This is a genomic window from Salegentibacter salarius (assembly GCF_900168265.1).
GTDB lineage: Bacteria > Bacteroidota > Bacteroidia > Flavobacteriales > Flavobacteriaceae > Salegentibacter > Salegentibacter salarius.
The window spans coordinates 1-56,948 of the sequence record NZ_FVZF01000008.1 but is presented as its reverse complement, the minus strand read 5'-3'; the positions used below and the strand labels follow the sequence as shown (position 1 = coordinate 56,948).

The following is a 56,948-nucleotide window of genomic DNA, read 5'->3' as shown; positions in this document are numbered from 1 at the left end:
TGACAAATATTAAATAAATGAAGATTATAGTTCCTATGGCGGGTCGTGGTTCACGACTTCGTCCTCATACGTTGACAGTACCAAAACCTTTAATACCCGTAGCTGGAAAGCCAATCGTGCATCGCCTGGTAGAAGATATTGCAAAGGTTCTTGACCAACCAATAGACGAGATCGCTTTTATTTTGGGCGATCCTGCTTTTTTTGGAGACGATATTGTAGAAAGTTTAAAAGGTCTGGCAAAAAGCTTAAATGCAAAAGCTTCTATTTACCGTCAGGACCAACCTTTGGGGACTGGTCACGCTATTATTAGCGCGAAGGAGTCACTTTCCGGCCCTGCAGTTGTAGCTTATGCCGATACCCTGATAAAAGCTGACTTCAAACTTGATAAGGATGCCGATGCGGTGATCTGGACTAAAAAAGTAGCTAATCCCGAAGCTTTTGGGGTGGTGAATCTTAACGAGAAGAACGAGATTATAGAACTGGTTGAAAAGCCAATAGAATTTGTAAGTGACCAGGCAGTAATTGGTATTTACTATTTTAAAGATATTGCGGTTTTAAAAGAGAAGCTGGAAGAAGTGCTTAATGAAAACCTGATGCATGGCGGCGAATACCAGATTAATGACGGTATTAAGAAAATGATGGCCGAAGACAGGATCTTTAAAACCGGAACCGTAGATGAATGGATGGATTGCGGAAACAAAAATGTAACCGTAGAAACCAATGGGAGAATGCTGAATTTCCTTCACCAGGATGGTGAAAAATTGATTTCAGATTCTGTGAAGATCACTAATTCTGAAATTACCGAGCCTTGTTATATTGGCGAAAATGTAGAGCTGGTAAATGCTAAAATTGGCCCGAATGTTTCAGTAGGCGACGGAACTAAAATTACTGATGCTGAAGTGAAGAATAGCTTAATTCAAACTTTTGCTGAAGTGAGAAATGCAAAACTGGATAACGCGATGATAGGTAATTTTGCGAAATTTGACGGGAACTTTACCCAAATTAGCATTGGCGATTATTCAACTTTAGAATAAGCTTATTTAAGAGGCTGTTTGAAGAATTTTTAAGATCGTCATCCTGAATTTATTTCAGAGCTTGCCCCGAATTTTTTCGGGAATCTAATTTATTGTTCGTCAAAACATGTTAGAAGCTGAAACCAGTTTTCAAACAACCTCTTTATTTCAATTTTTAGCCTGAAAATTATGAAAAAGTACTTCTTCATTATAGCTATGCTTTCAGGAGCCTTGTTTTCATTTCAGGTAAGTTTTGCCCAGGAAAAGGAAGTGGAGCTCGAAGATGTTAATCAGGACGATCTTGGAAATGTAACCGACGAATTTCAGGAGCAATTCTTTGAAGCCTTAAAACAAAAAGGCATTGAGAATTACGAAAAAGCCATAGTTGCTTTAGAAGAATGCCAAAGACTGGAACCAAATAATCCGGTGGTCTATTTTGAAATGGCCAGGAATTACAATGAATTAGAGAATTATGATAGAGCGATTGCAAATCTTGAAAAGGCCCATCAATTAGCGCCTAAAAGGGAAGGTGTTCTAGATCAACTTTATAAAACCTATACGCGGGCAAAGCAATATGATAACGCCGTTGAAACCCTGTTGAAATTACTGCGCTTTGACGAAGATTATAAAGAAAAGCTTGCTAATATTTACCTGTTAAACCGCCAATTTGAAGAAGCGCTTCAAACTATAGATGAACTGGACGAGCAGGAAGGCCCCAGTACTTATCGAAACAAATTACGCCGGCAAATTTATGCCCGAACGGGCGACACTGCCGCACAAATAGAGAACCTGGAACAGGGCATTGCTAATAATCCTGAAAACGAACAGAATTATCTCAATCTCATTTATATCTACAGCGATATGGGAGATCACGAACAGGCTTATAATACCGCTTTACAATTGCTGGAAGCCAATCCGGGATCTACCTTAGTGCATCTGGCATTGTATAAATTTCACCTTGAAAGAGAAGAACCGGAGGAGGCTGTTAATTCAATGAAAATTGTTTTTGAAAGCGAAGAAATTGATGCCGAGTCAAAATTTAAAGTACTTAATGATTTTCTGATTTTTGTAGATAACAATCCCGAATATGAAGAAGATCTAATGCAGGTAAGTAAAATGCTTAGCGAGCGTGAAAATGCCCCAAAACTCTACAGTCAATTAGGTCAGTATTATATGAAACGCGGGGAACTGGAAGATGCTTTAAATTTCTTTAAGGCCGGCCTGGCAGAAAATACTGAAGATTTTCAGTTGGTAAAAAATACTATTTTTCTTCAATTAGAGTTAGAAAAGTATAAAGAGGCCCGGGATTTGAGTAAGGAAATGCTAGAGGTATTTCCGGCGCAGCCTGTTTTGTTTTTATTGCAGGGAATTGCACTAAACCAATTGGAAGAGTATCGTGAAGCTATAGAAATACTTACATTTGGACTGGATTACTTAATTGATAACCCAAGAATGGAAATCGATTTTTACACACAATTAAAAATGGCCCAGAAGGAACTCGGAGAAGAAGAGAAATCGGCTGAATTTTCGCGTAAAGTCGAAGCTTTAATAAAAGAAATAGAATAGATGTATAGAAAGATTTTAGGAGTAGTGTTATTAAGCCTTTTTATTGTTTCCTGCGGAAGCCGGAAGGGAGTAAAAGGAATTGCTACTAAAAATGCTGAAGCCGCAAACATTATAGAAAGTCACTATAATTCTGAAACCCGCTTTACTACGCTTACCGGTAGGTTAAAAACGGTTTATCAAAACGAAGATCGCACGCAATCGGTTAATCTGAGTTTTAGAATGGAAAAAGATAAAGCGATTTGGATGAGTGCTTCGGTATTAGGATTTCCAGTTGCTAAAGCTTATATCACGCCTTCTCGGGTAAGTTATTACGAAAAGGTGAGTCAAACCTATTTTGACGGTGATTTTCGGCTGCTAAGTGATCTTTTAGGCACTCCTTTAGATTTTCAAAAACTGCAGAATTTACTCATAGGTCAGGCAATTTATGATCTTAGGGAAGAGGAGTTTGAATTTTCCCAAACCGCAAAAGGCTTTCAATTTATGCCTTCAAATGGTGGATTAATAAGAAAAATGTTTCTTTTGAATCCTAAAAACTTCAAAACCTCTGCCCAGCAGCTGGCACAAACAGAAGAAAATAAAAGTGTGACCGTAACTTATTCTGATTACCAGGAAGTGGAAGGAAAGATTTTTCCGGAAGAAATAAGTATTATTGCCAATGAAGCTGGAAGCAGCACGAAAATAGAACTTACTTACCGCTCACTGGAATTTGATAGGGGAGATCTAAGTTTCCCATTTGATATCCCATCAGGTTATGAAGAAATTAGTTTATAATGAAGTTTAAGAAGTTTTCTAGATTATTATTCTGTTTTATATTCTTACTGCTTTCCGCGGGAAATTTGTCGGCTCAAACAACACGAGAAAGCCTTGAGAAAAAGCGTGTGGAACTTCGGAATGAGATCCGGAGAATAAATGAGCTAAGAAGCAGTAATAAACAAAAGGAGCGTTCGGTTTTAAGTCAGGTAGAAGACTTGGATCAGCAAATAAGAAGTACAGAAAATTTAATAAAAGTAACCAACCAGCAGGCGAATCTTCTAACCAATCAAATAAGCGCGAATACCAATAAAATTTCCAGGCTTAGGGAAGAACTGGAGCAGCTTAAGGAAGATTATGCCAGGATGATTGAAAAATCTTACAAAAGCAAATCTTCACAAAGTAGGATAATGTTCTTATTATCTTCCGAAAACTTTTTGCAGGCTTATAAACGTCTGCAATATATGAAACAGTATACGAATTATCGCAAGCAGCAAGGAGATGAAATTAAATTGAGAACTGAAGAGCTGCAGGAGCTCAATGCCGATTTAGCCGATCAAAAAGAAGCTAAGGATGCACTTATTGCTGAAAACAGGCAAACCAGAACTCAACTGGAAAAGAACAAAAAAGCGCAGCAGGATTTGATGCAGAATATTAGAAGTAAAGAAGGTGAATTCGCTGCACAGATTAGGCAAAAACAACAGGAGATCAATAAAATAGACGCACAAATTGAGAAAATGATTCGTGAGTCTATTGCAAAATCTAACGAGGAAAGCGGCTCTACCGAAAGAAATGTTTATGAATTAACTCCCGCTGCAAAAGCTCTCGCAGCAGATTTTGTAAAAAATAAAGGCCGTTTACCCTGGCCCGTGCGTTCGGGTGTGGTTACTTCCCGCTTCGGCAGGCAACCGCACCCGGTGGTGAAATCTATTAGCATAAATAACAACGGGGTAAATATCGATACCGATTCGGGAGGAAAAGCCCGCGCTGTTTTTAACGGTACCGTGAGTGAGGTTCAGGTGCTAAAAGGAGCCAATAAGGCGGTTATGGTGAGGCACGGAGATTATATTACCATATACGATAACCTTGAAAAAGTTTATGTAAAAAGAGGAGATGTAGTGAATACAGGGCAGGAACTTGGCGCTGTGGCTACCAGCCGCACCTCTGGAAAAACTACTTTGCACTTTTTGATCTATAAGAATATGCAAAAGATGGATCCGGCAGATTGGATTCTGGAAATGTAGTTTTCCCACGCAACCTTTTTCGTTTTTTGCATCTTAAGAGTATAAGCCTGGTTATTTGCCTATGAAAAAAGTAGTACTTCTTTTTAGTTTGGTTTTGCTTGTGAGTTGTTTCGATCATAGTGTTTCGGTGGTTGGCGACAAAAGAATGCAGGTTTCAGGAAATATTCTTGATACCCAAAATATACCTTTAGAAAACTTAAATGTTATTGCCTCGGGTTCTGAAAGTACTATGCTAAATGCCAGGCCTGAAGAGATCCTGGGCGAAGGTTTTACCAATGTGGCCGGGGAATTTTCTTTTGTAAGTTTAGATACCGATAATAGTTTTTACGGTGTAAGTATAAATCATCCAGATCACCAGAACTACGATATTGATTACGCCACTGTACATTTTTTAGATTCCATAGGAACGCGAGAAAATTCTTTTGAGTTTGTAAATATAAACCTACCTAAAACGCAAAGGTTTGAGCTTAGGATTAAAAATACCACCGCGAGAAGCGATACCTTGTTTTATAGATTTTCATATCCGGCTACCGAATTTTATCAGGGCTTAAATAGTAATACCATTGACGATAATTCTTACCGGTTTCAAACAGAAAGAGAATATTGGAATCGTTTGTTACCTGGTGAAGGTGAAATGACCATAGTAACCCCAACTCTAGCGAATAGCAGTATTCAGTTTAAATATAAATTTAGAGCTGAAGCGGTTTACGATACAATAAATGTTGAAATAACTCCTGAAAATCCGGTTTATGAATTCAACTTTTAAACTTTTTCTATTCGCTATCATATTTCCGCTTTCGTTAACTGCGCAAGATAGTATCCCCGAACCAAATCCAAATCAATATGTAGCTACAGATCCTGAAACCGTATTTTTTGTCGGGGAATTTTTTAGAGGTTATAGTGTAAATAATTCTAGCTGGGAGAATTATTCTCAGTTAGGTTTCGGCCTGGATTTTAACTGGTTTGTGCTTCCGTTTCTAACTATTGGTGGAGAATATAGTTATATGAGCGGAGACTTAAAAGAGGGAGATCTGAGCAATACCGGTGCCATAAAAAGAATTAATTCACATTATTTAGGACTTCATCTTGGTTATTATCACGCTTTTAATAAAGAATGGAATTTACATACCCTGGCCGGTTTTGGGGAGGTTAATAATGTAAACCGAGCCCCAGATTCTCGTTTTACTGAAAATGGAAACAGTTTAATGTTACGAAGCGAGTTAGGCTATAGGTTTGATAAAACTGGAGCTATTTTTATTAAAGCAACATTACGTTGGGACAGAATGGATATTGATACTCCGCCAACCCTACACGATTATATCAACAAACACAGCTTATTATTACTTGGTTTTGGGGTAAGGCTTCATCTACAAAACCCGAATGGCTAACTCTCAAATAAAGCTTTGAGTTCTGTAGCTTCATTAGGCTTCATTTTTCCTGCAAGTACCAGGCTAAGTTGCTTTCTTCGCAAAGCAGCTTCATAGCGCTCTTTTTCCAGCTCTGTTTCGGGATCTAAAGGAGGAACGGCAACAGGAGAACCCGTTTCGTCCACAGCTACAAATGTGTAGATGGCTTCATTGGCTTTAGAACGGTTTCCGCTTTCGCGATCTTCCACCCAAACATCAATAAAGATCTCCATAGAAGATTTAAAAGCTCTGGAAACTGCAGCTTCTACAGTTACAACACTTCCTAAGGGAACAGCTTTATTAAACGCTACGTGGTTTACCGATGCGGTAACCACAATACGGCGACTGTGCCTTCTTGCAGCAATGCTGGCAGCACGATCCATTCTGGCGAGTAGCTCACCACCAAATAAATTATTTAGGGGATTGGTTTCACTGGGTAAAACCAAGTCGGTTAAAGTAGTTCTGGATTCTTCTGGGTGTTTAGCCTGCATTTTGCCAATTTTTGGCAAAAATAAGGTGCTTTGGGCAATTTACAGCTTAAAGAACTATTAAAGTTCCTGTACTAATAGCCACGCAGCTTCATTAATGGACTTTACCTCACGCAACATATTTATGGCGTCTCGTCTTTTTTCGTGACTGGCATAAACTACCTGGTGTAATCCATATTTGTTCTCGCCAAGAAGATGTGCTTTAAAACCTTCTTTTCTAAGTTCAGCAACTTTAGTTTTCGCATTTTCTTCTACACGGAATGCCCCGGCTACAATATGATAGCTTCCGGTTTGTTTAGCTACGTTAAAAGTAACTGCCGGTAAAGGATTATCAATAACAAAGGTGGCCTGTTGAATTTGCTCCTGGAGCTGTTCCTGGGCCTGTTGTTGCTCGGCTATATTGTGTTTAGAAACCTGGCTGCTATAAATATTCAAGCCTGCAAAGCCCGAAATTCCCAATGCGATAAGACCTATAGCGGCATATTTAAGATAAGCAGGAGCTTTTCTTCTTCTTTCAGGAGTAAATAGTATAGGAGCTTTTTCTTCCAGCTCTTCCACTTGCTTTTTATAAGTTTCCCTGCTAATTGCTGAAGTTTTAAAGCTATCGAGCCCAAAAGAATCGGTTAGATAATTTACGTGTTCAAAAGGTTCAAACTGAAGTTTTTCTTCCGAATAAAAGAATCGTCCAATATTTTCCAGCTCAACCTTACCATCTTCTTTAAAAGATTCTTCCAGTTTTTCTACAAATTCAGCAATCATATTGACTGAAGTAGTATAAGATACTTTTTGCGCTGCAGCAATATAGTTTGCCAAAAGCCCATCGTTCTTCCTTAACTGCGAATTAAAAGAAACCACTTTTTTGGGTGGATGGAAAGTTTGGGTGTCTTTGTCTATAAATGCCGGTTCTTTTTGGGATAAAAAAGCCCCAAAGCCTGGTAGAATTACGCATTCGTAACGATAAAGTAAATCCTGGATGTAGTTAGCTATCTTCATTGCCGCAAAAATAAGGGGTTATTTTATTCCTCCTAAAGTTACCCAAAGAAATTTTATTAACAAATCTTTTTTTCTGTAATTTTAATGAAAATCCAATTATGTCTTCTGAAGAATTACAGTATGTCCTGGCATTACAACATATTCCAAATCTGGGAGATACACTTGCCAAGAAACTGATCAGGCATTTTGGTTCGGCTAAAAATGTATTACAGCAGAAAAAGCAGGATTTATTAAAAATTGATGGGATTGGTGGCTACCGTTTACGCGAATTTTTTGATGCCTCTCATCTTAAAGCTGCAGAAGAAGAGCTAAAATTCATTGAAAAGAATCAGATAAAAGTACTTTATTTTAAAGATCAGGATTATCCAGACAAGCTAAAGCATTGTATAGATGGCCCGGTGGTATTTTTCCAAAGAGGGAATATCAATTTAAAAAATCAAAAGATTATTAGTGTGGTGGGTACGCGTAAAATTACCCAAAGCGGTGTGGCTTTTTGCGAAAAGTTTATAGAGGAATTGAGTCCATTAAACCCGGTAATCGTTTCTGGCTTCGCCTATGGAGTTGATATTACCGCGCAAAGGGCCGCAGTGGCCAATAACCTGCAGAATATAGGTTGCCTTGCACACGGCTTAGATCAAATTTATCCAAAAGTGCATCAGAAATATGTAGCTTCAGTGGAAGAAAACGGTGGGTTTTTTACCGATTTTTGGAGTAGTGATGATTTCGACAGAAATAATTTTTTAAAACGAAACCGAATAATCGCAGGTCTAAGCGAAGCAACCGTTGTCATAGAAAGTGCCGAAAAAGGCGGCTCGTTAGTTACTGCAGATATTGCAAATTCTTATAACCGGGAAGTCTTTGCTGTGCCGGGAAGGCCTTCAGATAAATTAAGTAAAGGTTGCAACGATCTTATAAAATCACAAAAAGCGCATTTATTGAATTCTGCAGCAGATTTGGTTTATATGCTCAATTGGCAACCGGAAGAATCAGCGAAACCGGTACAAAAACAATTGTTTGTGGAGCTGGATGAGGAAGAAAATAATGTTTTAGATTTTCTGCAAAAGGAAGGGAAAGCCCAGTTAGATAGCATTGCGATAAACTGTAACTTTCCCTCTTATAAAACTGCGGGTATTTTAATTAATATGGAATTAAAAGGCGTGGTACGCCCATTACCCGGTAAATTATTTGAATTAATCTAGTAACCTACTTTTTTCCTTACCCTGTTTATAACCTCATTGGCTACATTTCTGGCTTTTTCGGCACCTACTTCCAGGGCTTTGTCAATCTCTTCCAGGTTATTCATATAATATTCATACTTTTTTCTTGGAGTTTCAAACTGCTCTAAAAGTACTTCGTATAAAGCCTGTTTAGCGTGCCCGTATCCAAAGCCACCGGCTTCATAATTCTTGCGCATTTCAGCGATTTGTGCTTCTGTAGCCACTAATTTGTAAAGTGCAAAAACATTACAGGTGTTTGGGTTCTTCGGTTCTTCCAATGGCGTACTGTCAGTATCAATAGCCATAATTTGTTTCCTAAGCTTTTTATCGGTTACAAACAGGTTTATGGTATTGCCTTTAGATTTGCTCATTTTGGCGCCATCGGTTCCAGGAACGTACATCGTATTTTCCTGAACTTTTGCTTCAGGAATTACAAAAGCCTCACCCATTTTTGAATGGAAACGGGAAGCTACATCGCGAGTAATTTCCAAGTGTTGAAGCTGGTCTTTTCCTACCGGTACAATTTCGGCATCGTAAAGTAAAATATCTGCAGCCATTAACATGGGATAGGTAAAAAGCCCTGCGTTCACATCTTCTAATCTATCTGACTTATCTTTAAAAGAATGTGCTAAGGTTAAGCGTTGATACGGAAAAAAGCAGCTTAAATACCAGGAAAGCTCTGCCGTTTGTGGAATATCACTTTGTCGGTAAAAAACGGTTTTTTCAATATCTATACCGCAAGCCAGCCAGGTTGCCGCTACAGAATAGGTGTTGTTTCTTAAAGTTTCGGCATCTTTTATTTGGGTAAGCGAGTGCATATCGGCAATAAAAATAAAAGAATCGTTATTGGGTTTATTGGCCATTTCTATAGCCGGTAAAATTGCTCCCAATAAATTTCCCAAGTGTGGAGTTCCTGTGCTTTGTACTCCTGTAAGAATTCTGGACATCTGCTTTTTTCGGTTTTCTGCAAAGGTAATTTTTTTACCGAATTCCCTCGGTTCAATTTAGTACTTTTGGCTTCTATGAACATCCTACGCACAATACTTACTATTTTATGGCGAATCTGGTTTTATATTCTACTTGTATTACCAATTTTGGTAATGTTTCCGGTACTTGTTGTGTTTTCTTCCGCAGAAAGACTTTATCCTAAATATTATGTTTGCGCCCGTATTTGGGCTAAGTGTATCTTATATGGAATGGGTTTTTATCCTGAAATTAAAAGGATGCAGCAACTTGACCCCAAGAAGAACTACATGTTAGTGGCAAATCATACTTCTATGATAGATATTATGATGATGCTGGTGATCATTAAACAACCATTTATTTTTGTAGGGAAAAGGGAGCTTGCTAAAATTCCTGTTTTTGGATTTTTCTACCGAAAAACAAATATTACCGTAGATAGAAATTGCGCGAAAAGCAAGCAGGATGTTGTAACTGAAGCCCGCCGAAGATTAGATATGGGAGAAAGTATTTGCATTTTTCCTGAAGGCGGTGTGCCCAATGACAGGTCTTTGGTTTTAGATAGTTTTAAAGACGGAGCCTTTAGATTGGCTATAGCTCATCAAATTCCTATTGTTCCCATTACCTTTTACGATAATAAAAAGCGCTTTTCTTATAAATTCGTTTCCGGAGCGCCGGGGAAACTTCGCGTGAAAATTCATGAATTTATTACTACCAAAGGAATGCAGCCTGCCGATAGAAAAAATTTAAGAAACCAAACACGCCAGGTAATTTTTGACGAGCTTACTAAAGACTTGGAGCAAGAAAATCCTTCAAAATAAAACTTCTGAAGGATTCTACTCCTTTCATAGGTGCTAAAAATTGAAACTTATTCCGGAATAAACGCCAAAATAGAATGGGCGTACGCCTGGAGCATCATCAAAAGTATCTAGTTGATATTTAAATATTGGTTCTAAATTCAACTGAAAACTATCGGTAAGTTTGTAATCTAATCCCACTCCCACATTGGTGCTAAAACTAACTTTATTAATATTGTTTGCTTCGCCAATTCTGGTGTTTTGATTATTGGTATTTACCTTTATACTATTTTCATCTAAAAACAGGCTGCTTCCGCCGGCAATTAGGTTAATACCAATTTTACGATCTACAAGATTATATTCAATTTCCAGCGGAACTTCAATAAATCCAAACTGTTGATTGATTTCGCCTGGTAAGGCCATATTGGTGCCAGAGAAATTACTTCCGTCGCTATTTCCGAGCTGGCTGCCGGGAAGTCCCGATGGCGCGCTATCTAATTGCACATTATCTGACTCATAATTTATGGAACTAATACTATTAGGATTTACAGTGGCAGAAAACATAATATCTTCTACATCGTAACTCATAGATACTTTAGAAATCCCACTCCTAATCTTTATTTTATCTGAAATAGCATAGGCCAAATTCATTCCATAAGCCATACTAACCTGGGAGCTGGTGTTGTTGCCTGCAAATTGTGGTGCTATCGCGTTTCCTTTTCCAATATTATCATAAAAAACAGGAGCGGCAAAAGTGCTTAAACGCAGTTTCTTTTTGCCTGTTTCTGCAATAAGATCTTCCTCTTTTTCCAGGTTTTTATCTTTTTCAATCTGCGCCAATTGTTGGGCTACTTCCAGGCTGTCTTTAGTCGAAAATTGCTCTTCTATTTCAGTTTTATTCGCTTCCTTTTGAGCAATAGCTTCAGGTTTCTGCTGTTCGTTTTTTGAATTTGGATTGATGAAATCCTGATGTTGAATATTTTTTTCTACGGAATTTTGATGATCTTCTCCCGCTAAAGCTGAATTTTGTTCGCCTGACTCATCCGTAATTTTGTTCGCATTATTTTCTTTTTCTTTTTCTTTTTCTTTTTCAGTTGAAGTGATTTGTGACTTGCCAGATTCAACATTTGTATTTTGAGAAGCTAAAGCTGAATTATTATTTGATGATGAGCTTTTTGCATCTTTAGATGTTGAATAAATTGTTTCATCCACATTGTTTTTCAATACTTCTGAGGCATTTGTAAACTGTTCGTTTTTATTGATTTCTGGTAAATTTATTTGAGGTTTTGCACTTTCTTCTACTTCAAAAACAACTTGTGTCTCTGTAAAATTATTTTGGCTAAAGAAATATCCGCCAAGAACCAGCGCTAAAACTGCGGCAACTCCGCCAAGTTTTATCCATAACGGAATGATAAAAGGCTTTTTTCGATCTTTCTCCTTCAGTTTACCGGCAATGTTATTCCATAACTCAGGACTTGGTTCGGGGGCAAAATCCCTAAACTTTTCCTGGTATAGCCGGTCTATGTTTTTTCTTTCTTTCATAGCGATTGCACCTTATTGTCGTTGAGGTGGTTTTCTATTTTAGACTTCAAAATATGCCTGGCACGGGCCAAATTAGATTTTGAACTTCCCACACTTATATTCAGCATTTCTGCGATCTCTTTATGTGAAAATCCGTCTAATGCATAGAGGTTAAAAATTTGCCGGTAACGTTCTGGCAAATCCTGAATGCTTTCTAATAGAAAATCGGTTGTAATTTCTTCGTCATCAACTTCTATTTCCGGATCTTCCAGAAGGTTTTCGTTGATGATCTCAAAATATTTCTCTTTTCGGTGCTTTTGTAGGGTGGTGTTTATGACAATACGTTTCATCCAGCCTTCAAAAGAACCTTTATCTTCATATTGGTTGATTTTATTGAAAATGGTAATGAAACCCTCCTGCAAGTTGTCTTCAGCTTGCTGGTAGTTATTAGAATACTTAAGGCACAGGCCAAAAAGTTTACCGGAGTACAATCGGTAAAGCTTTTCCTGTGCCCTAATATCCTGCTTTTTACACTGATGTATGAGTTTTTCTAAACTCACTAACTTAGATTGTTATGCGTTAGTATTTTCTTCTGGTGTTTCTGGTTCGGGCTCTCCAACCGGAACATCAATAATTAAAAACTCTGCTTCTCCATTTTCATCTTCTCCCGTGAGTAATTTAAATTGGTAGTTATTGTAATCTTCACTACTAACTCTTAAATCTCTTATAGTCCGACTATCAGTTAATTCTCCTTCTTCTGTACAGTCTGTAATGTTCGCATCGTATGAGATTAATGCAGCGATTTCTATTACAAATGTAGAGTCGGTTTCCTCATCTACATAAGGATTTACGCTAAAATTGGAAAATTGATGACACGCATTGGGTAGCTCGTAAGTTACCTCTAAATCATAACTTTCACCAATTTCAAAATATTCCGGTAAATCAGTACCGGTAATTTCTGCGATCGTGAAATTCAAATTTGGACCGTCATCATCTGTGTCGCAACTGTAAAGACTTAGGGCCAGGACCATTAACAGGGCAATTCTTTTCATTTCAAATTTATTATTTAGGTGTTATCTATTTCATAGATGCAGCTTTATTGAAATGGTTGCGTGCCGAAACAAAAAAATCCCTTTTTTTAAGGGATTTTTAAGACTTTGCTGTTATTTAGCCTGGAACTTAAGCTTCTTTGGCAACTTTAATAGCATTCTTTATTTTTTCTTCTAGCTCTTCCATTAAATCTGGATTGTCTTTAAGCAGAATTTTCACCGCATCACGACCCTGACCTAATTTAGTGTCTTCGTAGCTAAACCAGGAACCGCTCTTTTTCACGATCTCATAATCTACACCAATATCTATAATTTCTCCAATTTTAGATATTCCTTCGCCATACATAATGTCAAATTCAGCCATTTTAAATGGTGGGGCAACTTTGTTTTTCACCACTTTTACACGGGTTTTATTACCCATAACATTACTATTGCTATCTTTTATTTGGGTAGAACGTCTAATATCTAAACGTACTGAAGCATAGAATTTTAAGGCATTACCACCGGTAGTAGTTTCGGGGTTTCCAAACATAACCCCAATCTTTTCCCTTAACTGGTTAATAAAGATTACGGTACAATGGGTTTTGCTAATAGAAGAGGTGAGTTTTCTAAGGGCTTGAGACATTAAACGGGCGTGTAATCCCATTTTAGAATCTCCCATTTCACCTTCAATTTCACTTTTAGGGGTAAGCGCAGCAACCGAGTCTATCACAATAATATCTATTGCTCCAGACCGGATTAAATTATCGGCAATTTCCAGTGCCTGTTCTCCATTATCTGGTTGCGAAATAATAAGGTTCTCTATATCTACACCAAGTTTTTCTGCATAAAAACGGTCAAAAGCATGTTCTGCATCAATAAAGGCAGCGATGCCTCCTTTTTGCTGAGCTTCAGCTATGGCGTGTAAGGTTAAAGTTGTTTTACCCGAAGATTCAGGTCCATAAATTTCAATAACCCTTCCACGGGGATATCCTCCAACACCCATGGCTAAATCTAAACCTAAAGAACCGGTAGAAATGGCATCTATATCTACTACGGCCTGGTCACTCATCTTCATCACGGTACCCTTTCCGTAGGTTTTATCCATTTTGTCGAGGGTAAGCTTTAAGGCTTTTAATTTTGCTTCTTTTTCTTTATCGTTGCTCATAATTTGAATAATCTATTTAGAGAGTTGCTAAATTACTATAAGTTTTCCTGCATCACAATTTTATATGAGCGGCTTTTGTATATTTACGATATATGAAAGATTTAAAATGCTGAAACAATTTTGTTGAAGTATTTTAATTTTTTGAGCCATATGCCTCGCTGTACTTGCAAAGAGGTAGTAAACCAAATAGAAATTTAAAAATTAACTCTGCCTATGAGATTTTTGAAAAAAAGTCTGCTTATGCCTGGTGTTTTTGATGCTTCAGCGATTATTTTGCTGAATGTGAGTTGCCGGGTAGATGGTGGCTAGAATTTTAAAATCTAATTTATGAAAGAATGTAAAAAAGATTACAAACCGAATTAGCCACACAAAAAATGCCCTGGGAATTCAATTTTCAGGGCATTTTTTCTTCCTTGAAATTTAAACGTATCTTTGCAAAAAATTTCTTTAACCTTAACTAATTAGTATAGCATGCAACTGTACAATAAATTAAGCGCTAAAGAGAGGGAAACACTTATAGACGAAGCGGGAGAAGACCGTTTAACGCTCTCTTTTTATGCCTATGCCAGAATTGGCAATCCACATTTATTCAGAAATCATCTTTTTATCGCCTGGGACCAAATGGATGTGCTTGGCCGCATTTATGTTGCGCACGAGGGGATTAATGCCCAACTTTCTGTTCCGGCAACACGATTTGAAGAATTTAAAGAATTTATAGATAATATTTATTTTCTTGAAGGCGTGAGACTAAATATCGCTATTGAACACGATGCTAAGGCTTTTTTAAAGCTGAAGGTTAAAGTTCGTGATAAAATAGTAGCTGACGGACTTAACGATAGCACTTTTGATGTTACCAATAAAGGTGTTCACGTAGATGCTTTAAAATTCAACGACCTTATTAGCGACCCTAATACAGTATTGGTAGATATGCGTAACCATTACGAGAGTGAAATTGGTCATTTTCAGGGAGCCATAAAGCCAGATGTAGATACGTTTAGAGATTCTTTGCCAATTATAGAGAACGATCTTAAAGATTATAAAGAAGATAAGAACCTGGTAATGTATTGCACCGGTGGTATTAGGTGTGAAAAGGCTAGCGCATATTATAAGCATAAAGGCTTTAAGAATGTGTATCAACTGGAAGGTGGAATTATTGAATATGCCCGCCAGGTTGAAAAGCAAAAACTGGAAAACAAGTTTATAGGTAAGAATTTTGTTTTTGATCATCGGCGTGCCGAGCAAATTTCAGAAGAAGTGATCGCAAATTGTCACCAGTGCGGAAAAGCTTGCGATACCCATGTAAATTGCGCTAATGAAGCCTGTCACTTACTGTTTATTCAGTGTGAAGAATGTGCCGAAAAAATGAATAATTGTTGTTCTACAGATTGTATGGAGGTTGCTGCATTGCCGTACGAAGAGCAAAAAGCCCTTAGAAAGGGAAAAGGAAATAGCAATAAAATATTCAAAAAAGGGCGTTCGGAGGTTTTAAAATATAAAAGTTAACACAGCGTTCTAAAAAGGGAGTGCCAATTAATATTGGTATATTTACCTTTTTAGAATCTCAATATAAACCCAAAAGTCTGCAAATTAGTTTGCAAGACTTACAACATATAAATATTTATGGCTTGTAGCAGTTGCTCAACCAAAGACGGTCAGCCAAAAGGATGTAAAAATAACGGAACCTGTGGTACAGATTCCTGTAATAAACTTTCTGTATTCGATTGGCTTTCAAATATGTCTATGCCTAACGGTGTAGAACCTTTTAATTATGTAGAAGTTCGCTTTAAAAACGGAAGAAAACACTTTTTTAAAAATACCGAAAACCTTAGCCTTAGTATGGGAGATGTAGTAGCTGTAGAAGCTTCTCCCGGCCACGATGTGGGAATGGTAAGCCTTACCGGAGAATTGGTTAGGGTACAAATGAAGAAGAAAAAAGTAAAACCCGATAGCGAAGAAGTTTTAAAGATTTACCGAAAAGCCACCCAAAAAGATATTGATGTTTGGGAGGAAGTTCGCAGCAGGGAAGAAGCGATAAAGAAACGCGCTCGTGAAATTGCCATTCGCCTTAATCTTAGTATGAAGATTAGCGATATCGAATTTCAGGGGGACGCTTCAAAAGCAACTTTCTATTATACAGCAGATGATCGCGTAGATTTTCGTCAGTTAATCAAGGAGTTTGCACGAGAATTTAATACGCGTATAGAAATGCGCCAAATTGGATTAAGACAGGAAGCTGCCCGCCTTGGTGGAATTGGCTCTTGCGGCCGGGAACTTTGTTGTTCTACTTGGCTTACAGATTTTAGATCGGTAAGTACTTCTGCAGCGAGATATCAGCAATTATCCTTAAATCCGCAGAAATTAGCGGGACAATGCGGAAAGTTAAAATGTTGCCTCAACTACGAGCTGGATTCTTACCTGGAAGCTTTAAAAACATTTCCAAGAACCGATACTAAACTTTTTACCAAAAAAGGAACTGCAGTTTGCCAGAAAATAGACATTTTTCAAGGTGTACTTTGGTATGCCTACGAGGGTGAATGGATGAACTGGCATAAATTAACCGCAGAGCAGGCCAATAAAATTATAGCTTCAAATCGTAAGAAAGAAGATGTTGGTAGCCTTGAAGAGTTTGAAGTTCAGCTTCAAATTGAAGAGAAACCAGATTTTAATAATGTGGTTGGGCAGGATAGCTTAACGCGTTTTGATAAGCCTAAAGGTCAGCAAAAAAAGAACAAGTCAAAAAAACGAAAAAAACGTAAAGGAAAACCTTCTAAGAATGCGTAATGCCTGGGTATTTTTAATTTTTATTGGCGCCTTTGCCTTATTGACTTCCTGTGATAAAAAGCGGGTTTATGACGAATACAAACCTGTAACCGACGGTTGGGATAAAGATTCTACCCTGGTTTTTAAATTGGGAAAGTTAGACTCGCTACAAAATTATAACCTGTTTATAAACGTTAGAAATAATAAAGATTATAATTACAGAAATTTATTTTTAATTACCGAGATGCGTTTTCCGCAGGGAAAAGTAATTACTGATACCCTGGAATATGAGATGGCAGCGCCAGATGGAACCTGGCTTGGTACAGGTTTTGGTGATGTAAAAGAAAGTAAGCTCTGGTATAAAGAAAATGTGAGTTTTACTGAACCCGGTGAATATAGGATTGCCATAAAACAGGCAATGCGTAAAAACGACCAGGTTGATGGAATAGAAAATTTAGAAGGAATTACCCACGTAGGTTTCAGGATAGAAAAAGACCTGCAATAATATTTTACATAAATGGCCGGAACAAAAAAGAAGCAGCAAAAGACCAAAACCAGTAAAAGGCCTTATATTATTGGATTTTGGACACTTTTTGGTATTGGATTATTAGCTGTAGTTTTAATTTTCCTAATGGCAGGCTGGGGCGCTTTTGGTAAGATGCCCGATTTTGAAGAGCTTGAAAACCCTGAAACTAATCTTGCTACCGAAATTTTCTCTTCAGATGGGGAAACTTTGGGAAAATATTATAGTGAAAACCGCACACCTATAAAATACGACGATCTTCCTGACCACCTGGTTGAAGCTCTTGTTGCTACTGAAGATGAACGTTTTTATAAACACGCCGGGATAGATGCAAAGGGAACAATTAGAGCCGCGGTTTACCTGGGAACAAGAGGTGGTGCGAGTACAATTACCCAGCAGCTTTCCAAATTATTATTTACAGATCAGGTATCCAATAATCCTTTTGCCAGGATCTTACAAAAGGTAAAAGAATGGATTATTGCTACAAGGTTAGAACGCCAGTACACTAAAGAGGAAATTATTACCATGTATTTTAATAAATACGATTTTGTGTACCAGGCAGTGGGAATTCGTTCAGCTTCAAAAATTTACTTCGGAAAAGAAGCTAAAGATCTTAATATAGAAGAATCGGCGGTATTGGTGGCTATGCTTAAAAACGCTGCTCTATACAATCCTGTGCGTAGGCCAGAACTAGTAAAACAGCGTCGTAACCAGGTTTTTGTTCAAATGCATAAAAATGGATATTTGTCTGAACAGGAAAAAAATTCTCTTCAGAAATTACCATTAAACCTCGATTTTTCTCCTGAAGGGCACGATGAAGGTATGGCAACCTATTTTCGTGTATACCTGCAAGGATTTATGAAAGACTGGATAGAAAAAAATCCAAAACCTGACGGGACTGAATACAGTCTTTACCGTGATGGGCTAAAAATTTATACCAGCATAGATTCTAAAATGCAACAGTATGCTGAAACCGCTGTGGAAAAGCATATTTCTCATCTTCAGAAAGAATTTGACAGGCAAAATGAAAGAAATAAAACCGCACCGTTTCGGGATTTAGACCAGGGACAGATCAATAATATTGTAAAAAGTGCTATGCGACGCTCCGTAAGATGGCGGGAAATGGAAGATCAGGGCAAATCTGAAGAAGATATTCTGGCCTCCTTCGATAAAGAAACTAACATGCGTGTTTTTTCCTGGGATGGTATTAAGGACACTATTATGACGCCTAAGGATTCTATATTCTATTATAAAGGATTTTTGCAAGCAGGTTTAATGTCTATGACGCCACAAACAGGAGAAGTGAAAGCCTGGGTTGGTGGAACTAACTTTAAACATTTTAAATACGATCACGTAAAACAAGGGAAACGCCAGGTAGGTTCTACCTTTAAGCCATTTGTTTATGCTACGGCAATAGATCAATTAAAGCTTTCTCCATGTGATATGATGCCTAAAAACAGGTTTACTATTGAAGCCGGTAAATACGGGAATGTTAAAGATTGGTCTCCAGGAAATGCTAACGGAAAATACGACGGGATGATTAGTTTAAAAAATGCGCTCGCGCAATCTGTGAATACCGTAACAGCCAGGCTAATTGATAAAACAGGTCCGGGGCCGGTTCTTGATTTGGTTAAGAAATTGGGTGTGGATACTGAAAACTTTTCGAACGGACCGGCAATTGCTTTAGGTACCGAGGATATGAGCCTTTTTGAAATGGTTTCTGCTTATAGCACTTTTGTAAATGAAGGTGTTTATGTGAAACCGGTGATTGTAAACCGAATTGAAGATAAAAATGGTACGGTGCTATATCAGCACGTACCGCAAACTCGCGATGTACTTAATAAGGAAGCTGCTTATGTGACGGTAAATCTCTTAGAAGGCGTAACACAAAACGGTTCTGGAGTTCGTTTACGTGGAACTTATGCTAAAGAATTTGACCATTACAAACGCGGGGTAACCGGTTATCCTTACGATTTTAAGAATCCTATTGCCGGGAAAACCGGAACCACACAAAACCAAAGTGACGGTTGGTTTATGGGAATGGTTCCTAACCTCGTAACCGGCGTTTGGGTTGGTGCAGAAGATCGTGCCGTGCATTTTCCATCACTAAAATACGGCCAGGGTGCTACTATGGCGTTACCAATTTGGGGAATGTATATGAAAGATCTTTATGCAGACGAAGAACTTGATGTTTCACAAGAAGCATTTCCAAGACCTGATAATCTTTCTATTGCGACAGACTGCGAGCAGTATAATCAGGAAAATCAATCTCAAACCGATAGTGTACCAGACGAACTTGATTTTTAAGCCCTCTAGAGGGTTTAATTCCTCCAGGCGAATCCCGTAATTTTTATATCCCGATTCATACCTCTAGGTCTTGGCTTGTGGTTTTTGATTATTTAGCAAAAATTCAGCTTTATTTTTCAGGAAAATATAATCTACAAGCCTAAAAGCATTGTAGCAGCATTTTTATTTTCGTATTTTTCGGTAAAATTTAATACCGATGATTAGAAAAACTGTAGCAAATGTAAAGGATGCTTTGCAGGGCGTAGAAGATGGTATGACGTTTATGCTGGGAGGTTTTGGCCTTAGCGGTATCCCAGAAAATGCCATTTCAGAATTAGTTCGTCTTAATGTAAAGAACCTTACCTGCATTTCCAATAACGCCGGGGTAGATGACTTTGGCCTCGGACTTTTACTTCAAAAGAAACAAATATATAAGATGGTTTCTTCCTATGTGGGAGAAAACGACGAGTTTGAGCGCCAAATGCTTAGCGAAGAGCTGGATGTAGAGCTTATTCCGCAGGGAACATTAGCTGCGCGTTGCCAGGCTGCACAACAGGGTTTTCCCGCTATATATACGCCTGCCGGTTACGGTACCGAGGTTTCCCAGTTTAAGGAAACACGCGAGTTTGATGGAAAAATGTATGTATTAGAAAAAGCCTTTAAAGCAGATTTTGCATTTGTAAAAGCCTGGAAAGGTGATAAAGCCGGAAATCTTATTTTTAAAGGAACTGCCCGTAATTTTAATCCGCTAATGTGTGGTGCCGCTAAAGTGACTGTTGTTGAGGTGGAAGAACTGGTAGAACCGGGAGAACTGGACCCGAACCAGATTCATATTCCGGGAATATTTGTACAACGCATTTTTGAAGGAAAAAATTACGAAAAGCGAATTGAGAAAAGAACAGTTCGAAAAGTGAGTTAAAGGTTGATGGTTAAAAGTGACCATTGAACAAATAACTAATTGACGAATGTTTTATAAACTATGATTTGAAGATTTGAAAATGTGATAATTTGAGAATCATTCATTTTTCAATAGTGATTTTATGGTCTTTTCGAATCTGGTTTTTTGAAAAAATATAGATTTCCGCCTTCGCGGAAATGACAAAATTAGAATTATGTTAGACAAAGAAGGAATAGCAAAACGTATTGCCAAAGAGGTGAAAGATGGGTATTATGTGAATTTGGGAATTGGAATTCCTACCCTCGTAGCCAATTTTGTACGCGATGATATAGAAGTAGAATTTCAGAGTGAAAACGGAATCCTGGGAATGGGACCTTTTCCACTGGAAGGAGAAGAAGATGCCGATCTTATTAATGCTGGAAAACAAACCATAACTGCACTTCCCGGTGCGAGTTTCTTTGATTCAGCAATGAGCTTCGGAATGATTCGCGGCCAACACGTAGATCTTACTATTTTAGGAGCTATGGAAGTTGCCGAAAATGGCGACATCGCCAATTGGAAAATACCGGGGAAAATGGTAAAAGGTATGGGTGGTGCTATGGATCTTGTAGCCAGTGCTGAAAATATTATCGTAGCGATGATGCATACCAACAAAGCAGGGGATTCTAAATTGCTTAAAAAATGTTCGCTGCCTTTAACCGGCGTGGCCTGTGTAACTAAAATTGTAACTAACCTGGCGGTTATTGAAGTTACTAAAGATGGTTTTAAATTGCTGGAAAGAGCTCCCGGAGTAAGTGTAGAAGAAATTCAAAAAGCAACTGAAGGAAAGTTACTTGTAGAAGGTGATATTCCTGAAATGCAGTTATAAAAAAATCCGGCAGTAACTTTAAATTACTGCCGGAAAATATTTCTATTTTAATTCGTATTTAAGTTAGTGAAGTAGATTCAGCTTCAAGATCTACCAAGAAATCAATAGCTTCTTTTTGCGAAATAATTTTTCCACGCGTATTGGCCTGGGAGAAATAATCGTACCAACCTACTTTCTTTAAGTTCTCTTCCAAAGTTTCTACATTATCTATAGAAGGCATTTTCCAAACCGTAACGTAGCGGTACTGGCTTCGGTAATGAGTGTGTTCATCATTTAAAGCCCAGCCTAGATTTTCTACACCATTCTCTTTCAAACCGGTAATTCTATCTTGCATATTTTCCATGAGCTCCCGTCTTTTATCTTTAGACAGGTCTATCCACTTTCCGGTTACATTCCACATTTCAATATACAAATACATAATTTTATGGTTTTAATAGTTATATACTTCAAGTTAGTGAAAAAATTAAGAGAAATTCTTTAGCTTAGGTTAAAATGTCTTAATAGCTGATAAAACTCATCTGCCGAACGTGCTAATTTTATACACTAACCACTTCTGGAGCTTCCAATAGTTTTTCCTGCCGCAGTTTTAAAATAACCTGTGCAATGGCGAGTACATCTTTTTCACAGTAACTAACAATACGGTCCAGATCTTTATCGTTGTAGAAAACGTTTCTTACATCACTACCTGAAATATCATCTTTAGGAGAAGGAATTTTTAGAACGTTGGTCAATAATTTTAAAGAAGTAAAGTGTTTATAATCTCCAAATTTCCATAACTCCAAAGTGTCCAAATGCGGCACTTCCCAGGGCTTTTTTCCAAACAGATTTAGTTTTAAAGGTAGTGGGAGATTATGAATTAGCATTCTGCGTGCAATGAAGGGAAAATCTAATTCCTTGCCATTGTGTGCACAAAGTAAATGCTGAGGTTTTGAGAAATGTTCTTTTAATAATTCTGAAAACTGTTGAAGTAGAATTCTTTCTTCATCTTTAAAAGTGGTAAGTCTAAAAGTTCTGTCGCCATTTTTAAAGCTGAAAAAACCAACGGAGATACAAACAATCTTACCAAACTCTGCCCAAATTCCGGCACGGTCATAAAACTGTTCTGCAGTAAATTCGTCTTTGCGCTGGTATTGAGTTTTCTCTTCCCAGAGTAACTTTTTTTCTTCAGAGAGTTCATTGAAATTTTCAAATTCTGGTACGGTTTCAATATCTAGAAAGAGAATATGCTCTAGCTTAATTGTTTGCAACATCATTTAGCATTTTATAAGTCTCATCAATATACTTATAGAAATCGGGCGCGTGCTCTTCGTCTTCGTCTTTTTTAATCAGGTTTTCCCCCAATCTTACAATAATTAGATCGTCTTCGGGAATAACGATAACGTATTGACCGTGAATGCCACGCATATAAAAAATATCTTTGTCTTTATAATCGCTAAGCCAAAAACCATAGCCATATTGGGGACTATCTTCAAAACGTGGCTCAGTAGATTGCTCAACAAATTCAGGGCTCAGCAACTGTTTTCCATTCCATTGCCCTTTATTTTTATAAAGTTTCCCAAATCTTGCAAAATCCCGGGCGTTAGAAGCTATGCAACAATAAGCCTTCTCCATCCCGCTTTCTTCGCTGTCTAATTGCCACAGCGCGTCGTGTTGCATATTCATTGGTTTCCATAAATTCTCACTTAAATATTCTGAAAGATTCTCTCCGGTGGCTTTTTCTATAACCATCCCAAGTAAAATAGTATTGCCACTAAGGTATTTAAAGCTCTCTCCGGGAGTTCCGGTTACTTTTAGGCGTAGTACTAGTTCACGAATGTTTTCATCGAAATAAGCCCTTGCAGTCATACCGAAGGGATTGTAGTAATTCTCATTCCAGTTTAGGCCAGAAGACATAGAAGCCAGGTCTCCTACTTTTAAATCAGACTTAAACTGAGGGAAAAAATCGGAAACCGGTTGCTCTAAACTTTTAATATACCCATCTTTAATAGCGCTCCCCAGTAATGCCGAAACAATACTTTTGGCCATAGAAAACGAATTTGTTTTAGAATCTGGGCCATATTCCTGGTAATATTTCTCAAACCAAATACTGTCATTTTTAATAATTAAAAAAGCAGCGGTTTCCAGTTCTTGGTTTAATTCTGTTAGATCTTGAGTTGATGAAACAGAGTTATAATTTGAATGTTCCGGCCATTTATCGTTTCCGGTTCCTGCTTCGATCAGCCTGTTTTCAAAATGCGGATAATCATCTATAAAAGCTGTATTGTGCCCTTGAAAATATGTGGCTTGAATTCCGCGGAAAATATAACCGAAATCAAAAATAATTAGAATAACAATGGCGATGGAAAGTACGAGTATTACCGAGCCAAGAATCTTTAAAAATCTAGTCATAAGGCTGAGGTTTTAGAACATTGATAGTTGTGAAGTATTGTTTTCGTGGTTTAAAAGCCATTGTTTTCGCTGCAATCCACCGGCATAACCGGTTAGCGAACCGTCACTACCAATTACGCGATGACAGGGAATTACCACCCAAAGCGGGTTTTTTCCATTGGCTGAAGCTACTGCCCGTATTGCTTTTTCATCACCTAATTTCCTGGAAAGTTCGAGGTAGCTACAGGTTTTTCCGAAAGGAATTTCGTTAAGTGCTTTCCAAACTTTCTGCTGAAAAGCAGTTCCTTGCGGATTTAATTTTAAACTGAATTCTTCCAGTTCTCCGTTAAAATAATCGTTTAATTGTTGAAACGCGGATTGAAGAAAATCGGGAATTTCTGTGGAAGTTGGAATTTTTTCATCCAGAATTTGAATGGCCGAAACTCCCTCTTCGTCTCCGCTAATTTTGGCTGTTCCCAGCGGAGTTTTCAGAAATATCTGATTTGGCGTCTTCGTTTTCCTCATTGTCTCTCCTTTGAATTAACCCAAGGCGTTTTGCTCTTTTTTCCCAGTTTTGTCGGGCCAACATTTGCATATCTTCAATACTATCGCTTTCGTCCATTATTTCAAGCCCCAGTAAAGTTTCAATAATATCTTCCATGGTTACAAGGCCAACGGTATTCCCAAATTCGTCTACAATCATGGAAATATGTCCTCTTTTTTGAACAAAATTTTCAAAAAGTTCGGGGATTGGAGTGTCTTCAGCACTCATAAAAATATCTCTTTTTAGAGTGCTCAAAGGTTCAGCACCTTTATCGTCTATCATTTCCTCCAACACATCATCTTTCAGAATAAAACCGGTAACATTGTTGGTTTGGTTTTTATAAACAGGAATTCTGGAAAACTTAAGATTTTTATGAGTTCGGTGAAATTCTTCTATGCTGGTATCTTCATTTTCAATAATTGCCACAGAATATGGCGTCATCACATCTTTTGCCTTAACCGATTTAAATACCAGTAGGTTTTTAATAACCGTGGTTTCACTTTCGTCAAACACACCTTCCTCTTCGGCAGCATCGGTAATTGCAGCAAATTCTTCACGGTTCATAGAAGAAACGTGAGCCGATTTTCCAATTAGTTTTGTGGTAAGCATCATAAGCCAAAGTATTCCAGTATACTTCAGCGGAAAGATCATTATTTTAAGTGTTTTTGCGGTAAAATTCCCCAGGGCTTGCCAGTATGTGGCGCCTATGGTTTTCGGAATAATTTCAGAAAGAACCAGAATAGCCACCGTCATTACTGCAGAAACTATCCCAACAGCATTTCCGCCATCGCCATAGATCTTTTCGGCCTGTACACCTACTAAAATTGCTCCCACGGTATGGGAAATAGTATTTACCGTTAATATTGCAATTAGTGGTTTGTCTATATCTTGTTTAAAATTTGCCAGGGTCGTGGCATATGCTTTTCCTTCCTTATTTTTTATTTTGATATAAGAAGGGGTTACGCTCAATAAAGCTGCTTCCAAAATTGAACACATAAAAGAAAAGAAAATGGAAAGAACAGCAAATAAAATTAGTAATCCCATATTGGTTTTTAGGCTTGTTTGAAATACTAATTTAAAGATAATTCCTGCAAACAAATGCAAAGAAATGATAAAGTATAAAAAACAGCCCCGATAGATTAAAATCGGGGCTGGATAAGAGTTACTGATTAAGCCTTAAGCTGAGAGTTTTGCGCTAATTATACGCTGCCACTTCTGGGCGGCAATTAACCTTTCTGATGCGTTATTATTCTCATTATCATCTTCATCATAAAAGATAATTTCAGTAGGTTTTTGGTTCCTATTTTCTTCTGAAAGATCTAAGCTAACACTTTTAATTAATTTCTGATTCTCCGGAAAAGGATGAGAATTTACTTTGCTATTCTTTATTTTGTTGAGATCCAAAACCCGATGTTGCATATTATTGGCAGGCTCTATAATGAGCAGCTTATTTGCTTTACTGTCTAAACCCAGCAATAAATTGGCGGAAACCTCAACAGTGTCAGTTGTTAAGTTATTTTCAGCACTTATTTTTTTAAGCTTGTTAAGCCTGTTTTTTTCTTTGTTGTTCTGTTGCCAAATCAGGTATAGTATTGGCATAATAAACACTGCTAAAAGGCCAAGGCCAATTAGTGTAGATACGGTATCCATTTTTTGTAATATTTAGGTGAATTTTAATTTGTTTGCTCTTTTTTTGAGCTAAATATGAATTACGAAAAACCTTAAGTTCTTCGGAAATCAAGCAATTCACCAGAAAAAATGGAATGGATAAATTTGTTGAAGTATTAACCGCCTTTGGTCTAAACAATTGAAAAATGATTTTTTCTCAATTGGAAGCAGTAATGGTTCTTTTGAAGTAAAAGTAGAAGCTGAATTCCCTGCAAAAACAGAAAAACTTTCTTCTGAAATGGTATTTTCAGAAGAGATAATTTCAGAAAATAGTACCGCCTGTTTATTTTGATCGGCCTGAAGATAATCGTAATTACGGGAATCAAGATTATGAGCAGAAAAACCAGAAAAAGCGAAGCCCTGCCCTGAAAAGGACATAAACAATATGGCAAACAGCGCATATAAAGCTTTCAAATTTTTCTGGTTTTTCAACCTGTAAATGTATATAACAACCTGATTGGTTATCGCTAAATTTTAGTTATAAAATTAGGAGATCAATTTCACCGCATCTTTAGCAAAATAGCTGGCAATCATAGAAGCGCCGGCTCTTTTTATAGCGGTTAGTTGTTCTAAAACTACCGCATCGTGGTCTAACCAACCTTTCTCGGCTGCAGCTTTAATCATCGCATATTCGCCGCTAACCTGGTAAACCGCCACCGGAACATCTACCGCATTTCTAATATCACGAACAATATCTAAGTAGCACAAGCCCGGTTTTACCATCACAATATCGGCACCTTCCTCAATATCCATAAGGGTTTCTTTAACCGCTTCTTCGCGGTTTGCAGGATCCATCTGGTAGGTTTTTTTATCCTTCGGAATGTTTTCGGCATCAACGGGTGCGGAGTCCAAAGCATCGCGAAAAGGCCCGTAAAATGCTGAAGCATATTTTGCGCTATAACTCATTATGCCCGTTTCATGAAAACCTTCATCTTCCAATAGACTGCGCATTTCAATAATTCGGCCGTCCATCATATCGCTGGGAGCGAGAATATCGGCGCCGGCTTTTACGTGAGAAAGTCCCATTTCAGCTAAAACAGCGGTAGTGTCGTCATTGATCACTTTTCCATCGGCAATAACGCCATCGTGTCCATAAGCAGAATAGGGATCCAGGGCAACATCGGTCATTACCAGCATTTCCGGAACCGCATTTTTTACTGTTTTAATAGCGCGTTGCATTAGTCCGTCAACATTCAAAGCTTCCGTTCCGGCATTGTCTTTTAGATTTTCCGGAACTTTTACAAAAAGCAAAACCGATTTTATCCCTAAACTCCAAAGCTCTTTAACTTCCTTTTCCAGCAAATCAAGGCTAAACCTAAAATAATTAGGCATAGAAGCGATTTCTTCCTTTTTGTTTTTTCCTTCAACCACAAAAAGTGGCGCTATAAAATCGTTTGGAGTTATTGCGGTTTCCCTAACTAAGCTTCTTATTGCCTCGCTAGTTCGTAATCTTCTATTTCTTCTTAGTGGATACATTTTTTTGGCTTTAAGCCAATAGCTATGAGCAATTAGCTGTTGGCGTTTAATTTAATTTTTGAATTAAAGAGTTGAGCATTTTTTTGATTTCCTCTACTTGAAATATTAATGGTGTGCCTTGTTCCTCTGTTATAAAATTAAGATCAATACTTAATAGAATTTGGTATTCTAATTCATTGGCTGAACCAAATGCAATGTAGAGAAATCTTGCAAAATCTTTGTCACTTTTCCTTCTGCAACCTTCAGCAATATTTGTGGGAATAGAACTGGAAGAACGTTTCATTTGGCTAACCAAACTATAAAGCTCTTCTTGAGGGTAATTGGCTACTATTTGATAAACATCAAGCGTGAGTTTATGACCTTTTTCCCAAACTGAATAATTTTTATAGTTTCTCATATTTCCCTGCTTAATGCTAAAAGCTAAAGGCTGATAGCTATTAAACCCAATTTCTTGGTTTTTCCAAAACCTTCAATATTTTCTCTTCTTCGCTGCCGGGTTCTGGATGATGATCGTATATCCATTGCACATGCGGAGGTAAACTCATTAAAATACTTTCTATTCTTCCGTTGGTTTTTAAACCGAAAAGCGTGCCTTTATCGTGTACCAAATTGAATTCCACATACCGGCCACGTCTTATTTCTTGCCATTTTCGGTTTGCTTCAGAATATGATAACTTTTTACGTTTTTCTACAATGGGTGCATAAGCTTCCAGGAAGCTATCACCAACTTCGGTTACAAAATTGTACCAGTCTTCAATACTTTTTTCTTCGGATGCTTTTAAATAATCAAAGAACAATCCTCCAATTCCGCGCGCTTCGTTTCGGTGGGAATTCCAGAAGTATTCATCACATTTTTTCTTGTATTCCGGGTAAAACTCCGGGGAGTGTTTATCACAGGCTTCTTTTGAAACCTTATGAAAATGTTCGGCATCTTCTTCAAAAAGATAGTAAGGCGTAAGATCCTGCCCACCGCCAAACCACTGGTCTAAAACGTTTCCTTCTTTATCATACATTTCAAAATAGCGCCAATTAGCGTGAACTGTGGGTACCATTGGATTTTTTGGATGGATCACCAAACTGAGTCCGCAGGCAAAAAAATCTACATCGCCAATTTTAAAATATTGTTGCATTGCAGGAGCTAAAGGCCCGTGCACTGCCGAAATATTTACGCCGCCTTTTTCAAAAACAGCACCGTTTTCTATAACCCTGGTTCTGCCACCACCACCTTCTTCGCGCTCCCAAAGGTCCTGTTGAAATTTCGCCGTACCGTCTATCTCTTCCAGTTTTTCACAAATGCGATCCTGTAAATCTTCGATATATTTATAAAACTCCACTCTCATTTTCAATCTTCAATATAAACCAGTTTATCTTTCGTTTTTCCTATTTCTTCTACTTTGGAAACCTTAATTGCCACTTTCATTTTTTGCTGCAAAAGATGAATGATTTCTTCAGTTGGAATTTCATTTCCTTTATATAAAGCCTGCCCAAACCGGTTGTTGTGTAAATCCATGGTTTTGGCTAGTTTTTGGTTTGGAGAAAGTTTTTCGTGCAAACCAGTAAAATGGTCGCTCCAAATTCTGGCAGCTTCAACCGATCCGGAAATTTTAAAACATTGCTGGCAAATTAAATAATTCCATAGGGCGTGTCTAAAGGCATTTTCTTTTCCATTTTTGTGATGTTCCTTTTTATAAAGGTCGTCACAAATTCTTATGGTTTTAATCGTTGCCCGGTAGGTTGGTAAAATATAGCGCGGTTTACTTATAAAAATTTTAGAGACTGCGAACAGTTCCGTAAAGTTCATATTTTTAATCCGCGCCCAGACTGCCACTAATTAGCTTTATATTCTTTTACCGCATCTACAAAAGCTTTTGCGTTTTCTACCGGAATATTAGGTAAAATACCGTGCCCCAGGTTTACGATATAGCTATCCTTTCCAAATTCATTGATCATTTGGGTTACCATTTTTTTGATCTCTGCCGGAGGGGAATATAATCTTGAAGGATCAAAATTACCCTGTAAGGTGATCTTACCGCCGCTTAAATAGCGTGCATTTCTAGCGCTAAGCGTCCAGTCTACACCTAAAGCTAAAGCTCCCGAATTTGCCATTTCGTGAAGGGCAAACCAGCATCCTTTTCCAAAGGCGATTACCGGGATTTCATCTTTTAAGGCATCAATGATCTGCTGAATATATTTCCAGGAAAATTCCTGATAATCTACAGGACTTAACATTCCGCCCCAGGAATCAAAAATTTGTACCGCATCAACTCCGGCAGCAACTTTTGCTTTAAGGTAAGCGATAGTTGTATCGGTGATTTTTTGTAATAACTGATGGGCTGCCACTGGATTAGTAAAGCAAAATTTCTTCGCTTTATCAAAGTTTTTTGAACCCTGCCCTTGCACGGCGTAGCATAGAATTGTCCACGGGGAACCGGCAAAACCGATTAGCGGAACTTCGTTATTTAATTCCTGTTTGGTCATTTTAATAGCGTCCATTACGTAACCTAAAGTTTCCTCGATATCTGGAACAATTACATTGTCTACATCTTTAGAGGTGCGAATTGGATTTGGCAGCCATGGGCCAACACCGGGTTTCATTTCTACCTCGATATTCATCGCCTGTGGAATCACCAAAATGTCACTAAATAGAATTGCGGCATCTGTCCCTATTTGATGAATAGGCATCACGGTGATTTCTGTAGCGAGCTCTGGAGTTCGGCAACGAGTGAAAAAGTCGTATTTTTCTTTAAGCTTCATAAAATCGGGAAGGTAACGGCCTGCCTGTCTCATCATCCAAACTGGTGGACGTTCTACCGTTTCTCCTTTTAAAGCTTTTAGAAATAAATCGTTTTTTATCATTTTTTAGAATATTTTACTCGATAATCGAGATTAAATGTTCCGAGGCTTGCCTCGAAATCAAATTATATTTTTCAATATTAAATGCTTCGTGAGCTTGCTCCGAAGTAGTTTACTACCTGCACAATCACATTTTCAATAGTTGGTTTGGTAGCAATTATTATGTTATTTGTATGTTTTTGGGCTTCTGTAGCCGTGGTATTACCTATACAAAAAGCCGTAGTGTCTTTTAACCGATTTTTTGCTGTAAAACTCTGCACCGCACTTGGGCTAAAAAATAAAATCCCTTCAAATTCCTGCGGAAATGGCTGCGGATTCAAGCTTGTTTTGTAAACTTCAATTTCGTTAAATTCAATATTTTCTTTTTGTAAAATCTCAGGAAGTTCATCTCTTCTTTTATTTCCGCAGAAAAAAGTAAATTCTTCAGCCGCATATTTCTTAGTAATAATTTCGGCTAAATCCTTACCATAATTTGCTATTTCCTGAATATGGAATCCATTATCACTTAAAAGCTCCGCAGTTTTTTCTCCAACACAAAAACAGTTCTTCAGTTCAATTTTTTCAATAACCGAGTTTACTGCATTTTTACTGGTAAAAATGGCGTTTTCAATTTTTTCTGAAGGAAGTTTAAAATTGCTAGTTTGGGTTACTATGGCATTATATTCTACCAGGCTTAATCCCGAATTTAGAAACAATTGTTTCTGGGAATTACTGAGTTTTTTGGTAGAGAGAATGCTCTTCATTCATAGTTATTTAAATGAGAATCAGCCTTCGGTATTTATTTCAGCTTTAATTTGCTGCATCAATTTTGCACCGCCATTATTAAGAATTTCTTCAGCACAACGCCTTCCAAGATTTTCAGTTTCGTTTAAAGAAACAGTTTTTTCAACTCCAATTTTCTCTTTTCCATCCAGGCTAAATAATGCGCCTTTAAAGTAAACCAAATCTTTGTCTATATTGGCTAAAGCACCAATTGGCGCAGTACAACCGCCCTCTAATACCTTCAAGAATTCCCGCTCAATATGTACGGTAATTTCAGATTCTCTATGGTTTAATAAAGCAAGTGCTTTTCGGGTAAATTCATCTTCTTCCATGGCCACCACAAGCATTGCGCCTTGTGCCGGGGCAGGAATCATCCAGTTAAGATCTGTGAAATTATCTGGTTTTAGAGCGATGCGTTCCAAACCGGCAGCTGCGAAAATTGCGCCGTTCCAGTCGTTATTGTCTAATTTTTTCATCCTTGTATTTACATTTCCACGTAAATCTACCACCTTATGATTAGGATGCTTATTAAGCCATTGCGCTTTTCTTCTAAGGCTTCCCGTAGCAATAGTACCTTCACTTTCTAAGAAATCTAGGCCTTTATGGATGAGAATATCCTTAGTATTGGCTCGTTTTAAAACCGCTGCTTCAACAATGCCCTTGGGTAGTGCTGTAGGTACATCTTTCATAGAATGTACTGCGATATCAATCTCGCCTTTAATCATAGCAACATCCAGGGTTTTGGTAAAAATCCCGGTAATGCCCATTTCGTAAAGTGGCTGGTCTAGATTAAGGTCTCCTGTGGATTTTACAGGAACAAGTTCGGTTTTATGGCCGGCCTTTTCCAATGCATTTTGCACTGTTTTTGCCTGCCAAAGCGCGAGTTCGCTATCCCGGGTGCCAATGCGAATTACTTTGTTCATTTGGCCTGTTCTTCTAGCTGAAATACTTTCTGGATCAATTCCAGGCTTTCATCGGTAGTTTCGGAATCTCCTTTTAAATGATTAGCGAAATGCTTCATTATTTTTTGAATGATCCTGTCACTAACTATTTCAGCTTGTTCATCGTTGAAATCTGAAATTTTCTTGCGCTGAAAATCTAACTCGGCATCTTTCATACTTCTAAGCTTTTTCTTTAAAGCTTTTATGGTAGGTGCGAATTTTCGGGTCTCAAGCCATTTATTGAAATCGGTTTCCACCTCTTTAATAATTACTTCGGCTTCAGGAATAAATTGCTTTCTTCGTTCTAAATTCTCGTCGGTAATTTTTGAAAGCTGATCCAGGTGCACCAGTTTTACATTCAGTAAATGCGCTACATCTTCTGAAACATTCTTTGGGATAGAAAGATCTAAAACCAGTAGATCTTTATTAGAATAGATCAATTCTTTAGAAATAGTAGGGTTTTGCGCTCCTGTAGCCACAATTAGGATATCGGTATTTCTTATTTCTGCCTGTAAATCGGCGTAATCTTTAACGATAAGATTGAATTTCCCTGCAATTTTTTCCGCTTTATCTTTGGTGCGGTTAATAAGGGTAATATGCTCGTTATGTGTGTGTTTTATAAGGTTTTCGCAGGTATTTCTACCTATTTTCCCTGTTCCGAATAGTAAAATATTCTTATCAGAAACATTCGGTACATTTTGCAGAATGTATTGTACAGAGGCGAAAGAAACTGAAGTAGCACCTGTAGAAATTTCGGTTTCATTTTTAATGCGCTTACTAGCCTGGATTACTGCGTTAACTAATCTTTCTAAAAAGGCGTTGACAAGTCCAAGCTTTTTAGAACGGGTAAAGGCAACTTTTAACTGACTAATAATTTCGAAATCCCCCAGAATCTGGCTATCTAGCCCGGTGCCGACCCTGAACATATGAGAAATAGCCTGTTTGTTTTTATGAACATAGGCTACTTTTTCAAATTCTTCTACGGTGCCGTGTGTATGTTCACAAAGCAATTTAATAAGTTGAAATGGGTGTTGCGCAAATCCGTAAATTTCAGTACGGTTGCAGGTAGAAGTTACCAAAATAGCTTCAATCCCTTCGGCACTAGCTTGCTGAAGTAAACGTTTCTTTGCTTCTTCGTCTAAGCTAAAATGTCCTCTTATCTCTGCATCAGCCTTTTTATAGCTAAGGCCTATTGTGTAAAAATGTTTTCCGCTTGCGATGTGATAATCTTCCATGTACCTATTTAGGCTATTCGGTGGCAAAATTAAGCTAATGTTAAATCAAAAAGTAACGCTCAAAGTACTTTTTGTATCGCTTTCAGTTATTTTAGGTTTTTTATATCTTCAAAAAATGGTATTTGCTTACATTTGTAGTAGTGATAGTCGATTTGGAGGCAATAGTTTAGAACAATTCTAAATAGTTTAAAAATTAAAAGTATGATTTTAGAAGATAAAAATAACGCTGAAGGATTTACGGAAGAATTAAAAGTTGAAGATGGTTTTTATCTTTTAAAGTTTCAAAACGAAACTTCTGATAATCAAAAAATTATTCGCGATATAGATAGTAGTTTTATCCAGTTTCACTTCAATTTAAAAGGAAATTGCAAGTTTCTGTTTAATAACAGCAATTACGAGCTTCCGCTTAATGAAGAAAGTTCATTATTACTTTATAATCCGCAGCAGGATCTTCCGCTTAACTTAGTTTTAGAACCAAATTCCTGGTTAATTTCCCTGGTGATTTCTATTAAAAAATTCCATTCCCTGTTTTCACAGGAAGCCGGATACATTACTTTTTTAAGCGCCGATAATAAGGATAAAAAATACTATAAAGATGCTCCCATTTCGCCTTCTATGGCAATTGTGCTTAATCAGGTAATGAATTTTAATCTTACCCAAAGCATTAAAAATCTTTATTTAAAAGGTAAAGCTTATGAGCTGCTTAGTTTGTATTTTAATAGAACAGGAGATCCAGATGTAGAGCAATGCCCTTTTCTTAGTGACGAAGAAAATATTATTAAGATTAGAAAAGCTAAAGATATCGTGATCTCCCGAATGGCCGAACCACCTTCGCTACAGGAATTATCTGATGAAATTGGATTAAGCCTTAAAAAGCTTAAAGAAGGTTTTAAGCAAATTTATGGCGATTCGGTTTACAGTTTTCTATTTGACTATAAAATGGAATTCGCAAGAAAACTCCTGGATAGTGGCGATTATAACGTAAACGAAGTTGGTTTGAAGGTGGGCTACAGTACTTCCAGTCATTTTATTGCGGCTTTTAAAAAGAAATTTGGTACTACGCCAAAGAAATATATTATGTCTTTAAATCCAAACGTTTAATTATGTCTAGATTAATGCTGACTTTTTTCCTTTCGCTTTTTCTTATTTCCCAAAATTCTGGTTTTGCTCAGGAAGTTGAAGGTCAGGTAAACAAAGAGAAAAATGAAGTACTGGTTTTTTATAAAACCGAAGGCTTTTGGCATAAATCGATTCCTACAGGAAAATCTTTTATTTCTGATCTTGGAGAAGATCAAGGTTTTGAAGTTACTGCCACTAAAGATGCAGATGATTTTAATGAAAAGAACCTGGCGAAATTTGATCTCGTAATTTTTCTAAGCACTACCGGAAATGTATTAGATGAGAAAGAGCAGGATGCTTTCAAAAAATATATAGAAAACGGTGGTAATTTCTTCGGAATTCACGCCGCAGCAGATACTGAATATGAATGGCCGTGGTTTGGCGAATTGGTGGGAGGTTACTTCGCTGGCCACCCAGAAATACAGGAAGCCGATATTCATGTAAATATGCCTGAACACCCTGCTGTTTTGCACCTGCCAAAGATTTGGACACGAACAGATGAATGGTACAATTACAAAAATCTAAATCCTGAAATGCAGGTTTTGCTTTATCTTGATGAGAATTCTTACGAAGCCGGAACAAACGGAGAAAAGCATCCCATAGCCTGGTTTAGGGAAACCGGTTACGGCGGGGTTTCTATTTATACAGGTTTGGGGCACACCATTCAATCATATATAGAACCCGGTTTTAAAGAGCATATTTTAAAAAGTATATTGTATGCGTTAGACAAAACAAAAAACTAATTCCTCTATTAAGGCATAAAAAAGTGCAATAATATAAAGCTTTGTTACACTTTTAATAAGCTTATTTTTGATGTTGAAAAAGAAAAACTATGAGTAAAGGCGTACTATTGGTTAATTTGGGATCCCCAAAAAGCACCGACCCAAAAGATGTAAAAGAATACCTTGACGAATTTTTAATGGATGAACGTGTAATTGACGTTCCTTATTGGGCCAGGGTACTTTTGGTAAGAGGAATTGTTCTAAATACAAGGCCTAAGAAATCGGCTGCAGCTTACCAGAAGATCTGGTGGGACGAGGGTTCTCCGCTTATTGTGTTATCAGAACGCCTTCAGGAAAAAATGGATAAAAACACATCTGTGCCTATTGCTTTAGCAATGCGTTATGGAGAACCTAGCATAAAATCAGGACTTCAGGAATTGTATGATAAAGGCGTAAACGAAGTTTTACTTTTTCCGTTATATCCTCAATTCGCGATGGCTACCACAGAAACTATTCTTGTTTTAGCCGAACAACTTAGAAAAGAACATTTTCCGAAAATGCAATTTACTACAGTGCCTCCATTTTATAATCATTCAGATTATATTAGGGTTTTAGCTGAAAGTATTGCTGAAAAATTAAAAGGAAAAGATTTTCAGCATTTATTATTTTCTTATCACGGCGTACCGGAGCGACATATTAGAAAAAGCGATGTTACCAAATCTCATTGTAAAATAGATGGTAGTTGTTGCCAAACGCCTTCTGCAGCACATCAATTTTGTTATCGTCATCAATGTTATGAAACCACAAGATTGGTTGCCGAATATTTAGAATTAAAAGAAAATTCTTACAGTGTTTCTTTTCAATCTCGTTTAGGTTTTGATCCATGGTTGCAACCATATACCGATAGAACCATAGAGCGTTTTGGAAAACAGGGAATGAAAAAACTTGCTATTGTAACTCCCGCGTTTGTTTCAGATTGTCTTGAAACTTTAGAAGAAATCGCTATGGAAGGCGAAGAAATCTTCCACGAAGTAGGAGGGGAAGAATTTACCGTGGTTCCGTGTTTGAACGATCGGGATGATTGGGTAAAGGTGCTTTCTCGCTGGGTAGATGAGTGGGCGCACCAAAAGCCCGTTGAAGCATAATGGCCTCGGCGAATTCTCAAAATCTTGGGAGAAAACCAATAGGTAAATTACTTGTGCAGCAAGCGGCACCGGCTTCCATAGGAATTCTGGTAATGTCGCTGAATATATTAATCGATACTATTTTTGTAGGAAACTGGATAGGTTCTACCGCTATTGCAGCAATAAATGTAGTACTGCCAGTTTCATTTTTTATTGCCGCTTTGGGAATGGCTATTGGTATTGGTGGTTCGTCTATAATTAGCCGGGCCCTTGGTGGTGATGACCGGAAAAAAGCTTTAAAGACCTTCGGAAACCAGATTAGTTTAACACTAATTCTCACCATTGCATTAGTTATTATTGGGCTTATGTTCGTGGATTCCCTTATTCCTGCTTTTGGGGGAAAAGGCGATATTTTTGAACCTGCAAAAGTATATTATACCATAGTCCTTTACGGCGTACCATTTTTGGCGCTTTGTATGATGGGGAATACCGTGATTAGGGCAGAAGGGAAACCTAAATTCGCGATGATCGCCATGATAATTCCATCTGTTGGGAATTTACTTCTGGATTATATCTTCATCAATCAAATGGGGCTTGGAATGTGGGGTGCAGCCTGGGCTACTACCGCTTCTTATCTTTTTTGTTTTGCCTATGTTTTCTGGTTTTTTGTCTCTAAAAATTCTGAGCTTAAAATCAGTTTACCAGATTTCGGACTTAATAAACCTATACTTTCTGAAATGGGTTCCCTTGGTTTTGTCACTTTATCGCGACAAGCTGTAGTTAGTATTATTTATCTACTGATGAATAATATTTTATTTGATCTTGGCGGGGAAGATTCAGTGGCGATTTATGCGATTATTGGTAGAATGCTGATGTTTGCCCTTTTTCCTGTTCTTGGAGTGACACAAGGTTTTCTGCCTATTGCCGGGTTTAATTATGGCGCTCAAAAATACCAGCGAGTTAAAGAAAGTATCAATACTGCTATTTTATATGCCTGCGGATTGGGATTATTAGTTTTTGGAGGAATTATGTTTTTTGCTGAAGAGATTGTTGAAATCTTTACTCAAAATCCAAAGATTATTGCTGAAACTCCAGATGCCATGCGCTGGGTTTTTGCGGCTACTCCTATTGTCGCTATTCAACTAATTGGTGCAGCATATTTCCAGGCGGTCGGAAAGGCAATTCCGGCTTTATTGCTTACGCTTTCCCGGCAGGGATTCTTTTTTATTCCGTTAATTCTGGTTTTACCTAATTACTATGGAGAAATTGGAGTTTGGATCTCTTTCCCCATCGCCGATTTACTTTCTACCCTGGTTACGGCGTATTTTCTAAATAGAGAGACCAGGCTGAAGTTGAAGCCCCAAACCTCCCGATAATTTTTCCGAAGAAAATTCATAAATCCCTATCTTTGTTAGAAAGCTGGAAATACCATGGATGCAAATGCTTTAAAAATAGAATTGATGCAAAAGATCATTGCCTGTGATGATGAGGATTTGCTAAGTAAAATTGAAGGCTTATTGAAAAATGTAAAATCTGGGGCCAGTGAGCAGGGAGAAAGCTATGAAGTAGAAGGCCGAAAGAGCGAACTTTCAAAAGGACAATTGAAGGAAATTGATGAGCGGAACAAGGCTTATTTGAAAGGTGATTTGGAAACCGAATCGCTAGAAACCTTCAATAAAAAAATATTTGAAAAATATGGGGTTTAAGCTTAAAATAAGCGTAAAAGCCCGTTTAGATGTTCAGGAAGCTATGGATTGGTATAACGACCAATTACCTGAATTAGGAATAAGATTTTTAATTGATTTTCGAAGTACTATAGCGTATATCACTGAAAATCCATATTCATTTAGAAAATTTGATGATAATAACAGGGAAGCAGGATTGAAGATTTTTTCTTATTTAATAATCTATAAAATCGAAGATTTTAAAATTACTGTTCTCGGTGTCTTCAATACCCATCAAAACCCAACCAAAAAACCATAATTTGTGATAGAATATTACCAGTATATAAAAGCTTTACATCTTATTTTTGTGATCACCTGGTTCGCCGGGCTTTTTTATATTCCGCGCTTATTTATTTATCATATTGAAGCCACGCAAAAACCTGAACCTGAAAAGAGCATTTTAGCTACTCAGTTAAAATTAATGACCAAAAGACTTTGGTGTATCATCACCTGGCCTTCGGCTATTTTAGCGAGCTTGTTTGCTTTTTTACTATTGCATTTGGCCCCGGGTTGGCTTTCACAAGATTGGATGTTGGTAAAATTAGGATTTGTGGTTTTACTCTATGCTTATCATATAAAATCTCATCTCATTTTTAAAGAACTTCAAAATGATATTGTAAAATGGACTTCAAACCAAATGCGCCTTTGGAATGAAGGCTCTACCTTAATCCTTTTTTCAGTAATATTCTTAGTAATCGTAAGGGATGCTTTAAACTGGATTTACGGAGTTCTGGGAATTTTTTTACTAGCCGCAATGCTAATGTTGGGTATTAAAATGTATAAGCGATTTAGAGCTAAAAACCCCGAGGCTTAATTGGTGTGATAATTGATCAATTTGGGCTAATTATTATTTATGAAGCTTTCAAAACTTTCTTTAAGTACCCGCATTTTTATCTCCATGATCCTATTGGTGCTGGGAGCTTCTATTTTAATTGTGGGAATCACCGTTTATCAATATAAACTTGAAGCTGAAAATTATCACCGTGAACGCCTGGAAAGAAAAGAGCAGGCTATTACAGAAAATATTAAATTCATATTGGCCAGTACAACCTTCCTGGTAAATACTGAGAATATGGATATTATTTTAAGGGAGCGGGACAAAATTCACGAAGTGGCCCAGGTTCACGAGATGCAGATAAATATTTATGATCTGCAAGGTGAACTTTTAATAAAATCAGATCAATCATTTTTTAGAGATACCACAGATAATCAGTTAGATCGCCATATTTTGCGAAAATTGGAATTATCTGAAAACAAAAGGTATATAGAAAAGAACGAAATTAATGGGCAAAAGTTTCAGTCTTCCTATACTTATATCGTAGATGGAAAATTTAAGCCACTTGCGATTCTTTACCTTCCTTATGTACAGGATGATACCGTGCTAAACCGGGACCTTAATAATTTCCTCTTAAGAATGGGCGAGGTTTATTTGTTTATGCTGGTTTTGGCTATAATCCTGTCTTATTTTCTTTCAAAATATATCACCAAATCCTTAAAGATCATTTCAGATAAGATCACTGAAACCAGGCTGGATAAGCGTAACCAGAAAATAGATATCACGAATGCTTCCGAAGAGATCTACACGCTCGTAGCCGCTTATAATAGTATGATAGACGAGTTGGAAGAAAGTGCGGTTAAACTCGCTGCAAGTGAACGGGAACAGGCCTGGAGAGAGATGGCTAAACAGGTGGCGCACGAAATTAAAAACCCTTTAACCCCAATGCGTTTAAGTGTACAAAGTTTTGAACGTAATTTTGATAAGAACGATCCTGAAATTGAAGATAAAGTAGCCGAATATTCTACTACCCTCATCAATCAAATAGATACCATGAGCTCTATTGCAGAGGCCTTTTCAAATTTTGCGAAAATGCCTGCTCAGCAAAATGAGATGCTAAATGTGCCAAAAATAGTAAAGCTGGCGCTGGATATCTTTAATGAAAATTATATTCAATTTAGCAGTGAAAAAGAAGAGATTCTGGCCAAATTTGATCGTACACAGCTAATTAGAGTAATCACCAATTTGGTGAAAAACGCGATACAGGCAATGGAAGGTCAGGAAAATCCGCGAATAATGGTAAGTATTCACGAAGAAGAAAACAATGTTTGCGTAATCATTTCTGATAATGGAACGGGAATTTCCGAAGAAAATTTAGAGAAGGTATTTGAACCTAAATTTACTACCAAAAGCAGCGGAATGGGACTTGGGCTGGCTATGGTAAAGAATATTGTGGAAACCTATAATGGAAGTATTACCTTTACCTCTAAGCACGGAAAAGGGACTACTTTTAGAGTACGTTTTCCGAAGTAAAATAAGTAACGAACCAAAATTTTAAATATGGAATTCGAAAATATTTTAACCGAAAATAACGACGGAATTTTACAAATCATCATTAACCGTCCAAAGAAATTAAACGCTTTAAACAGGAAGACTATCCAGGAACTTCACGAAGCTTTTTTAGATGCAAAGGACGATGAGGAAGTAAAAGTGGTGATCTTAACAGGAACCGGAGAAAAGGCTTTTGTTGCCGGTGCTGATATTAGTGAATTCTCCGATTTTTCTACGGAAGAAGGTCGGGAGCTTGCAGCCGATGGACAGGCGAAATTATTCGATTTTGTAGCAAACTTTCCAAAACCGGTGATTGCAGCGGTAAATGGCTTTGCACTTGGCGGTGGACTCGAATTGGCGATGGCTGCTCATTTTAGAGTAGCAAGCGATAATGCAAAAATGGGTCTTCCCGAAACTTCACTTGGGCTAATTCCCGGTTATGGCGGTACTCAGCGACTTCCGCAACTTGTAGGAAAAGGTCGTGCTATGGAAATGATCATGACCGCAGGTATGATAGATGCTAATCAGGCGCTTCAATATAATCTGGTGAATCACGTTTGTGAGCCGGAAGAATTAATAGAATTTACCGAAAAAATTGCTCAGAAGATTATGAAAAATTCTCTGGTAGCTATGAGTGCTGCAATTAGGGCGGTTAACGCAAATTACGAAGATGGCGTAAATGGTTTTGAAGTTGAAATCAGCGAATTTGGAAGTTCTTTTGGAACCGAAGATTTTAAAGAAGGAACTTCAGCCTTTTTAAATAAATGCAAAGCAGATTTTCCGGGAAAATAATATAAAAGCTTTGACATTCAGATTATATCTTTTGAATGTTAAAGCTTATTTTTTATTCTATTAATAGGATATATTCCATAAATTTGTAATATGTCCAATAACAATGAATTTATCTACGGAAGAGGTGCGCAATTAAATGTCTCTAACCGATTTGATGCGCATAATCACGAGTTTAGGGATGATTTTTTAAATCATTGCGCTACTGAAGGGGATGAGGTGCAAAATTCCAAAACCGTTTTAATAGATACTTTTCCTAAAAGTATTGTGAATAAAGTGACCAGCCCAGATGTGGGAATGGGTTTTTCTTTAAATCCTTACCAGGGTTGCGAACACGGTTGTATTTATTGCTATGCCAGAAATTCTCACGAGTACTGGGGCTTTAGTGCCGGGCTTGATTTTGAACAGAAAATTCTTGTAAAAAGAAACGCGGTTCAGTTGCTCGAAAAGAAGATTAGCGGTAAAAAATGGGAAGCTGCACCCATTGTACTTTCCGGAAATACCGATTGTTACCAGCCTATTGAGAAAAAACTGAAAATTACCCGCCAACTACTGGAAACGTTTCTGAAGTATAAACATCCGGTAGGAATTATTACCAAGAATGCCCTGGTGCAAAGAGATATGGGTATTTTACGAGAACTGGCGACAGATAATTTAGTGCACGTAAGCCTTTCGGTCACATCACTTGAAGAAAAAACCCGTAGGATTTTGGAGCCCAGAACTGCAAGTATTAAAAAACGCCTTGAAACCATAGAAAAACTTTCAATGGCAAACATTCCTGTTAGTGTTATGATGGCTCCTATAATTCCGGCCATCAATTCGCACGAAATTATGCCTTTGGTCAAAGAGGTTTCAGAAAGGGGCGCACTGGGCGTTGGCTATACCATTGTGCGTTTAAATGGCTCGATCGGTGCAATTTTCACCGATTGGATCAAGAAAACAATGCCAGATAGAGCCGATAAAGTTTTAAATCAAATTGAAAGTTTACACGGCGGAAGTTTAAACGATAGTAGGTTTGGAACAAGAATGAAAGGGGAAGGCGAGTTCGCAGATCAGGTAAAGCAACAATTTAAAATAGCGCGAGCTAAATATTTAAAAGGAAGAGAAAGACCATTGCTAAACTGCGATCTCCATGAGGAATTCAAAGACGGACAAATGAAGCTGTTTTGAGAGACTGCCTTATTGCTAAATCCGGTTCACTTTGATCATAAATTTTATGATGAATTTATAAGCTTAAAGCTGAAATCATTAATATTTTAAGGGTAAGAGAAAAACTGATAACTCAGAACTCATAACTGAAAACCGAAAATATGCCAGAACTACCAGAAGTTGCTTACCAGAAAAAATATGTTGATGCTACTATTTTACATAAGAAGATCGTTAAGGTAGAAACTGGGGATAAAAAAATCTACCAATCAGATAAAAGTGATTTTGAAGAAACGTTGGCAAACAATCAATTTACCGGGAGCGAACGCCTGGGAAAATACTTATTCCTAAATTTAGAAAAGAATGGTGGTTTGGTGGTGCATTTCGGAATGACGGGAAAACTGGAATATTATCAGCACGATGAGGTGCCAAAATATGCGCAACTCACACTTACCTTCGAGGACCATTCCAGGGTTTCCTTTACCTGCCCGCGTAAATTCGGGAAACTTTATTTAGCTGAAAATTTAGCTGAATTTCAGAAAGCGAACGATCTGGGAGTTGATGCACTTGCCCTTACCAAAGAACAGTTTTTCGAAATTTTAGAAGGTAAAACCGGAACGATCAAAGGCTTGCTAATGAACCAAAAACTAATCGCTGGAATTGGGAATTTGTATGCCGATGAGGTGCTCTTTCAGTCCAAAATTCATCCAACAACCAAAGTTGATAAACTTTCGGAAGAAGAGAAGCAGGAGATTTTTAAAGAGATCGAAAAAGTTCTGGAAGTGGTAAAAGAAGCCAGGGTAGAAGGGAAGAAACTCCCAAAATCTTATCTAACTACGGCGCGCAAAAAAGACGCAGAATGTCCCAGAGAAAACGGTGAAATTGAGCAAATTAAAGTTTCTGGGAGAACCACCTATTTTTGTCCTACCTGCCAAAAGGAGAGATCTTAGAATTTAAACTTTTCCGTTCCACTCCGCATAAAATTGCTCCAGATAAAGTTCCATGAATTCGTGGCGCTTTTGGGCGATCTCCTTTCCTGTTTCAGTGTTCATTCGGTCTTTTAGTAAAAGCAACTTTTCGTAAAAATGATTGATGGTTGGTGCAGTAGAAGCTTTGTATTCTTCTTTGCTCATATTCAGATCTGGCTTAATTTCTGGATCGTAAAGGGCACGGGCTTTAAAGCCTCCATAATTAAAGGTTCGGGCAATTCCTATTGCACCCAACGCATCTAATCTGTCGGCATCCTGAATAATTTGAAGTTCTATCGAATTAAATTCCTGCTGAATATTACCACCTTTAAAAGATACATTTTCGATGATTTTTACCACGTGATCTATAACTTCAGCGTCAACCTGTTCTTGCTGAAGAAATTTTGATGCCACGTTAGGTCCAACACTTTCATCTCCATCGTGAAATTTTGAATCGGCGATATCGTGCAGCAGAGCGCCTAATTCTACGATAAAAAGATCAGTATTTTCATTTTTTGCAATCAGTTTCGCATTTTTCCAAACCCGCTGAATGTGAAACCAGTCGTGACCACCTTCAGCATTTTTAAGGGTTTCTTTTACGAAGGCTTCGGTGTTTTTTAATATCTGGGGTTTATTCATATTTGAAATCAAAGAATATTTGTGGAAGTGTCGCTTCGTCAAGCTGAACTCGTTTCAGCTTCTAAGACGCTATTACAATTTAAGATCTTATATCTCCGAATAAATTTCGGAGCAGGCTCTGAAATAAATTCAGGATGACGTTTTAATATACCTACAGGCGGTTATTTTTTATATTTACTCGATAATCGAGATTAATTGCTCCGAGGCTTGCCTCGAAATCAAATTATATTTTCCAAGTATAATGCTTCGTGAGCTTGCTCGGAAGTTGTTTACTTTATATCTGCAATAATAGCTCTTTCTACTTTTGCCGCTAAACTTTCAGGATCGCCTGATGCTACAGGAATGGGCTCCTGCACTTTTACTTTAATATGAACGCCGGGTTCCATTGGGAAATTACCGTGTTTAAATAGTTTCCAGGAATTATTTATGGTTATGGGTACAATTAGTGCTTCCGGCATTTGCTTAAAAAGCATTTGCATTCCACTAACAGCAAACTTTTTTGGAGCGCCTGTTCGGCTACGTGTTCCTTCAGGGAAAATTACTGCTGAACGATTTGTTTTGTTGAGGTATTTCGCGAATTTACCCATTTTAATAAGCGATTCCCGCTTATTTTTACGGTCTATTAAAACCGAACCTCCGTGGCGTAAATTAAAAGAAATACTGGGAATTCCTTTTCCTAATTCTTTTTTACTTACAAACTTTGGATGGTGCTTTCGCAAATACCAAATTATTGGAGGAATATCATACATTCCCTGGTGATTTGATACAAAAATGCAGGGTTTCTCGATAGGGATATCCTGGAGATTTTCAAAGCTAAACCGTGTTCCCAGAACGTTTAGGCAACGCATTAAAAAGAAATTAAAAATATCTACACTTTTTTTATGAGCCTGGTATCCGCCAAGGTTTAAGCACAACCACTGAATAGGATGAAAAACCAGCAGATTTAAAAAAAAGAAAAAATAGAATAAAACCGTTAAGGGGTATGAAAGTATTTTTTTCATCACATAGATTATGCGGCTAAATTAAGTATTTAAGCCGAAAACCTACAAATACTAATGTGGGAAAGGGAAATAAAAAATGGCTGGTTGAAAAATTGTTTTTGATCGTCATCCTGAACTTGTTTCAGGATCTAGTTTCAAATTAACTTAGAAGCTGAAACAAGTTCAGCTTGACGTAATAAGACTTTTCAACCAGCCATTGAATAATTTATACTAGCTGCTGCTTAACAGAACTCGTTATAAGCTCCGGTAAGGTTTTCAGCAATCATTTCAGCCGGGCGGCCTTCAATGTGGTGACGCTCTAGCATATGTACTAATTCACCATCTTTAAAAAGTGCCATAGAAGGCGAAGATGGAGGGAAAGGTACCATTAGGCTACGAGCTTTATCTGTAGCTTCTTTGTCAACCCCTGCGAAAACAGTTACTAAATTATCTGGTTTTTTTGCATTCTGTAAAGAGATTCTGGCGCCTGGTCTTGCATTAGCGGCAGCACATCCACAAACCGAATTTACAACTACCAGGGTAGTTCCTTCTTTCTTCATTGCGTTCTCTACATCTTCTACAGTGTGTAATTCTTCAAAACCAATGCTGGTAAGGTCTTCACGCATAGGTTTTACTAAATCTGCTGGATACATATATTTTGTTTTTTTGTATTAAACTTTAGTAAGTAACAAAGATACCAAATTAACTTCAGCTGCCCATATTCCAATTAATTATGTGCGAATAGGTTAAATCGATGAACTTAATTAAATATTTGGTCGAAATTCACGACTCAAGCTAACAAAATTTTGGGGCGAAGGCTTTGGGGGTTTTAAATCTCATTTAATGAGTAAAATAGTATCTTTGCCGCTTATTTAAAATTTTCTTCATGTTTAAATGGATTGCCGCTGTAATAGGCTATATGTATTTCCGGTTTCCCGGAGCCATTTTAGGTTTTATAATAGGAACGCTTATAGATAACTGGACTCGTGGTAGTGGCGGTGCGTTCAAACAAATGTTTGGACAGCAGCAGGAAGAGCAGAAAGTTTCTCCCGGTGATTTTGAGCTGAATTTACTTTCGCTATGTTCCCTGGTGATTAAAGCCGATGGCCAGGTTTCACAGTCTGAAATGGATTATGTACGCTCCTATTTTGTGCAGGCTTATGGGAAAGAACGCGCTAATGCAACATTTAGAACGTTTAATGAACTAATTAAAAATCGTGAAATTTCAGCTTCGAGAATTTCACAATATTTGGCTGCCAGAACAAAGTATCCTGCACGTTTACAAATAATTCACTTTCTCTTTGGAATAGCGCAAGCCGATGGTCGCGTTAGTGAAGCTGAAGCTCGCGTAATCCAGGAAATTGCCGGCTATCTTAGGATTGGCCGAATGGATTTTGAAAGCTTAAAGGCTATGTTCTTTAAATCTGCCGATAATGCTTATAAAATCCTTGAAATTGAAAAATCGGCTACAGATGCTGAGGTGAAAAAAGCATACAGAAATATGGTTAAAAAATATCATCCCGATAAATTAGGCCATATGGACGAAGCTTATAGAAAAGGAGCTCGCGAAAAATTCAATAAAGTTCAGGAAGCCTACGACCAAATTCAAAAGGAACGCGGACTTTAGAAATTATATTTCAAATTCAGCATAAAATTCCTGCCGGGGCTACTCACGTTAAACGCCCTTAAAATTGACATATGGTCTACATAGTTTTTATTTAAGGCGTTATAAACCGTAATTCCTGTTTCCAGCTGATCGTTTCCTAAATTAAATTTCTTACTTACTCCCAAATTAAGCAAAGTATAACCGGCTGTAGTTTCCTCGTTGAGACCGGCCCTGTTTTGGTCGCTTACCAATCTTAATTTTGAGAAAGCATAGAGCGATCTATCTTTTAAACCAAAATAGCCAACTTCCAGGTTAAAATTATCTGGTGGAATAAAACTTAAGTTTCTATCGTTTTTAAGATCTTCTGCCCTTACAATAGCTCCTGAAAATTTTGTTTCCAGGCGTTGTTGATCAAGCCAGGTATGTTTTAGCTCAAATTCAAATCCGTATAAGTTAGCATCGGTTTGGAGGTAAGACCATACTTCAAGGTTTTCATTTGGTAATGTTTCATCGGTAGCGGTGAAATAAATATAATTGTTTACCCGGCTACCAAATGCTGAAAAAGTACTTTCAAACCTGTTGTTTCGGTAAGTATAACTTAAATCTGCCTGTAAACTTTGTTCTCTCCCAAATTGATCGTTCCCTTTTTCAAATCGGCTGGTGCCGGGATGTGGACCGTTAGAGAATAATTCAGCCAGATCTGGAGCTCTAAAACCAGTGGAGAAATTAAACTTTAGTTGATTTTTGGCATTGAATTTTTTAGTGGCACCAATTGAACCGGTAAAACCGTTAAAGGTTCTGGTGAGTTTTCGATTTTCAGGATTCCCAGGTAGAATAAAGTCGTCTGCAATCAATTCTTCTGAACTGGCATCCGCGGTAACATTCCTGTAATCATAACGAAGAGCTCCCTGAAAAAACCAACTGTCAATATCTAAACTGGCCAGGTAGTAAATTCCGTTTTCAAAGATTTCGGCATCAGGAATTAGAAATTCCTGCGAATTTTTAATATTCTGGGTTTTTACAAAACTTCCCTGGGTTCCTAAACTATGCTTTATTTTTCCGTTAGGGAAAGTTATTCTTGCATTGTAGAAGCTATGGTTTTGCTGCAATCCCAAATCTACAAGATCGAAATCCTGCTCCACTTCCTTTCTATTATTTGAGTGGTGTGAAAGGTGCAAAGAGGTCTCAAAATTCTCGTGTTGCGTGGTTTGGTTATAAGAAAGCAAATAATCTTTTACTTCCTGAAACGGCAATTGCATATCCCTGTCGTTTCGGCTAGTGGCGAGGCTTTTTGAATCCTCCATTTCTTCATCCAGGATAATTCCTAAGTTCTGGTCGTTAAAGGAAAATGATAATTTATTCTGAAAGTTTTCTTTTTCAATTCCGGTATGGAGCCTTAATGTCTTCGTATTGAATCGGCTGTTTCCAATTAATCTACCATTACCGTTTTTATAATCGGCGTGATTTTCATAAGCAAGATCGGTAGCTATAAAAATCCCATTTTCAAAAGATTTACCTAGAGAAGCATAGGTGCGAATTCCGGTGGAAACGCTATTAAAAGTAGTACCAATATTTCCGGAAAACTTAGTGGATTCTTTGTAAAATTCGTCATCCTGGGTAAGTAGAACGCCGCCCAAAGCACCGGAACCATATAAAACTGAAGCAGGACCTTTAATAACTTCTACTTTTTTAATGCCAAGATCATTAATTCCCAGGCCGTGATCTGCGCCCCATTGGTGATTTTCCAGTTTATTGCCCTGGTAAATAGTAACCACCCTGGAGAAACCGAGCCCGCGGATAAAAGGTTTTACGATACCCTGGCCGAATTCTGCTCCATAAACACCAGGAACTTCCCGTAAACTTCCCATCATCCCGTTAGGGTTTCCTTTTGTTTCAATCCCCTGCATATCTATGCTGGAGACATTATAAGGCGTGCGGCGGGTAAGCCCGGTTTGTGTATCTACAATCAAAACCTCATTAAGTTCTTCAGAAGATTTCTCCAGTTCAATATTAAGCGTTTTGCTTTGCCCGGAATTTATAAGAATATCACGGCTAAACTTTTTAAAACCAATAGCGCTAATCTCAATACGATGATTTCCTGCCGGAATATTTTTCAATAGGAATTTACCGTCTTTATCTGCAGTAGTACCAAGGTCTGAAGCTTTGATATAGACATTTGCAAAAGCCACAGTACTGCCTTCTGAAGTTATTTTTCCCGACAGTTTCCCCTTTTGGGCAAACCCAGAAAAACTGATTAGTGTCAAGAATATTATTGCTAATGTTTTCATTTTCTTATTTTTGACAAAACTATAAAATAAATTTAGATAAGTCTAAAAATAGGTTTTTAATTTTAAAAATGTATTTTTGGAAATTGCAAACTGCCTCGGAGTTAGCTAACGAGGTGCTATTGGTTTTAAATCTCGATTATCGAGCAAATTAGAAGTATGTTTAGTTTTTCAGAAGAAAATTATCTTAAAGCGATTTTTCATTTAGAAAGAAAATACCAGGCTGGTGTGAGCACCAACGCACTGGCGGAAGAAATGGAGACCAAGGCTTCCTCGGTTACTGATATGATTAAAAAACTATCGGAAAAAGAACTGGTGATCTATAAGAAATACCAGGGAGTAAAACTGAGTGAATTAGGAGACAAGACCGCTATCCAGGTAATTAGAAAACACCGGTTGTGGGAATATTTTCTGGTAGAAAAGCTCAATTTTAATTGGGATGAAGTACACGATATAGCCGAACAACTAGAACATATTAAATCTGAAAAGCTTACCCAGGAATTAGATAAATTTCTTGGTTTTCCTAAACGTGATCCTCACGGAGATCCTATTCCTGATGCAGAAGGAAACTTTAGTGTAGCTAATAAAATGCTGCTTTCTGAATTGGGGAAAGCAGAAAAGGGAATTTGTGTGGGCGTAAAAGATTCTTCATCGGAATTTTTAAGGTTTTTAGACAAGAATAATATTTCCCTGGGGAAAGAAATTAAAGTACTTGAAAAGGAAGCCTTTGATGGATCTATGCTAATTCTAATAGAAGAAAGAGAATTAAGAATTTCACAACTAATATCAAATAATCTATATATAAAAATACAATAGATGGAAGAATTAATCGCTTATTTTGAGCAATTAGACCCGGTAATGGCAGCATTACTGGCTACAATTTTCACCTGGTTACTTACCGCTGCTGGAGCTTCCCTGGTTTTTCTATTTAAAAAGATGAATAGAAAATTATTTGACGGGATGCTTGGGTTTACCGGTGGAGTTATGGTGGCTGCCAGTTTTTGGAGTTTACTGGCGCCGGGGATAGAAATGAGTCCCGGAGAAGGTTTTGAAAAAACAGTTCCGCCGCTTGTTGGATTTGGATTGGGAGCCCTTTTTCTATTCGGACTTGATAAAGTACTGCCTCACCTACACGTAAACTTTAAAATGAGTGAGACTGAAGGAATTAAAACCCCCTGGCATAAATCTGTTCTACTTACCCTGGCTATTACTCTGCACAATATTCCTGAAGGTTTAGCCGTAGGCGTGCTCTTTGGTGCTGCGGGTGCAGGTCTGGAAGGGGCTAGTATTGGTGGCGCTGTGGCTCTTGCCATAGGAATTGGTTTGCAAAACTTTCCTGAAGGTTTTGCGGTTGCCATGCCGCTTCGAGGGCAGGGAATGAGCCGTTGGAAAAGTTTTAATTTTGGTCAGCTTTCGGCTATTGTAGAGCCTTTTGCTGCGGTGCTTGGTGCCTGGGCGGTAATGACTTTTGAACCTATTTTGCCATATGCACTTTCTTTTGCTGCCGGTGCGATGATCTTTGTGGTGGTGGAAGAAGTTGTGCCGGAATCTCAAAAAGGGAATTTTACCGATATTGCTACTATGGGCTTTATTGTAGGTTTTATGGTGATGATGACCCTGGATGTTGGCTTAGGTTAAAATCTTTTGCAACATTTAAGTTGAGGTGTAGTCTTTATAATAAAGAACTATGCAAATAAACCCAAGAAATATAAAATTGACTTACACTAACAGCGTTTTTCACTTTTTAAAACCAGCTTTATTGGTTCTCAGTCTTTTTCTTTTTGCCTTTTCTGCATCAGCGCAAGATGAAGCTGAAATTGAAACATATTTTGCGGAAACTAAGTTGGGAGAATCTTTTAATTTTAATGAAAGAATAATCCGATTTAAAGAAGTGTTGGTAGATTCAAGATGTCCTAGCGATGTAACCTGTGTGAGAGCAGGGGAGGCAAAAATTCTGGTAGAAATATTTAAGGATGAAAAATCTTTAGGGAAAGAAATTATTACCCTGGGAGCAAATGTGAATTCCTTTAAAACCAACCTGGCTAAATTTTTTGAGAAAGAATTAGATATAGAAATCCTATCGCTTTCCCCGTATCCAAAGACTTCAAGGAAGATAGAAGCTTCAGATTACCAGCTTAAGTTGAAAGTGACGAAGAGATTGGAAAATTAGTCACAACCACAACCTGAAACACCGTAGGCTTAGCCCATAAAATCAAATTATATCATTTAAGAGATTTATTACAAATGAGAAATATCTCTTATCTTGTAATTAAAAATTTATTATGGAATCAGTAATTTTAAAAGGAGAATCAAAAGAAGATTTAAAGTTGCTTGTAAAACTTGCCCATAAACTTGGTATCGAAACTCAATTTTTAAAGTCGAACGAATTAGAGGAATTTGCGTTTGGATTAGCAATTGAAGAAGGAGTGAATGAAGAAGAAATGGGCCTGGAAGATTTTAAACAATCACTTTTAAAAGATGAAGGTTAGAATCAGTAAAAGCCTGGCAAAAGACACTGCAAAAATCACTGATAAAAAAGTTAAAGAAAAGCTTTTTAAATAATTGAACAGCTTCAAAATGCCGAAAATTTAAGTCAACAACCGATTAAAAAGCTTAAAGGATTTAAAGATTTTTATCGAAATCGGATAGGTGATTATAGATTGGGGGTTAAAAAAGTTGACCGAACAGGAAATTCTGCTTGTTCGTTTTTTGCAGCGAAAAGAAATTTACAAATATTTTCCGAAAAGAGATTAACTGCAACCACAACCTGAAACTCCGCAGGCTTTAGTTTTTTCTGATTTCTTTTTTAGAAAAGCAGGTTTCCAAATAAATTTTGTCAGGATATATCCCAACGCGATAGCGAAGGTTATAAAAACGAGAATTTCTTGTATTAACTCCATAGTATTTAGGTCGTTTTATAATATTTAACTTACATTTATTTCAATAATTGAAAAGCCGCTAATGCTACAAAGTAGGCGAACAAGGTCATTACCACTAACTGCAAAACAGGCCATTTCCAGGTATTGGTTTCTTTTTTTACAATAGCCAAAGTACTCATACATTGCATAGCAAATGCGTAGAACAGCAACAAGCTAACCCCGCTGGCAAAAGTAAATAGCGGGCCACCCAAAATTGGATTGATCTCCGCGGCCATCCGGTTTTTAATGGTTTCTTCTTCGTCGCTGCCTACACTATAGATTGTTGCCAAAGTTCCTACAAAAACTTCACGAGCAGCAAAAGAACTTATTATGGCAATTCCAATTTTCCAATCATAACCCAAAGGCGCCACAACCGGCTCAATACCTCTTCCCATAATCCCGATATAGGAATTTTTTAATTTGAATGAGGCAATTTCTTCGTCAAGCTCGTCTTCTGTGATATTGCTTTGTTCATCGTATTGTTCGCTCACAATTTCACTGGCATTATTAAAATTATCTCCCGGCCCATAACTGGCTAAAACCCATAATATAATTGAAATTGCGAGAATTATTTTTCCGGCTCCAAACACGAAAGATTTGGTTTTTTCAACCACGTTGATGGCAATGTTTTTTCCCATTGGAAGTTTGTAATTGGGCATTTCAATTACAAAATGACTTCGGTTTTTTATATTTAGAATTAAATTCAAAATCCAGGCAGAACCAATAGCTACACCAAATCCTAAAAGATACAGTAGCATTAAGGTCAATCCCTGGAGGTTAAAACCCCACACGGCTCGATCTGGAATTACCAACGCAATTATAATTAAGTAAACCGGTAATCGTGCTGAACAAGTTGTAAATGGCACCACTAAAATGGTGATTAAACGCTCTTTCCAACTTTCAATATTACGCGTGGCCATCACAGCAGGAATTGCACAAGCCGTTCCTGATACTAAGGGCACGACGCTTTTTCCGCTAAGTCCGAATTTCCGCATTATTCGGTCCATTAAAAATACTACCCGGCTCATATAGCCGGTTTCTTCAAGGATAGAAATAAAGAAAAACAGGAAAGCGATTTGGGGTATAAAAATAACAATACCGCCCAGTCCGGGAATAATACCTTCAGCAATAAGATTGGTAAAAGCTCCAGCCGGCAAAGTAGTTTTTGTCCATTCGCTTAAAAATGCAAAAGTCTCATCTATAAGGTCCATTGGGTAACTGGACCAACTATAGATGGCCTGGAAAATCAATAACAGAATACCAAAAAATATGGTATAACCCCAAACTTTGTGGGTGAGAATCCGATCTAAACGAGAACGCAGGTCTTTTGCAGAACTTGCATCAACCTTCATCGTTTCCTTTAAAACACCGTTAATAAACTGGTATCTTAAAATGGTTTCTTTATGTTGAAGTTTCTTTAGCTCGGTATGAGATTTAGTATCAAAATGATCGGAATTTGTAATTTCTTTCCGATTGATATTACCAAAGTTTACATCTTGAGTAATTACCAGCCAAAGTTTATAAAGTGATTGCTTCGGAAATGCTTTTCGTAAGCGATCAAAATATTCAGGAGCAATAACTGATGCATTTACGCAAGGCTCGTCTGAGATATGACGGTAATTGATTATCGCTTCTTTGAGCTCATCAATCCCGGTATTTTTTCTGGCGCTTACTAAAACTACTTTAGTATTTAATCGTTCTTCCAGCAAATCCACATCCAGTGAAATTCCTTTTCGCTCCATCCTGTCGGCCATGTTTATAACCAGAATAGTAGGAATTCCAAGATCTTTAATTTGGGTAAAAAGGAGTAAGTTTCGTTTAAGGTTTTCTACATCGCTAACTACAACCGCAACATCTGGATAGTCTTTGTCACTTTTATTCAGCAATAACTCTATTACCACGTTTTCGTCTAAAGAAGAGGCATTAAGGCTGTAGGTTCCCGGAAGGTCTAAAATATGGGCTTTAAGGCCACGCGGAAGTTTACAAATTCCTTCTTTTTTTTCAACCGTGATGCCGGGATAATTACCCACTTTTTGATTAAGACCGGTGAGCTGATTAAATACAGAGGTCTTACCGGTATTGGGATTTCCTATTAACGCAACATTTATTTGTTTAGCCATGTAAGCTTATAAGGTCAATTTCTATAAGTAAAGCGATCTCTCTTCTAATGGCCAGGTGGCTGCCGTTAATGTTTAAATACATAGGATCTCTAAAAGGAGCCATTTGTAACATTTCCACTTCATTGCCAGGCAAACAACCCATTTCGAGTAATTTTAGCGGAATATTTTCTTCTGAAAATTCTTTGATAATTCCGCGTTCACCACGTTTTAAGTCGGCCAGAGTTCGTTTCACTTTTTATTTAGATTGATTTTAAACAAGACAAAAGTAAGGTAAAATTTCAGCAGTAAAAAATTTCAATAGAAAAACTCCCTTTTAACGATATTCCCGTTTTAAAACCTTGATATCGTGCATTAGGTTTTCTATGGCTTCGGCATCGGTACCGTCATAAAAACCTCGAATTCGTTTTTCTTTATCTACGAGTACAAAATTCTCGGTATGAATCATATCGTAAGGTCCGCCATCGCCATTACTTTTTGAAGCGAGGTAAGATTTTCGCGCCAGGTCATAAATATGTTTTTTATCACCCGTAACAAGATTCCATTTTTTGTCTAGTACACCTTTTTCTTCAGCATAAGCTTTTAAAACCGGCACTGAATCAGTTTTTGGGAAAACAGTATGGGAGAGTAATAAAACTTCAGGATCATCCTTAATTTCCTGCTGTATTTCTAGCATATGATCGGTCATTACCGGACAAATGGTGAGGCAGGTGGTAAAAAAGAAATCGGCTACATAAATTTTATCCTCGTAAAAATCCTGGGTTATGGTATCGCCATTCTGGTTAATAAGTTCAAAATCTTTTACGGTGTGGTATTTTCTAACATATTGCACCGTAGAATCTACAAGTTCGGCATTTACCATATCTGGTTGATAAACAGGTAAAGTTTCTTCGGGCTTTAGAAGAGAATAAATACTATAAATAATAATTACTGAGAGTATAAACAGTACAATGGCAAATTTCTTAAGCCAGGAAAAGAGATTACGCATACTATTAAATTTACTCGCTAATCGAGATTTGAAATATTCCAACTCAGGTTGGAAGATCTATTTTTTGAACTTGGTCTTCCTGAGATTTGATCTCAGTAAAATCTAATGCAAAATTAAGTGCTAGCAATCAATTAGTCGCAGTTTAAAACCTAAAATTTCAGCTCACTAAAACAGGAGGGCTTTTAACTTTTGTAGGAGATTATAAAAGGTTACTTTTGTGCGATTTAAAATTTGAAGCATTACGCATGGATCCATTTATAGTTAAAGCCATACAGTTACTGTTAAGCTTATCTTTATTAATAGTCTTACACGAACTTGGGCATTTTATTCCCGCCAAATTATTTAAAACCAGAGTAGAAAAATTCTTTTTGTTCTTCGACGTGAAATTCGCGCTTTTTAAGAAGAAGATCGGCGGAACAGAATATGGTATTGGATGGCTGCCTTTGGGTGGTTATGTGAAAATATCGGGAATGATAGATGAAAGTATGGATAAGGAGCAAATGGCAAAACCGCCAGAGCCCTGGGAATTTAGAAGTAAACCGGCGTGGCAACGGCTTATTATTATGCTTGGTGGGGTTACGGTAAACCTGGTGCTTGGTTTCCTTATTTATATGATGATCATGTTTGTTTGGGGAAAAAACTATGTAGGTCCAGACGAAATGCCTAAAGGTTTTGCAATTGCCGAAGAATTTAAACAATATGGATTTCAGGACGGGGACCGTGTTTTGCAATTAAACGGAGAAGATTTACAGAACAGTACCGATGTGAATAGGTATTTGTTTATGCGAGATGTAAATAACATCACGGTTTTACATCAAAATGGGGAAGAAGAGACTATTGAAGTTCCTGAAGATATTGGAGAGCAAATGTGGGAACAGGGAGTTATGTTGCCTTTTATTCCTATTCAAAATCCGGTTATAGAGAAAGTTACCGCCGATAAGGCTGCAGAAATTGCCGGCCTGCAAAAAGGTGATAGTATTATTTCTGTAAACGAGCAGGAGATTGGTTATTGGCATGAGATAGGTGAGATTACCAAGGATAATAAAGAAAAAGAAATAGAGCTGGTCTTTAAGCGAGATAATGATATAAAAAGCATCATGATCACACCAGATGAAGAAGGAATGCTTGGGTTTAGTATAAAATCTAATTATGAAATAAAGCAGCAAAAGTATGGTTTTGTAGAAAGTATAAAACAAGGTTTTGATTATGGTTACTGGACACTACACGATTATGTAGCTCAATTTAAATATGTTTTTACACAAAAAGGCGCTACACAGTTAGGCGGATTTGGAGCCATTGGCGGGATGTTTCCCGATACCTGGGATTGGAAAGGTTTCTGGCATACCACCGCGCTTATTTCTATAATCCTTGCCTTTATGAACATTCTACCTATTCCGGCTTTAGATGGTGGGCACGTAATGTTCCTGCTATACGAAATGGTAACCGGAAGAAAACCTAACGATAAATTTATGGAAGTTGCTCAAATGGTTGGCTTTTTCATCTTAATTGCCCTGGTGCTTTATGCCAATGGAAATGATGTATATCGCTGGTTATTTGAATGATAGAATACCAATTGGATTTTATTAGAAAAAAACCTGAAAAAAATTCAATTTTTGTTTTGCGGTGATTTAAAATTTGGTTTATATTTGCAACCGCAAAAGAGCAAAACACTCCTCCTTAGCTCAGTTGGTTAGAGCATCTGACTGTTAATCAGAGGGTCCTTGGTTCGAGCCCAAGAGGGGGAGCAAAGCAGAAGAAACCAGTCTTGAAAAAGGCTGGTTTTTTTGTTTTTATCCCTTTGCTAATAAAGCTTTCCAGGGATATTAATAAAATTCAAATGGATCAAGCCCAATTGTTGTGTTTAAGCAAAAATTGTGGTTAATCTATATAAGAAGAATTCAACATTTTTCACTCCTCTAAACTGAGCCCTAAACGCTTTTATTTTTGCATTAAAGGATTCTGCTGAAGCGTTGGTACTTCTGTTGATAAAGTAATTGAGAATAGATCTGTAATTAAGGGTAATGGTGTTGGCTATGGTATTAAAAGCCTTAAACCCCGTCTCCTCCACATCCTTGTACCAGTGAGCTAGTTTTGTATAAGCCCCTTCTTTTGATTTAGCATTGTTAAATATATTTCTAAGTCTTTGTGTAAGCTTAAATGCCAAC

General features: G+C 37.5%; 61 protein-coding genes and 1 tRNA gene. 32 read left to right on the top strand and 30 right to left on the bottom strand.

Annotated features, from left to right (window positions below):
* Positions 1–17: 17 nt before the first annotated feature.
* The 6 genes from B5440_RS06425 to B5440_RS06400 all read left to right on the top strand — a co-directional run bounded on the left by B5440_RS06425 (position 18) and on the right by B5440_RS06400 (position 5,961).
* The gene (locus B5440_RS06425; RefSeq protein ID WP_070055398.1) at positions 18–1,034 is read left to right on the top strand and encodes a sugar phosphate nucleotidyltransferase; all 1,017 of its coding nucleotides are present in this window, start codon (positions 18–20) and stop codon (positions 1,032–1,034) included.
* Between the two features lie 168 nt (positions 1,035–1,202).
* Positions 1,203–2,579 carry a tetratricopeptide repeat protein gene (locus B5440_RS06420; RefSeq protein WP_070055397.1) on the top strand — a complete coding sequence of 459 codons (1,377 nt, stop codon included), beginning with the start codon at positions 1,203–1,205 and terminating at the stop codon, positions 2,577–2,579.
* A complete protein-coding gene (locus B5440_RS06415; RefSeq protein ID WP_070055396.1) occupies positions 2,580–3,350 on the top strand; it encodes a lipoprotein insertase outer membrane protein LolB1 in 771 nt (256 codons plus the stop codon).
* Positions 3,350–4,573 carry a murein hydrolase activator EnvC family protein gene (locus B5440_RS06410; RefSeq protein WP_070055395.1) on the top strand — a complete coding sequence of 408 codons (1,224 nt, stop codon included), beginning with the start codon at positions 3,350–3,352 and terminating at the stop codon, positions 4,571–4,573. The genes B5440_RS06415 and B5440_RS06410 overlap by 1 nt, the downstream gene beginning before the upstream one ends.
* 61 nt (positions 4,574–4,634) lie before the next feature.
* A complete protein-coding gene (locus B5440_RS06405; protein WP_070055394.1) occupies positions 4,635–5,339 on the top strand; it encodes a hypothetical protein in 705 nt (234 codons plus the stop codon).
* Entirely contained in the window at positions 5,323–5,961 is a 639-nt protein-coding gene (locus B5440_RS06400; RefSeq protein ID WP_070055393.1) for an autotransporter domain-containing protein, read from the top strand. The genes B5440_RS06405 and B5440_RS06400 overlap by 17 nt, the downstream gene beginning before the upstream one ends.
* On the opposite strand, the gene B5440_RS06395 is transcribed toward B5440_RS06400, so the two are convergent.
* Together B5440_RS06395 and B5440_RS06390 are read right to left on the bottom strand one after the other, a co-directional pair.
* Positions 5,958–6,470, bottom strand: a complete 513-nt coding sequence (locus tag B5440_RS06395; protein ID WP_057482416.1) for an acyl-CoA thioesterase — start codon at positions 6,468–6,470, stop codon at positions 5,958–5,960. The two genes, B5440_RS06400 and B5440_RS06395, sit on opposite strands and share 4 nt — an antisense overlap.
* A 57-nt stretch (positions 6,471–6,527) precedes the next feature.
* Positions 6,528–7,460, bottom strand: coding sequence for an HU domain-containing protein (locus B5440_RS06390; protein ID WP_070055392.1), 933 nt, complete (start codon positions 7,458–7,460; stop codon positions 6,528–6,530).
* 98 nt (positions 7,461–7,558) lie between these two features.
* Here B5440_RS06390 and dprA point away from each other — a divergent pair, with 98 nt between their 5' ends.
* A complete protein-coding gene (gene dprA, locus B5440_RS06385) occupies positions 7,559–8,659 on the top strand; it encodes a DNA-processing protein DprA (RefSeq protein WP_070055391.1) in 1,101 nt (366 codons plus the stop codon).
* Here the strand turns inward: dprA and trpS are convergent.
* Positions 8,656–9,624: a tryptophan--tRNA ligase gene (gene trpS, locus B5440_RS06380; RefSeq protein ID WP_070055390.1), complete on the bottom strand. Its 969-nt coding sequence runs from the start codon at positions 9,622–9,624 to the stop codon at positions 8,656–8,658. The genes dprA and trpS overlap by 4 nt on opposite strands.
* Positions 9,625–9,699: 75 nt before the next feature.
* Here trpS and B5440_RS06375 point away from each other — a divergent pair, with 75 nt between their 5' ends.
* Complete coding sequence (locus B5440_RS06375; RefSeq protein ID WP_070055389.1) at positions 9,700–10,458, top strand: lysophospholipid acyltransferase family protein; 759 nt, start codon at positions 9,700–9,702, stop codon at positions 10,456–10,458.
* A gap of 33 nt (positions 10,459–10,491) precedes the next feature.
* Here the strand turns inward: B5440_RS06375 and B5440_RS06370 are convergent, their stop codons facing one another.
* The 4 genes from B5440_RS06370 to recA form a co-directional block, all read right to left on the bottom strand.
* A complete protein-coding gene (locus tag B5440_RS06370; protein ID WP_070055388.1) occupies positions 10,492–11,976 on the bottom strand; it encodes a hypothetical protein in 1,485 nt (494 codons plus the stop codon).
* Entirely contained in the window at positions 11,973–12,515 is a 543-nt protein-coding gene (locus B5440_RS06365) for an RNA polymerase sigma factor (protein WP_070055387.1), read from the bottom strand. The genes B5440_RS06370 and B5440_RS06365 overlap by 4 nt, the downstream gene beginning before the upstream one ends.
* Before the next feature lie 12 nt (positions 12,516–12,527).
* Complete coding sequence (locus B5440_RS06360) at positions 12,528–13,007, bottom strand: hypothetical protein (protein ID WP_070055386.1); 480 nt, start codon at positions 13,005–13,007, stop codon at positions 12,528–12,530.
* A gap of 127 nt (positions 13,008–13,134) precedes the next feature.
* Positions 13,135–14,151, bottom strand: coding sequence for a recombinase RecA (recA, locus tag B5440_RS06355; protein WP_070055385.1), 1,017 nt, complete (start codon positions 14,149–14,151; stop codon positions 13,135–13,137).
* A 471-nt stretch (positions 14,152–14,622) separates the two neighbouring features.
* On the opposite strand from recA, the gene trhO reads away from it, so the two are divergent.
* The 6 genes from trhO (at position 14,623) to B5440_RS06325 (ending at position 21,486) form a co-directional block, all read left to right on the top strand.
* A complete protein-coding gene (gene trhO, locus B5440_RS06350) occupies positions 14,623–15,654 on the top strand; it encodes an oxygen-dependent tRNA uridine(34) hydroxylase TrhO (RefSeq protein WP_070055384.1) in 1,032 nt (343 codons plus the stop codon).
* Between the two features lie 117 nt (positions 15,655–15,771).
* Positions 15,772–16,932, top strand: coding sequence for a PSP1 domain-containing protein (locus B5440_RS06345; RefSeq protein WP_070055383.1), 1,161 nt, complete (start codon positions 15,772–15,774; stop codon positions 16,930–16,932).
* Positions 16,925–17,416 carry a gliding motility lipoprotein GldH gene (locus B5440_RS06340; protein WP_070055382.1) on the top strand — a complete coding sequence of 164 codons (492 nt, stop codon included), beginning with the start codon at positions 16,925–16,927 and terminating at the stop codon, positions 17,414–17,416. Before B5440_RS06345 ends, B5440_RS06340 begins: the two co-directional genes overlap by 8 nt.
* A 12-nt stretch (positions 17,417–17,428) precedes the next feature.
* Positions 17,429–19,741, top strand: a complete 2,313-nt coding sequence (locus tag B5440_RS06335) for a penicillin-binding protein 1A (protein WP_070055381.1) — start codon at positions 17,429–17,431, stop codon at positions 19,739–19,741.
* Positions 19,742–19,937: 196 nt separating this feature from the next.
* Positions 19,938–20,639 (top strand): CoA transferase subunit A, encoded by a 702-nt coding sequence (locus B5440_RS06330; protein WP_070055380.1) that lies wholly within the window; start codon positions 19,938–19,940, stop codon positions 20,637–20,639.
* 193 nt (positions 20,640–20,832) lie between these two features.
* Entirely contained in the window at positions 20,833–21,486 is a 654-nt protein-coding gene (locus B5440_RS06325; RefSeq protein ID WP_070055379.1) for a CoA transferase subunit B, read from the top strand.
* A gap of 58 nt (positions 21,487–21,544) precedes the next feature.
* Here the strand turns inward: B5440_RS06325 and B5440_RS06320 are convergent, their stop codons facing one another.
* The 15 genes from B5440_RS06320 to hemA form a co-directional block, all read right to left on the bottom strand.
* Entirely contained in the window at positions 21,545–21,904 is a 360-nt protein-coding gene (locus B5440_RS06320; RefSeq protein ID WP_070055378.1) for a DUF6616 family protein, read from the bottom strand.
* A gap of 118 nt (positions 21,905–22,022) precedes the next feature.
* The gene (locus tag B5440_RS06315) at positions 22,023–22,736 is read right to left on the bottom strand and encodes a 3'-5' exonuclease (protein ID WP_070055377.1); all 714 of its coding nucleotides are present in this window, start codon (positions 22,734–22,736) and stop codon (positions 22,023–22,025) included.
* Complete coding sequence (locus B5440_RS06310) at positions 22,720–23,874, bottom strand: serine hydrolase domain-containing protein (RefSeq protein ID WP_070055376.1); 1,155 nt, start codon at positions 23,872–23,874, stop codon at positions 22,720–22,722. The genes B5440_RS06315 and B5440_RS06310 overlap by 17 nt, the downstream gene beginning before the upstream one ends.
* 12 nt (positions 23,875–23,886) lie before the next feature.
* On the bottom strand, positions 23,887–24,378 hold the full coding sequence (locus B5440_RS06305; RefSeq protein ID WP_070055375.1) for a methylated-DNA--[protein]-cysteine S-methyltransferase: 492 nt from the start codon (positions 24,376–24,378) through the stop codon (positions 23,887–23,889).
* On the bottom strand, positions 24,314–25,441 hold the full coding sequence (locus B5440_RS06300) for a CNNM domain-containing protein (protein WP_070055446.1): 1,128 nt from the start codon (positions 25,439–25,441) through the stop codon (positions 24,314–24,316). The genes B5440_RS06305 and B5440_RS06300 overlap by 65 nt, the downstream gene beginning before the upstream one ends.
* 132 nt (positions 25,442–25,573) lie before the next feature.
* Positions 25,574–26,047, bottom strand: a complete 474-nt coding sequence (locus tag B5440_RS06295; RefSeq protein WP_070055374.1) for a hypothetical protein — start codon at positions 26,045–26,047, stop codon at positions 25,574–25,576.
* Positions 26,048–26,143: 96 nt separating this feature from the next.
* On the bottom strand, positions 26,144–26,479 hold the full coding sequence (locus tag B5440_RS06290; RefSeq protein ID WP_141728152.1) for a hypothetical protein: 336 nt from the start codon (positions 26,477–26,479) through the stop codon (positions 26,144–26,146).
* Positions 26,480–26,551: 72 nt separating this feature from the next.
* On the bottom strand, positions 26,552–27,541 hold the full coding sequence (gene hemB / locus B5440_RS06285) for a porphobilinogen synthase (RefSeq protein ID WP_070055372.1): 990 nt from the start codon (positions 27,539–27,541) through the stop codon (positions 26,552–26,554).
* 46 nt (positions 27,542–27,587) lie between these two features.
* Entirely contained in the window at positions 27,588–27,938 is a 351-nt protein-coding gene (locus B5440_RS06280) for a four helix bundle protein (protein WP_070055371.1), read from the bottom strand.
* Positions 27,939–27,978: 40 nt separating this feature from the next.
* Positions 27,979–28,881: an oxygen-dependent coproporphyrinogen oxidase gene (gene hemF, locus B5440_RS06275; protein ID WP_070055370.1), complete on the bottom strand. Its 903-nt coding sequence runs from the start codon at positions 28,879–28,881 to the stop codon at positions 27,979–27,981.
* 2 nt (positions 28,882–28,883) lie between these two features.
* Positions 28,884–29,342 (bottom strand): DUF6973 domain-containing protein, encoded by a 459-nt coding sequence (locus B5440_RS06270; protein ID WP_141728151.1) that lies wholly within the window; start codon positions 29,340–29,342, stop codon positions 28,884–28,886.
* A gap of 26 nt (positions 29,343–29,368) precedes the next feature.
* A complete protein-coding gene (hemE, locus tag B5440_RS06265) occupies positions 29,369–30,397 on the bottom strand; it encodes a uroporphyrinogen decarboxylase (protein WP_070055368.1) in 1,029 nt (342 codons plus the stop codon).
* Between the two features lie 77 nt (positions 30,398–30,474).
* Positions 30,475–31,137 carry a uroporphyrinogen-III synthase gene (locus B5440_RS06260; RefSeq protein ID WP_070055367.1) on the bottom strand — a complete coding sequence of 221 codons (663 nt, stop codon included), beginning with the start codon at positions 31,135–31,137 and terminating at the stop codon, positions 30,475–30,477.
* A gap of 21 nt (positions 31,138–31,158) precedes the next feature.
* A complete protein-coding gene (gene hemC / locus B5440_RS06255) occupies positions 31,159–32,079 on the bottom strand; it encodes a hydroxymethylbilane synthase (RefSeq protein ID WP_070055366.1) in 921 nt (306 codons plus the stop codon).
* Positions 32,076–33,332: a glutamyl-tRNA reductase gene (gene hemA, locus B5440_RS06250; protein WP_070055365.1), complete on the bottom strand. Its 1,257-nt coding sequence runs from the start codon at positions 33,330–33,332 to the stop codon at positions 32,076–32,078. Before hemA ends, hemC begins: the two co-directional genes overlap by 4 nt.
* Positions 33,333–33,533: 201 nt before the next feature.
* Between hemA and B5440_RS06240 the strand changes: the two genes are divergently transcribed.
* The 11 genes from B5440_RS06240 to B5440_RS06190 all read left to right on the top strand — a co-directional run bounded on the left by B5440_RS06240 (position 33,534) and on the right by B5440_RS06190 (position 43,232).
* Positions 33,534–34,433 carry an AraC family transcriptional regulator gene (locus B5440_RS06240; RefSeq protein WP_070055363.1) on the top strand — a complete coding sequence of 300 codons (900 nt, stop codon included), beginning with the start codon at positions 33,534–33,536 and terminating at the stop codon, positions 34,431–34,433.
* Between the two features lie 2 nt (positions 34,434–34,435).
* Positions 34,436–35,194 (top strand): ThuA domain-containing protein, encoded by a 759-nt coding sequence (locus B5440_RS06235; RefSeq protein WP_070055362.1) that lies wholly within the window; start codon positions 34,436–34,438, stop codon positions 35,192–35,194.
* 89 nt (positions 35,195–35,283) lie between these two features.
* Complete coding sequence (hemH, locus tag B5440_RS06230) at positions 35,284–36,318, top strand: ferrochelatase (protein WP_070055361.1); 1,035 nt, start codon at positions 35,284–35,286, stop codon at positions 36,316–36,318.
* Positions 36,318–37,673: an MATE family efflux transporter gene (locus B5440_RS06225; RefSeq protein WP_070055360.1), complete on the top strand. Its 1,356-nt coding sequence runs from the start codon at positions 36,318–36,320 to the stop codon at positions 37,671–37,673. Before hemH ends, B5440_RS06225 begins: the two co-directional genes overlap by 1 nt.
* An 84-nt stretch (positions 37,674–37,757) precedes the next feature.
* Positions 37,758–38,003 (top strand): hypothetical protein, encoded by a 246-nt coding sequence (locus B5440_RS06220; protein WP_141728150.1) that lies wholly within the window; start codon positions 37,758–37,760, stop codon positions 38,001–38,003.
* Complete coding sequence (locus tag B5440_RS06215) at positions 37,993–38,280, top strand: type II toxin-antitoxin system RelE/ParE family toxin (protein ID WP_070055358.1); 288 nt, start codon at positions 37,993–37,995, stop codon at positions 38,278–38,280. Before B5440_RS06220 ends, B5440_RS06215 begins: the two co-directional genes overlap by 11 nt.
* A gap of 6 nt (positions 38,281–38,286) precedes the next feature.
* Positions 38,287–38,835, top strand: coding sequence for a CopD family protein (locus B5440_RS06210; protein ID WP_070055445.1), 549 nt, complete (start codon positions 38,287–38,289; stop codon positions 38,833–38,835).
* Between the two features lie 39 nt (positions 38,836–38,874).
* Positions 38,875–40,329 (top strand): sensor histidine kinase, encoded by a 1,455-nt coding sequence (locus tag B5440_RS06205; RefSeq protein ID WP_070055357.1) that lies wholly within the window; start codon positions 38,875–38,877, stop codon positions 40,327–40,329.
* A 27-nt stretch (positions 40,330–40,356) separates the two neighbouring features.
* On the top strand, positions 40,357–41,139 hold the full coding sequence (locus B5440_RS06200) for an enoyl-CoA hydratase/isomerase family protein (protein ID WP_070055356.1): 783 nt from the start codon (positions 40,357–40,359) through the stop codon (positions 41,137–41,139).
* A gap of 90 nt (positions 41,140–41,229) precedes the next feature.
* Entirely contained in the window at positions 41,230–42,306 is a 1,077-nt protein-coding gene (locus tag B5440_RS06195; protein WP_070055355.1) for a PA0069 family radical SAM protein, read from the top strand.
* 140 nt (positions 42,307–42,446) lie between these two features.
* Positions 42,447–43,232, top strand: coding sequence for an Fpg/Nei family DNA glycosylase (locus tag B5440_RS06190; RefSeq protein ID WP_070055354.1), 786 nt, complete (start codon positions 42,447–42,449; stop codon positions 43,230–43,232).
* Positions 43,233–43,235: 3 nt separating this feature from the next.
* On the opposite strand, the gene B5440_RS06185 is transcribed toward B5440_RS06190, so the two are convergent.
* From B5440_RS06185 to B5440_RS06175, 3 genes are all read right to left on the bottom strand, one after another.
* A complete protein-coding gene (locus tag B5440_RS06185) occupies positions 43,236–43,889 on the bottom strand; it encodes an HD domain-containing protein (protein WP_070055353.1) in 654 nt (217 codons plus the stop codon).
* Positions 43,890–44,158: 269 nt separating this feature from the next.
* Entirely contained in the window at positions 44,159–44,890 is a 732-nt protein-coding gene (locus B5440_RS06180) for a lysophospholipid acyltransferase family protein (RefSeq protein ID WP_070055444.1), read from the bottom strand.
* 221 nt (positions 44,891–45,111) lie between these two features.
* Positions 45,112–45,522 (bottom strand): BrxA/BrxB family bacilliredoxin, encoded by a 411-nt coding sequence (locus B5440_RS06175; RefSeq protein ID WP_057482458.1) that lies wholly within the window; start codon positions 45,520–45,522, stop codon positions 45,112–45,114.
* Between the two features lie 233 nt (positions 45,523–45,755).
* Between B5440_RS06175 and B5440_RS06170 the strand changes: the two genes are divergently transcribed.
* Complete coding sequence (locus B5440_RS06170) at positions 45,756–46,496, top strand: TerB family tellurite resistance protein (protein WP_070055352.1); 741 nt, start codon at positions 45,756–45,758, stop codon at positions 46,494–46,496.
* Here B5440_RS06170 and B5440_RS06165 read toward each other — a convergent pair.
* On the bottom strand, positions 46,493–48,763 hold the full coding sequence (locus B5440_RS06165; protein WP_070055351.1) for a TonB-dependent receptor: 2,271 nt from the start codon (positions 48,761–48,763) through the stop codon (positions 46,493–46,495). The genes B5440_RS06170 and B5440_RS06165 overlap by 4 nt on opposite strands.
* 156 nt (positions 48,764–48,919) lie before the next feature.
* On the opposite strand from B5440_RS06165, the gene B5440_RS06160 reads away from it, so the two are divergent.
* The 4 genes from B5440_RS06160 (at position 48,920) to B5440_RS06145 (ending at position 51,249) form a co-directional block, all read left to right on the top strand.
* Positions 48,920–49,576, top strand: a complete 657-nt coding sequence (locus B5440_RS06160; RefSeq protein WP_070055350.1) for a metal-dependent transcriptional regulator — start codon at positions 48,920–48,922, stop codon at positions 49,574–49,576.
* Positions 49,577–50,398: a ZIP family metal transporter gene (locus B5440_RS06155; protein ID WP_070055349.1), complete on the top strand. Its 822-nt coding sequence runs from the start codon at positions 49,577–49,579 to the stop codon at positions 50,396–50,398. It abuts the gene before it with no gap.
* 121 nt (positions 50,399–50,519) lie between these two features.
* Complete coding sequence (locus B5440_RS06150; RefSeq protein WP_141728149.1) at positions 50,520–50,930, top strand: hypothetical protein; 411 nt, start codon at positions 50,520–50,522, stop codon at positions 50,928–50,930.
* A gap of 112 nt (positions 50,931–51,042) precedes the next feature.
* The gene (locus tag B5440_RS06145) at positions 51,043–51,249 is read left to right on the top strand and encodes a hypothetical protein (protein WP_070055347.1); all 207 of its coding nucleotides are present in this window, start codon (positions 51,043–51,045) and stop codon (positions 51,247–51,249) included.
* A 446-nt stretch (positions 51,250–51,695) separates the two neighbouring features.
* Here the strand turns inward: B5440_RS06145 and feoB are convergent, their stop codons facing one another.
* The 3 genes from feoB to B5440_RS06130 all read right to left on the bottom strand — a co-directional run bounded on the left by feoB (position 51,696) and on the right by B5440_RS06130 (position 54,783).
* A complete protein-coding gene (gene feoB, locus B5440_RS06140) occupies positions 51,696–53,798 on the bottom strand; it encodes a ferrous iron transport protein B (protein WP_070055346.1) in 2,103 nt (700 codons plus the stop codon).
* Complete coding sequence (locus B5440_RS06135; protein WP_070055345.1) at positions 53,791–54,030, bottom strand: FeoA family protein; 240 nt, start codon at positions 54,028–54,030, stop codon at positions 53,791–53,793. The genes feoB and B5440_RS06135 overlap by 8 nt, the downstream gene beginning before the upstream one ends.
* A gap of 81 nt (positions 54,031–54,111) precedes the next feature.
* Complete coding sequence (locus B5440_RS06130) at positions 54,112–54,783, bottom strand: SCO family protein (RefSeq protein WP_070055344.1); 672 nt, start codon at positions 54,781–54,783, stop codon at positions 54,112–54,114.
* A 245-nt stretch (positions 54,784–55,028) separates the two neighbouring features.
* On the opposite strand from B5440_RS06130, the gene rseP reads away from it, so the two are divergent.
* Positions 55,029–56,345, top strand: coding sequence for an RIP metalloprotease RseP (rseP, locus tag B5440_RS06125; protein ID WP_070055343.1), 1,317 nt, complete (start codon positions 55,029–55,031; stop codon positions 56,343–56,345).
* 109 nt (positions 56,346–56,454) lie between these two features.
* Positions 56,455–56,528, top strand: a tRNA-Asn gene (locus B5440_RS06120).
* Positions 56,529–56,644: 116 nt separating this feature from the next.
* Here the strand turns inward: B5440_RS06120 and B5440_RS06115 are convergent.
* Positions 56,645–56,948 (bottom strand): transposase (locus tag B5440_RS06115; protein ID WP_234996363.1); only part of this gene is annotated, 304 nt, incomplete at its 5' end.

Excerpts from the sequence above, each read along its gene's own strand:
- B5440_RS06425 (WP_070055398.1), top strand. The coding sequence starts at position 18 with ATGAAGATTATAGTTCCTATGGCGGGTCGTGGTTCACGACTTCGTCCT.
- B5440_RS06420 (WP_070055397.1), top strand. The coding sequence starts at position 1,203 with ATGAAAAAGTACTTCTTCATTATAGCTATGCTTTCAGGAGCCTTGTTT.
- B5440_RS06415 (WP_070055396.1), top strand. The coding sequence starts at position 2,580 with ATGTATAGAAAGATTTTAGGAGTAGTGTTATTAAGCCTTTTTATTGTT.
- B5440_RS06410 (WP_070055395.1), top strand. The coding sequence starts at position 3,350 with ATGAAGTTTAAGAAGTTTTCTAGATTATTATTCTGTTTTATATTCTTA.
- B5440_RS06405 (WP_070055394.1), top strand. The coding sequence starts at position 4,635 with ATGAAAAAAGTAGTACTTCTTTTTAGTTTGGTTTTGCTTGTGAGTTGT.
- B5440_RS06400 (WP_070055393.1), top strand. The coding sequence starts at position 5,323 with ATGAATTCAACTTTTAAACTTTTTCTATTCGCTATCATATTTCCGCTT.
- B5440_RS06395 (WP_057482416.1), bottom strand. The coding sequence starts at position 6,470 with ATGCAGGCTAAACACCCAGAAGAATCCAGAACTACTTTAACCGACTTG.
- B5440_RS06390 (WP_070055392.1), bottom strand. The coding sequence starts at position 7,460 with ATGAAGATAGCTAACTACATCCAGGATTTACTTTATCGTTACGAATGC.
- dprA (WP_070055391.1), top strand. The coding sequence starts at position 7,559 with ATGTCTTCTGAAGAATTACAGTATGTCCTGGCATTACAACATATTCCA.
- trpS (WP_070055390.1), bottom strand. The coding sequence starts at position 9,624 with ATGTCCAGAATTCTTACAGGAGTACAAAGCACAGGAACTCCACACTTG.
- B5440_RS06375 (WP_070055389.1), top strand. The coding sequence starts at position 9,700 with ATGAACATCCTACGCACAATACTTACTATTTTATGGCGAATCTGGTTT.
- B5440_RS06370 (WP_070055388.1), bottom strand. The coding sequence starts at position 11,976 with ATGAAAGAAAGAAAAAACATAGACCGGCTATACCAGGAAAAGTTTAGG.
- B5440_RS06360 (WP_070055386.1), bottom strand. The coding sequence starts at position 13,007 with ATGAAAAGAATTGCCCTGTTAATGGTCCTGGCCCTAAGTCTTTACAGT.
- recA (WP_070055385.1), bottom strand. The coding sequence starts at position 14,151 with ATGAGCAACGATAAAGAAAAAGAAGCAAAATTAAAAGCCTTAAAGCTT.
- trhO (WP_070055384.1), top strand. The coding sequence starts at position 14,623 with ATGCAACTGTACAATAAATTAAGCGCTAAAGAGAGGGAAACACTTATA.
- B5440_RS06345 (WP_070055383.1), top strand. The coding sequence starts at position 15,772 with ATGGCTTGTAGCAGTTGCTCAACCAAAGACGGTCAGCCAAAAGGATGT.
- B5440_RS06340 (WP_070055382.1), top strand. The coding sequence starts at position 16,925 with ATGCGTAATGCCTGGGTATTTTTAATTTTTATTGGCGCCTTTGCCTTA.
- B5440_RS06335 (WP_070055381.1), top strand. The coding sequence starts at position 17,429 with ATGGCCGGAACAAAAAAGAAGCAGCAAAAGACCAAAACCAGTAAAAGG.
- B5440_RS06330 (WP_070055380.1), top strand. The coding sequence starts at position 19,938 with ATGATTAGAAAAACTGTAGCAAATGTAAAGGATGCTTTGCAGGGCGTA.
- B5440_RS06325 (WP_070055379.1), top strand. The coding sequence starts at position 20,833 with ATGTTAGACAAAGAAGGAATAGCAAAACGTATTGCCAAAGAGGTGAAA.
- B5440_RS06320 (WP_070055378.1), bottom strand. The coding sequence starts at position 21,904 with ATGTATTTGTATATTGAAATGTGGAATGTAACCGGAAAGTGGATAGAC.
- B5440_RS06315 (WP_070055377.1), bottom strand. The coding sequence starts at position 22,736 with ATGTTGCAAACAATTAAGCTAGAGCATATTCTCTTTCTAGATATTGAA.
- B5440_RS06310 (WP_070055376.1), bottom strand. The coding sequence starts at position 23,874 with ATGACTAGATTTTTAAAGATTCTTGGCTCGGTAATACTCGTACTTTCC.
- B5440_RS06305 (WP_070055375.1), bottom strand. The coding sequence starts at position 24,378 with ATGAGGAAAACGAAGACGCCAAATCAGATATTTCTGAAAACTCCGCTG.
- B5440_RS06300 (WP_070055446.1), bottom strand. The coding sequence starts at position 25,441 with ATGGGATTACTAATTTTATTTGCTGTTCTTTCCATTTTCTTTTCTTTT.
- B5440_RS06295 (WP_070055374.1), bottom strand. The coding sequence starts at position 26,047 with ATGGATACCGTATCTACACTAATTGGCCTTGGCCTTTTAGCAGTGTTT.
- hemB (WP_070055372.1), bottom strand. The coding sequence starts at position 27,541 with ATGTATCCACTAAGAAGAAATAGAAGATTACGAACTAGCGAGGCAATA.
- B5440_RS06280 (WP_070055371.1), bottom strand. The coding sequence starts at position 27,938 with ATGAGAAACTATAAAAATTATTCAGTTTGGGAAAAAGGTCATAAACTC.
- hemF (WP_070055370.1), bottom strand. The coding sequence starts at position 28,881 with ATGAGAGTGGAGTTTTATAAATATATCGAAGATTTACAGGATCGCATT.
- B5440_RS06270 (WP_141728151.1), bottom strand. The coding sequence starts at position 29,342 with ATGAACTTTACGGAACTGTTCGCAGTCTCTAAAATTTTTATAAGTAAA.
- hemE (WP_070055368.1), bottom strand. The coding sequence starts at position 30,397 with ATGATAAAAAACGATTTATTTCTAAAAGCTTTAAAAGGAGAAACGGTA.
- B5440_RS06260 (WP_070055367.1), bottom strand. The coding sequence starts at position 31,137 with ATGAAGAGCATTCTCTCTACCAAAAAACTCAGTAATTCCCAGAAACAA.
- hemC (WP_070055366.1), bottom strand. The coding sequence starts at position 32,079 with ATGAACAAAGTAATTCGCATTGGCACCCGGGATAGCGAACTCGCGCTT.
- hemA (WP_070055365.1), bottom strand. The coding sequence starts at position 33,332 with ATGGAAGATTATCACATCGCAAGCGGAAAACATTTTTACACAATAGGC.
- B5440_RS06240 (WP_070055363.1), top strand. The coding sequence starts at position 33,534 with ATGATTTTAGAAGATAAAAATAACGCTGAAGGATTTACGGAAGAATTA.
- B5440_RS06235 (WP_070055362.1), top strand. The coding sequence starts at position 34,436 with ATGTCTAGATTAATGCTGACTTTTTTCCTTTCGCTTTTTCTTATTTCC.
- hemH (WP_070055361.1), top strand. The coding sequence starts at position 35,284 with ATGAGTAAAGGCGTACTATTGGTTAATTTGGGATCCCCAAAAAGCACC.
- B5440_RS06225 (WP_070055360.1), top strand. The coding sequence starts at position 36,318 with ATGGCCTCGGCGAATTCTCAAAATCTTGGGAGAAAACCAATAGGTAAA.
- B5440_RS06220 (WP_141728150.1), top strand. The coding sequence starts at position 37,758 with ATGCAAAAGATCATTGCCTGTGATGATGAGGATTTGCTAAGTAAAATT.
- B5440_RS06215 (WP_070055358.1), top strand. The coding sequence starts at position 37,993 with ATGGGGTTTAAGCTTAAAATAAGCGTAAAAGCCCGTTTAGATGTTCAG.
- B5440_RS06205 (WP_070055357.1), top strand. The coding sequence starts at position 38,875 with ATGAAGCTTTCAAAACTTTCTTTAAGTACCCGCATTTTTATCTCCATG.
- B5440_RS06200 (WP_070055356.1), top strand. The coding sequence starts at position 40,357 with ATGGAATTCGAAAATATTTTAACCGAAAATAACGACGGAATTTTACAA.
- B5440_RS06195 (WP_070055355.1), top strand. The coding sequence starts at position 41,230 with ATGTCCAATAACAATGAATTTATCTACGGAAGAGGTGCGCAATTAAAT.
- B5440_RS06190 (WP_070055354.1), top strand. The coding sequence starts at position 42,447 with ATGCCAGAACTACCAGAAGTTGCTTACCAGAAAAAATATGTTGATGCT.
- B5440_RS06185 (WP_070055353.1), bottom strand. The coding sequence starts at position 43,889 with ATGAATAAACCCCAGATATTAAAAAACACCGAAGCCTTCGTAAAAGAA.
- B5440_RS06180 (WP_070055444.1), bottom strand. The coding sequence starts at position 44,890 with ATGAAAAAAATACTTTCATACCCCTTAACGGTTTTATTCTATTTTTTC.
- B5440_RS06175 (WP_057482458.1), bottom strand. The coding sequence starts at position 45,522 with ATGTATCCAGCAGATTTAGTAAAACCTATGCGTGAAGACCTTACCAGC.
- B5440_RS06170 (WP_070055352.1), top strand. The coding sequence starts at position 45,756 with ATGTTTAAATGGATTGCCGCTGTAATAGGCTATATGTATTTCCGGTTT.
- B5440_RS06165 (WP_070055351.1), bottom strand. The coding sequence starts at position 48,763 with ATGAAAACATTAGCAATAATATTCTTGACACTAATCAGTTTTTCTGGG.
- B5440_RS06160 (WP_070055350.1), top strand. The coding sequence starts at position 48,920 with ATGTTTAGTTTTTCAGAAGAAAATTATCTTAAAGCGATTTTTCATTTA.
- B5440_RS06155 (WP_070055349.1), top strand. The coding sequence starts at position 49,577 with ATGGAAGAATTAATCGCTTATTTTGAGCAATTAGACCCGGTAATGGCA.
- B5440_RS06145 (WP_070055347.1), top strand. The coding sequence starts at position 51,043 with ATGGAATCAGTAATTTTAAAAGGAGAATCAAAAGAAGATTTAAAGTTG.
- feoB (WP_070055346.1), bottom strand. The coding sequence starts at position 53,798 with ATGGCTAAACAAATAAATGTTGCGTTAATAGGAAATCCCAATACCGGT.
- B5440_RS06130 (WP_070055344.1), bottom strand. The coding sequence starts at position 54,783 with ATGCGTAATCTCTTTTCCTGGCTTAAGAAATTTGCCATTGTACTGTTT.
- rseP (WP_070055343.1), top strand. The coding sequence starts at position 55,029 with ATGGATCCATTTATAGTTAAAGCCATACAGTTACTGTTAAGCTTATCT.